Raw genomic sequence first — 46129 nt, 5'->3', positions numbered from 1 at the left:
AAACTGCCACTCGCGCGGCGAAACGACCAGCGGCAGCGGGTCGAGCCGCCACTGACGCTGAACGCCACTGTCGTCCGCCCCCTGGTTGAACGTGATTCCGTTGTCATGCAGTAACGCCTGAATCTCTTCGCCGCGCAGGGCAAGCGTGCGGGCACCCAGCGTCTGCAGCGCACCCAGCAGCGGCGTCCAGCGCCGACGCAGGGCGCCATCACGATTCATCAGCGTGTCGTAGCCCTCGCGGGGGCGATATGCATCTAGCCACGCAGTGGCTGGCGTTTCTATCGCGGCCATGGCGATCTATCTAACCTCATCGAGGGCATGCCTTGCCCGAATCGACCCGACGCCACGCCGGGTGTCGTTACATCCACGTTATCGACATCCAGGTTATCGGCGTCGGCGAGACAGGATTGAATGGCCTGTCATCCGTCCAGCGCCGAATCGGCGTTATCCCACCGCCGATCGGTGCTGCATCAAAATTGATCTAGATGATACGTCAGGCCCGCAGTCCGATCGACTGGAAAATCACGATTCTCCGCCGATCTTCCTCAATCACCGGCCCACTGGCGCAGATCCAGCGTGCAGGGATAGTCCTTGCCGATCGATTTTTCCGGGGTCTCCTGGCTGCCCTGGCGGTGTCCGTGGGCCCAGAACCGTGCCAGACGCCTCGCTTCCGCCTCGTTGGCGTTGACCGGAAACGTCTCGAAATTGCGTCCGGCCGGATGCGCGACATGATAGGTGCAGCCACCGATCGAGCGGCGATTCCAGGTATCGACGATATCGAACGTCAGTGGCGCATGGACCGGAATGCGCGGATGCAGCGCCGACGGCGGCTGCCATGCGCGGAAGCGCACCCCGGCCACGGCTTCGCCATTGCGATCCGTTCGCCGCAATGGGACCCGATGACCGTTGCAGGTCACGACATAGCGATCACCGCTCATGCCGCTGACCTTGACCTGAACGCGCTCGAGAGACGAGTCGACGTAGCGCGATGTGCCGCCGCCGCTCGCTTCCTCGCCGAGCACATGCCAGGGTTCGATCGCCTGGCGCAGCTCCAGCTCCACCCCGCGATACTGCACCCTGCCGAGTACCGGGCAACGAAACTCCAGGAACGGCGCGAACCAGGCCGCCTCGAACGGCATACCGGCATCACCGAGTTCCGCCAGCACTTCTTCGAGATCGCTCCAGAGATAGTGCGGCAGCATCCAGCGATCATGCAGCGCCGTGCCCCAGCGCACCAGCCCGCCAAAGTCCGAGCGCTCCCAGAACCGTGCCACCAACGCACGCACCAGCAGCCCCTGCATGAGACTCATGCGGGCGTGCGGCGGCATCTCGAAGCCTCGTAGCTCCAGCAGACCGAGGCGTCCGGTATCGCTGTCGGGCGAGTAGAGTTTATCGATACAGAATTCGGCACGGTGCGTGTTGCCGGTCAGATCCGTCAGCAGATGTCGAAACAGACGATCGACCAGCCAGGGCGGCGGTTCGCTTCCGGACGTCGCGCCTGCGGCTTCGTCGCGCTCGCGGGCCAGCTGATCGAGCGCGATCTCGAGCTCGTACAGCGACTCGTGGCGCGCCTCGTCGACACGGGGCGCCTGGCTGGTCGGCCCGATGAAGAGACCCGAGAAGAGATAGGAGAGCGCCGGATGGCGCTGCCAGTAGCTGACCATGCTGGCCAGCAGCGTCGGTCGGCGCAGGAACGGCGAGTCCGCCGGCGTAGCCCCGCCCAGCGTGACGTGATTCCCTCCGCCAGTGCCGGTGTGGCGTCCGTCGAGCATGAATTTTTCGGCGCCGAGACGCGTCTGTCGCGCGGCCTCGTAGAGTGTCTCGGTCTGCGCGACCAGCGCCGACCAGCTCTTCGCGGGCATGATATTGACTTCGATGACGCCAGGATCCGGGGTGATCATGAACTGCTCGAGACGCGCATCGGCGGGCGGCGAGTACCCCTCGACGAAAACGGGCATTTCGAGCGTCGCCGCGGTCGACTCGATCGCGGCGATCAGTTCCAGATAGTGCTCGAGTCGGGTAAGCGGCGGTACGAAAACATAGAGCTGCCCTTCTCGCGCTTCCACGCAGAGACCGGTACCTACCGGCTCGTCGTCTACAGGGAGCCCTTGGGGTGGTTCCTCCTGATCCGTTCGGTCATCCGCGGCGCGCACAGCGGATGAGTCCCTGCCATCTTCGGTATCAGCGATAGCCCGATGCACCCCGCCCGCAAGCGAGCCGTAAGGGAGGCTCTCGGCATTTTCAGCGCGCGCATCACGGCGCTCGCCGCCCGCCATTTGCCGAACGGCATGGAAGCGCCGGGTGACGGCATCCGCCGGATCGCCGAGCGCAGCATCGGGCGCCCACAGCGAGTGCGGGTGATCGACGTCGCGAAACGCCGCCTGCGGCAGCGAGGAGAGCGGCAGCCGCAGGCCCATCGGTGAATCACCGGGAATCAGGTAAAGATGGTCGCGCCGCAGCGGCCACGGACCGCTCTGCCAGCGGTGGCGGCGCTCGTCGTAGCGCAACGGCAGCGCGTAGCCGGTGACGCTGCCGAGTCCGCGCTCGAGCAGTCTCGCCAGGCGCCGTCGTTCTTCATCGTCTTGCAGATCATGGGCGCGCGGGTCGACATCGACCGCCAGCGTCTGCTCGCGCCACAGGTGGTAAAACGCGTCTTCGTAGCCGGGCAGCAGGTCAGTCCGGCTCACGTCCAGATGATCGGCGAGCGTCTCGGCAAATTGCAGCGCTTGTGCCGGGCCGTAGCCGGGCGATGCGCCCTCGTCGGCGAGCCAGCGCTCGTCTCGCCAGACGGGCAGGCCATCGCGACGCCAGTAGCAGGCCAGCGCCCAGCGCGGCAGCGGTTCGCCGGGGTACCATTTGCCCTGCCGATAGTGGAGCAATCCCTGCGGCGCGAAAGCCGCGCGCAGTCGCTTGAGCAGCGCGCCGGCCATGCGACGCTTGGTCGGCCCCTGCGCCGCGATATTCCACTCGGGCGCCTCCATGTCGTCGATCGCGACGAAGGTTGGCTCGCCGCCCATGGTCAGGCGGACGTCACCGGCGATCAGACGCTGATCCACCTGCTCGCCGAGCTGCTGAATCGCCTGCCACTGGCTCTCGCTGTAGGGCCGAGTGACACGCGGGTCTTCATGAATGCGCGAAAGCGTCATGCTGAAATCGAACGAGACTTCGCACTCGTCAGAGTAGCCGACGATCGGTGCGGCGCTCGAGGGTTCGGGCGTGGCCGCCAGCGGAATGTGCCCTTCCCCTGCCAGCAGTCCTGACGTCGGGTCCAGTCCGATCCAGCCGGCGCCCGGCACGAACACCTCGGTCCACGCATGCAGGTCGGTGAAGTCGACCTCGGTGCCTGACGGCCCGTCGATCGCCTTGACGTCGGCGGCCAGCTGGATCAGATAACCGGAGACGAACCGCGCGGCGAGACCCAGATGGCGCAGAATCTGGACCAGCAGCCAGGCGGAGTCGCGACATGAGCCGCAGCCTTTCTCCAGTGTCTCTTCCGCTTTCTGGACGCCGGGCTCCATGCGCACCAGGTAGCGGATATCCTGCTGCAGACGCTGATTGAGCGCCACCAGAAAGTCGGTGATGCCACGTCGCTCCAGCGGCACTTCACGCAGCCAGGCGAGCAACCTTTCGCCACGCTCGGTGATTTCCAGGTAAGGACCGAGCTCCTTGCGCAGCGATTCCGGGTAATCGAACGGAAAATGCTCGGCGTAACGCTCGACAAAAAAGTCGAACGGATTGATGACCGTCATCGGCGCGATCACCTCGACGGCGACATCAAGACGTGTCACGGGCTCGGGAAAGACGACCCTTGCCACCTGGTTGCCGAACGGGTCCTGCTGCCAGTTGAGAAACTGCGGCTTGGCCGAGATATCGAGCGAGTATGCCTCTATCGGCGTGCGGCAGTGAGGCGCGGGACGCAGTCGGATCAGATGCGGAGAGAGTCGCACCGGGCGGTCGAAGAGATAGGTGGTTCGGTGGGACAGCGCAACACGTAAGGTCATGACGGTCTCTCGTCCGATGGGCGATCTTGTTGTGGTCGAGCACGCTGCGGTTCGCACCGAGCGCGTCCGCTACCGGCGACGAGTGCCGGCCCGGCGGAATCGACGTCGCGGGTTGAACTAATTCACGCTAACAGCGTAGGCGCCCAGCGTGACATCTGCAGCCTCTCCTCACTATGCTTAGAAAGACGTCAACGCCGTGTATCCCTTTCGTGTATACACGGTTTTGCCGATACGGGCGACGCGACAACACTCGAACAACGCGTCTTCGATCCCGCCGAAAGGAGCCTCCCGCATGGGCAATGTGGAATGGAAGCAGTATCCGAGCCAGCAGTTCTACGATGAGCTGCTCGACACACGCGGCATACCGCGAGACGCCGCCAAGCCGCTCTGCGACATTCTCGCCAGCTTTACCGCTAAGGAACTCAGCGAGCGCAAGACCGCTGCCGAAGTGGCCATCCGCACCATGGGAATCACCTTCACGGTCTACTCCGAAGGCAGCACCATCGACCGCGCCTGGCCTTTCGACATCGTGCCACGCGTGATTCCTGCCAACGAGTGGCGGGCGGTGGAAGCCGGCCTCAAGCAGCGCGTCGACGCGCTCAATCTCTTCATCGACGATCTCTACCACGATCAGAAAGTGATCAAGGACGGCATTCTGCCCAAGGAGATCCTCGCGCAGTCGGTCAACTTCCGCCCTCAATGCATGGGCATCGACCCGCCGCACGGCGTATGGGCCCATATCTGCGGCTCCGACCTGGTTCGCGATGGGGACGGCAGCATCTATGTCCTCGAGGACAACCTGCGCGTTCCCTCCGGCGTCTCGTACATGCTCGAGAACCGCAACGTCACCAAACGCGTACTGCCGGAATTGTTCGAAACCGGACGCATCCTGCCGGTCGACGACTATCCGGCACAGCTCTACGACATGCTCGCCAGCATGTCTCCGCGGCCCGGCGACGAGCCGCAGATCGTGGTACTCACGCCCGGTATCTACAACTCGGCCTATTACGAGCATGCCTACCTCGCCCAGCAGATGGGCGTCGAACTGGTCCAGGGCTCCGATCTGATGGTCGACGACGATGACATCGTCTACATGCACACCGTCGATGGTCTCAAGCGCGTCGACGTGATCTACCGTCGCGTCGACGACCTATTCCTCGATCCGGAAGCGTTCCGCTCCGACTCCATGCTCGGTACGCCCGGCCTGATGCGGGCCTGGCGCGCCGGTAACGTCGCTCTGGCGAACGCCCCGGGCGCCGGTGTCGCCGATGACAAGGTCGTCTACGCCTTCGTGCCGACGCTGATCCAGTACTATCTCGATCAGCAGGCACTGCTGCCCAACGTGCCGAGTTATCTCTGCATGCGCGACGATGACCGACGCTACGTGCTCGATCATCTCGATGAACTGGTGGTCAAACCGGCCAACGAGTCCGGCGGCTACGGCATGCTGATCGGTCCGCGAGCCACCGCCGAAGAGCGCCGCGAGTTCGCCAAACGCATCGAGGCCGACCCGCGCAACTACATGGCGCAGCCGACGCTTGCGCTCTCCACGGCGCCCACGCTGTTCGACGGCGTACCCGAGCCCCGCCATGTCGATCTGCGTCCGTTCATCCTCTCCGGGCCGGAAACCCACGTGACCATGGGCGGACTGACCCGTGTCGCGCTGGTCAAGGACTCTCTGGTGGTCAACTCGTCGCAAGGTGGCGGGAGCAAGGACACCTGGATCGTCGAGACGGAGGAGTAACCCATGCTGTCGAGAGTCGCCGAAAACCTTTACTGGATGGCGCGCTACATCGAGCGTGCCGAAGACACCGCGCGGTTGATCAGCGTCAACAGCAACCTCCTGCTCGACATGCCCGGGCGCGCCGCCCTGAGCTGGTCGACCCTGATCGACATTACCGGCAGCGGCGAGACCTTCGATTCCCTCTTCGACGAGCGCAACGAGCGCAACGTCATCGACTTTCTTTGCCTCTCTCGAGATCACGACGGTTCGATCCTCTCCTCGCTCGCCAACGCCCGCGAGAATCTGCGTACCACGCGCGACGTCGTGCCGCGAGAGATCTGGGAGGAGATCAACCAGTGCTACCTGGAGATCAGCGAGCAGAGCCAGAGCGGGCTCAAGCCGCGCACCCGGGATGGCTTTCTCAAGAGCGTGACGCGCGCCTGTCAGACGCTGACCGGACTGATCGAAGGCACCCTGAGTCACACCGAAGCGAGAACCTTCCTCTCGCTCGGTCGCCATCTCGAACGGGCGGACATGACAACGCGCATCATCGATGTGCGCTCGGGCAATCTGCTGCCGCGCAACCCCGAAGAGCTGATTCCGTTCGAGCATCTGCAGTGGATGAGCGTCTTGAAATCGCTGACCGCTTATCAGATGTATCGCCAGGAAGTGCGTCTACGCGTTCGCGGGCCGGACGTGCTGCGATTTCTGCTGCAGGATCGCACGCTGCCCCGCTCGGTGCTGCGAAGCCTGGAAGAGGTCAGCTGGGAGCTGCAGTCGCTGCCCAACCACGATCGGCCGCTGGCCGTCGCCACGCTCGTGCGCGCCGAGGTCGCGGAGGCAGACGTGCAAGCGCTCGCCCGTGCGCCCGACGAGCTGCATCAATTGATCGACGAGTTCCAGATCGGCTTCAACAACCTGCATGAAGCGATCGCGAGCGCCTACTTCGCCGTGCGCGAGCGCCCCCTCAGGGCGCCTCAGGCTCAGGAGCAGAGCGCGCTCATCGACGATGACGACGACTGAGCGACCACCAAGCCCCCGTCGGCGGGATCGCGGCGGGGGCATGGCAACGCTCGTGGTTCAGTGAACCGCGCTACGCGTCACGACCTGGTGTACATAGTCGAGCTTGACCTGAATCTCCGGCGTGATGACGACTGGCACCACGTCGAGCAGCCCCATCTCCCGGTTGAGCTCGTTGAGTGCCAACCCGACCTGCTGATAGGCCAGCACCATACCCGCGATGCTGCCGTCATGCTCACCGCGCCTCAGGCCCAGGCCATCGGCGGTGTCGAGCACGGCGACGATGTCCTGATAGGCGGCAAACGTTTCGGCGAAGTCCTCCCACGGATGCATCGTGGCGTACGCCGACACATGCCGCTGCTGCCAATCCGGCGCAGGCCCTTGTTCGTAGTAGCGCTCCAGCGCTTCACCGTAGGTGGGGTTGTCATGATCGCCAAAGACCTCTCGACTGCGCGCCTCGTCCTGCCCCTTGATCAGCAGATCCCAGTAGTAGTGACCGATCTCGTGGCGGAAATGACCGATCAACGTGCGGTGAGACTCGTTCATGTCGACACGCAGCCGCTCTCGCTCCACGTCGTCGGTCTCCATCAGGTTGATGGTGATATGCCCATTGGCGTGGCCGGTGTAGACCTTCTCCCCGCTGCCCGTCGAGCGCCAGAGACCGGCATCCGGTAGCGCATCCGCCATGAACGAGAACGTCAACGGCAGCGGCGCATCGTCCTGGGGCGCGGGATGCGGCAGGCCGATGAGATCGAGCGTGTAGAACAGACGTCGCTTGGCGGCCTCGAGCGCTGCCCAGCGTTCACGGTGGCCGTCGATGGAGAGATCGGGGATGACGACGTTATGTCGGCAGCAGTCGCAGAGCCCACCGTAGGCGGCGTGATCCTCGGGCGTCTGCATTCGATTGCAGACACCTTCACTGGCGTAATTGAAGCACTTGACCAGCGCAGTACCACAGCTCGGATTGGCACAGCGATAACCGGTCTCGCCATCCGGCAGCATCGCACTGATCGTGCGACAGACCGGGCACCAGCCCACTTCCGCCTGACAGACAAGACACTGGGTATTGTCGAAGAAGAGTCGACTCGGTGACTCGCAGTGATGACATTCGAAGGTCCGCATGTTCGCCTCCTTGGCGAGAAAACCTGCCGTGGAACACACCACCACCTGGCGCGATGCCGGCTCTCGGCAACGCGCCAGGGCGTTGACTCCAGATTAGCAGACCCGTCGAATCAGGAATCCAGCTTCGCTTCGGTAGAGATCAGTGCCAGCGCCTGCGACAGCGAATCAGGCCGCTCCACCTGCACGGCATCAGCATCGAAATGGCGACCGCTCCGAGTCTCGATCATCGCCATCAGCGAGGGCTGGTCGAGACCCGCCTCTATCGGCATCGAGTCGATGGCGGCGCCGTCGCGCGTCGGCAGGTAGATGGTGTTGTTGGAGAAGTCGACGGCATAGGCCACGACCCCCGGCACGATGAACAGCAGAAGCCCCAGGCCATCGGCGATCGCGATGGCGGGGTCCACCCGGCCGGGGAGCTGGCCCTTGCGCTCGGGATGAAAAAGCGTGCCGCAGCCGGACAGCGACACAAGGACGGAGAACAGAAGCGCGACCGCCAGGCCGCGGCGAGCAGAGGTCAACATCGGCAGAGTTCCGTAACGATCGATAACGCCGAGTAACCTAATCCAACGTCGCGCCGGCGTCCAGCGAGGCGCCGGCGCCTGTCCTCCTCGTCTCCGCCCTAGCTTCGGCGCGAGGCTCACTCAGACCAGTGTCGCGCCATACCCCCAGAGCAGTACCGTCACCGCCAGCAGCGCTTCGAGAACCAGAATCCCGATCGCCAAGGCAGCACTGGACGCACGCAGCCCTTCGTTGCGATCGATCCCCAGAAAGCTCGGCATGCCGGCGTAGACCAGATAGGCCGTGTAACAGAGCGCCACCAGTCCCACCAGCAGGCAGAGCCAGACCAGCGGATAGAGCGCCACGACGCCGCTCAGGAACAGCGGGGTCGCCATGTAGCCGGCGAAGACGATGCAGTGATTGAGATCCGGTCGTTCGGGATAGCGCCGCGCCAGCCAGTGGATCACGTTACCCATGATCCAGACCGCACCAAGAATCAGCGCGTAGAACAGCAGCGCCAGCAAGACTGCCGTTGACGCCGAGACACTGACGGTTTTGGCCAAGCCCTCCTGCGTGGTACCGAAGTGCCAGCCGATGGTCGTCGTGCCGATGAAAGCGCAGATGACGGGAATGGCTGCCATCAGCAGCACATGAGTACCGTAGAAGTGAGTGACACTCTCGTGCTCGCCGCGAATCTGCTGCCACTCCCGTCCAGGATGCGTGAGCAGCCCCCATACGTGATTGATCATGGCTTCTTTCCTCACCCCGCCGCGGGCCGCCAACGACGGTAGTCGGTGGACTATCGCTCGCTCGTCTTGCGGACGATGCCGAACACGACCCTATCAGCACTATAGATAAGCTGTCAGGAATGCGAGGTTGAACTTAGGTCGCACTGTCGGGGCCAAGCGGCAGCGCCAGCGTGCGCTTTTTGGCCAGAGCCCCTCCCCGAGGGCTGCCGCCATCTCTATACTGGCGGGCCCAGGATATCTTGCAGCCGCCATCGCACCGACGACGGACGGCTTGCTCCACGCCGCTGATTACAGGAAAGAACGCCCCATGCGTGCCAGCCAACTACAGATCTCGACCCTCAAGGAAACGCCGGCGGATGCGGAAGTCGTCAGCCACCAGCTGATGCTGCGTGCCGGCATGATCCGCCGCCTGACGTCGGGACTCTACACCTGGCTGCCGGTGGGCGTGCGCACGCTGCGCAAGGTCGAGAGGATCGTCCGTGAAGAGATGGACCGCGCCGGCGCCCAGGAAGTCCTGATGCCTGCCGTGCAGCCCGCCGAACTGTGGCAGGAGTCCGGTCGCTGGGAGCAGTACGGACCGGAGCTTCTCCGGCTCAAGGATCGCCACCAGCGCGACTACTGCGTCGGTCCGACGCACGAAGAAGTGATCACCGATCTGGTTCGCCGCGAGCTTTCGAGCTACAAGCAGCTGCCGACCAACTTCTACCAGATCCAGACCAAGTTTCGTGACGAGATCCGCCCGCGCTTTGGCGTGATGCGCTCGCGCGAGTTCATCATGAAGGATGCCTACTCGTTCGACGTCGACGAAGCCGGGCTCGCCGCCTCGTACCAGAAGATGTACGACGCCTACGTGCGCATCTTCACGCGTCTCGGCCTGGATTTTCGCCCGGTGCTGGCCGATAACGGCTCGATCGGCGGTACCGGCTCGCACGAATTCCACGTATTGGCCGACTCCGGCGAGGATGCCGTGGTCTTCTCGACCGGCTCCGACTACGCCGCCAACATGGAGAAGGCCGAAGCCACCACGCCGTCGGGAGCCGAGCGCGCCGCGCCAACGGCGGAAATGCACCAGGTCGCGACGCCGGGCGTCAAGACCATCGCCGCACTGGTCGAGAGCTTCGATTTGCCGATCGAGAAGACCGTCAAGACGCTGATCGTCCACGCGGCCGATGGCGGCCTGATCGCGCTCATGGTGCGCGGCGATCACCAGTTGAACGAGATCAAGGCGGAGCATCTCGACGGCGTCGCGGTCCCGCTGACCATGGCCGGCGAAGAGGAGATCCGCTCGGCCATCGGCGCCGGTCCGGGTTCCCTCGGCCCGGTCAACCTGCCGCTGCCGCTGGTCATCGACCGCAGCGTGGCGCTGATGAGCGACTTCGGCGCGGGTGCCAACATCGACGATCAGCACCTGTTCGGCATCAACTGGGAGCGCGACCTGCCCCTGCCGGCCGTGGCCGATATCCGCAACGTCGTCGAGGGCGACCCCTCACCGGACGGTCGAGGCACGCTCTCGATCACCCGCGGCATCGAGGTCGGTCACGTCTTCCAGCTCGGTCAGAAGTACTCCGAGGCCATGAATGCCACCGTGATGGATGACAACGGTCAGCCGGCCACGCTCTACATGGGTTGCTACGGCATCGGTATCACGCGCGTCGTGGCGGCGGCCATCGAACAGAATCACGATGCCGGCGGCATCATCTGGCCCGACGCCATCGCGCCGTTCCAGCTCGCGATCGTGCCGATGAATGCCCACAAGTCCGAGCGCGTGCGCGAGACCGCCGAGACGCTCTATCGACAGCTGAGCGATGCCGGCATCGACGTGTTGCTGGATGACCGCGATCTGCGACCCGGCGTCAAGTTTGCCGACCAGGAGCTGATGGGCATTCCGCACCGCCTCGTCATCGGCGACCGTGGCCTCGACAATGGCGAGCTCGAGTACAAGGGGCGGCGTGACAGTGAAGTGACCATGGTCAAGGTCGACGCACTCGAAGGCTTCCTGGCCGAACGTTTCGCCTGATCGCCACGTCAGCGGATGCGTTCTAGCGACCTGCATCAGCGCCCGACGCGGGGAACGCGGCGGGTGCTGCTGGCGCTGCTGACCGCTGGCGTTCTCGTCTCGGCGCTGCCGGCCGGCGCCGAGCCGGCGCGCCAGGAGACGCCGTCACCGGCCCTGCTGCGTTCTCTGGCCAGCGCGATGTCGGCCCCCGAGGCCGTCGGCGACACCTTCGACGCGCAGGTCTGGCTGCTCGATATGCAGTCGCGGCTCGCCCGTCGGCAGCCTCGGGCTTTCGCGTCTCGGGATGCGCGGCTCGATCTGCTCGCGCGGATTCACGCCGAAGCCGCGCGCGCCGGCCTGCCGCCGGAGCTGGTGCTGGCGCTGATCGATGTCGAGAGCCGCTTTCAGCCCGGCGCGGTCTCGTCTGCCGGGGCGCAAGGTCTGATGCAGGTGATGCCATTCTGGAAGGCGGAGATTGGCCGCCCGCAGGATGATCTCCACGACACCGCGACCAATCTACGCTACGGCTGCACCATCCTCGCCCACTATCTGGCCAGAGAGCATGGCGACTGGACACGGGCGCTCGCGCGCTACAACGGCAGCCTCGGTCTGACTGTCTATCCCGAGCAGGTCATGACGGCCTGGTTCTCGCGCTGGTGGGTCGAGCGTTAAGCGTCCTCATGGCGCCTCCGCTCGGCTACTGCTTCTTGTCCTCGACATCGGTGTGGGAGGTGCCCGGCGGCAACGGATGCCCCTTGGCGAGCTCCGCACGCGTGGCCTCTCTCACCGCCAATATGCTGATCTCGTAGGTCAACGTCTCCCCGGCCAGCGGGTGATTGGCGTCGACGGTGACTCGCTCTGCGTCGACGGCCACCAGCGTCACCGTGTGCGGCCCGCCCGGCCCCTGAGCCTGGAAGCGCTGGCCCGGCGAAAGCGAGGGCTCGGCGGGAAAGGCACTGCGCGGCGACTCGCTGACCAGTGCCTCGTCACGCTCGCCATAACTCTCTTTAGGTGACAGCGTGACGCGAAGCGACTGCCCCGCCCGCTGGCCGGCTAGCGCTGCCTCCAGCGCGGGAAACAGATTGCCGTGACCATGCAGATAGGCCAGCGGTTGCTGGCGCACGCGAGAATCATCGAGCGTGCGCTCGTTGTTGTCATGGAGGCGGTAGTGCAGATCGACGACGCGAGAAGGTTCGATGGCGAGAGAATCCATGCTGCGTTCTCCAACGGATGCGTGCGGGTAACGAAATACGTGCAGTTATGAAAAAGGAAGGTGCGTCGGCTCACGAAGCCAGCGCGCCCACCGCGGCGATATCAGCCGCCGCGCTTGCGCAGCGACTCGACCGGCAGCTCCAGGCGCTGCGTCTGCTGCAGCAGATTGAGCAGCACGATAGCGCGCTCTTCGCCCTTCTGCGCGTCGAAGACCGCCTGCAGCGCTCGAAAGGGCCCTTCGGTGATCTCGACGATATCCCCCTGGCGGTAGTAGACGTTGGCCCGTTCGCGAGTGCTGTCGGCCGCCATGCGGTCGCGCAGCGTCTCCACCAGGGCATCCTGAACGGCGACCGGCTCGTGGCCAAAGCTGACCAGCCTCAGCACGCCCCGCGTCGAGCGAATGGGCCGCCAGTTGCTGGCCATGCGGTCGAGCCGAATGAACAGGTAGTGGGGAAAGAGCGGTTCGGCCACCCAGGTCAGTTTGCCTCGGCGGCGCTTTTGCACCTCGAGCACCGGGTGGAACACCTCATAGCCCTGGTTGTCGAGATGTTCGCTGGCGCGGAACGACTCGCCTCCCTTGCACTGGATCACGTACCAGCGTGGAATCGAATCGCCGTCCTGTGTCGACTCGTCGGTCATGTTAGCTTTCCTGATCGCGGTCACTGCAGAGGCGTTCTACAGCGACAGTCCCTGTCACCGTCGGTCGCCGCGGGCGTGGATCACGGCGCAAGGTCGCGCGTCGACGCACGCTCGTTCGCACCATGCCGGACCGGACGCGACATGACCAATTAGAGTACCATTTTCACCTCGACACGTCCGCTCGCGCCGTGTCGTCGTCCATCGTTCGGGAGGTTGCATGCAACGCGAGCCACGTGACTGGCTGACATCATTGAGCGTCTATTTGCGCGCTCCCGTAGTGACGCTGCTGTTTCTCGGCTTTTCCGCCGGCCTGCCCTTCCTGCTGGTGTTCTCGACGCTCACCGCCTGGCTGGAGGATAGCGGCGTCGAGGTCGCCGCCATCGGCTTCTTCAGCTGGGTGGGCATGCTCTACTCGATCAAGCTGTTCTGGGCGCCGATCGTCGATCGACTACGCCTGCCGCTGATCGGCAACTGGGTGGGGCAGCGCCGCAGCTGGATGCTTCTGGGCCAGGCACTGATCGCCGCCGGGCTGGTCGGTCTCTCCAGCGTCGACCCGGTCGGTCACTTGCCGATGGTCGCGGGCTTTGCTCTGCTGACCGCCTTCGGCGCGGCAACCCAGGATATCGTCATCGACGCCTATCGCATCGAATCCGGCGAGCCGGAAATCCAGGCCGCCATGGCGTCGACCTACATCATCGGCTATCGCATCGGCATCGTGATGGCAGGCGCAGGCGCGCTCTATATCGCCGATGCCGCCTCCTGGTCCGCCGCCTATCTCAGCATGGCGGCGCTGGTTTCGGTCGGCGTGCTGACCGTGCTGGTGCGCCCAGAACCGCCGCGCCCCCGCGGTCTCACGACCGTGCTCTATCATCCGCGTGTCCGGCAGTTCCTGCGCATGAGTCGCGGCCGCCGCCACTGGCAACGCCAGGCCGGCGCCTGGCTGCTCGCGGCCGTCGTCTGCCCGATCAGCGACTTCTTCCAGCGCTATGGGCGGTTGGCGCTGGCGCTCCTGCTGTTCGTCGGCATCTATCGCATCAGCGATATCGCCATGGCCGCCATGGCCAACCCGCTCTACCTCAGCCTCGGATTCACCAAAAGCGACATCGCCAGCGTGACCAAGGTCTTCGGCGTACTGATGACCATCGGCGGTGGCCTGCTCGGCGGGATGCTCGTCGTGCGCTACGGCCTCGGGCGCATGCTGGTCACCGGCGCGCTGGCGGTCGCGCTGACCAACCTGCTGTTCGTCGCGCTCAGTCTCGGCGGCAACAGTCTGCCCCTGCTGGTATTGACGATCACCGGAGACAACCTGGCCAACGGGCTTGCCAGCACGGTCTTCATCGCCTTTCTGTCGAGTTTGACGTCGCGAACCTACACCGCCACCCAGTACGCGCTGTTCTCGTCGCTGATGACGCTGCCGGGCAAGTTCCTGGGTGGATTCTCCGGCGTCGTCGTGGCGGACACCAGCTACGCGACCTTCTTCCTGGTGACCTGCCTGCTCGGCCTGCCGGCCGCGGCGCTCGCCTGGTGGCTCAACCGTAGAATGTCGTCGCTCGACGCACCGGCCGGGAACGCAGACGCGTTGGAAAACGACCGCACCGAAACGTCGAGGCCCTGAGAGGGGGAGCGCCCCGCGGGCCAAGGAAGCGCTAAATAAATCGCCGAGCGAGATGAAGGACAAGGCGCACGGAACACAGACTCGAAGCAACGCGTAGAGAACGCCCGTAGGGCGGCCCGTCAGGGCAAGTTGCCGAAGGCAACGCGTCACGCGAGACATAACATGGGGTTAGGCGAGCCTTCGACCGAGCTGGCGCACCAGTACCGCGCAACGTAGTCATTCGCGCGTACAGGCATTTATGTAGCGTTTTCCTATCGCGCCACGCAGGGCTGCGTCGCCAGCCAAGTCAAAGCGCCATCGGAAGCCAGCCACTGATCGCGCATCAACTGCCGGTATTGCCAGGCCTCGGCGCGGGTGCCTGGCTCCGGCATGTCACCGCCGAGCCGCGTCGGCCGCGGGCGCTCCTCGCACAGCACCGGCACGATATAGGGATTGGACGCGCAGACATCGGCCAGGACGGCGCGCGCGTCGTCCTGTCGAGCCAGCCGATAGAGCGCCAGCACGCGCCCCATCTGAACGCCGAGCATGTCGGCGCCATCCGCTCCCTGCTCGCTGACCGTCAACGCCTGCTCGTCGCGCCCCTCGCGCAGTAGCTGATCGATGACCAGCTCGCGCAGCCCGAGACTGTCTTCCTCATCCAGCGCCAGCAGGCGCTGCGCGAGCCGTCTCGCCCGCTCGCCGGCGCCCCGCTCCATGCCGATGACGAGCGCGAGCCCGGTTCGCAACAGCGTGGCGTTGTCGGCATCGTGCCAGGAGAACGTGCCGCCGGCATCCTCGAGCTGCGCGAGCCAGACCTCGTAGCGCGCCGCCAGCGGCGTGAAGAAGGTATCGACCATCCACGGCAGGCTGCCAAATCGGCTCGCCAGGGCCAGCGCCAGCGCCTGCATGATACGCGGGGCATCCAGCCACTCCGGATTCGCGCACAGCGCCTGCAGCCATTGCGGTGCCGTTATCCAAGGGTCGCCGAGAAAACCGAGTGCGGCGTCCTCGTCGATCTCGATCTCGCAGGCGTCGACCCACCCGGCATACAGCGACGCCTCGCGTGAGCTTGGCTCGTAAAGCAGCGCCCCGTCGTCGGACCGCGCCAGCGCCAGCCGCGGAGGCCGGTGCTGGGAGTGGAGCAGCGCCTGCAGTGCCGTCAGCGGACCCGCAAGCGCCTCTTCGGAGTGGATTACCTGCTCCGACAGCGCCGCTTCCGGGTCGTCGGCGAGTTCGCTGATGAAGTCGAGCTGGTCGGGGGCGAGATGGTGCTGCCGAGTCAGCCGGCGCCACCAGAACGCCGCACGCTGGCGCGCCTTGTCGACGTTGCCCTCGTGCAGCAGCACCATCGCCTCGATATAGGCCAGCGACGGTGAATCCGGCAGCGTACGTTGCGCCCGCTGAAATGCATCGCGCGCACTGGCCAGATCGCCGCTGTCCAGATGCATCAGGCAGAGCCGCTCGAGCGCGGCACCGCGCAGAAAGTCCGGCCCGTCGCCGATGACGCGCTCGAGCAGTGCCGCCCGCTTGCGATGGAAGCCGCGCTCCTGATAGAGATCGACCAGGATCTCGAACGCCGGCTCGATCTGCTCGGCGAGCGCGGTCCAGTCGCGGTCTCCGGCGAACAGCGATTCCAGAATCTGCTGAGCGCGACCGTTGTTGCCGCTCTCGGCGGAGACGATGCCCGCCTCCAGCAGCGCCTGGGCCGGCGCCTTCTGGCTGGCCAGGGCTGCCTTCAATGTCTCGCCCCGCCACTCTCGCAGCGACAGCATCCACATCAGATGGTCGGGGATGACGCTCGGCATCTCGACGCGCGCACAGCAGTCCCGATAGAGCCGTCCGGAGTCACACCAGCAGGGCTCCTCCGGACGCGGCTCGGCGAGCGACTCGACGTCGAAGTCGCGTCGCACCAGCGGCGTCTGGTTCCAGATGATGGGAGCCAGCGCCTGCGCGAGATCGAGGCTGCCACCGCAGTGCTCGGCGCCTTCGGCGCGTGCCCATGCCATCATTGCCGGGTAGTGTTCGTTGGCGCGAATCGCCTCGAGGGCGCCGCTGGCGTAGCCCAGCAGCTGTTCGACCCAAGCGGTCAGCATGGCATTCCTCCCTTGAATGACTTCATCCTAGCACGCCGCGCAACCACGCTGGCGAGCGCTCTCCGAGGGTGCTAACTTAGCCGCCGTTTCATCGCATTTCTCCGACGCTCACCGCTGTAGAAAGGACGCTTCGTGCTGCTGCCGATTCCGTTTCGCCGTCGCGCCTCGATCACCGCCAGCGACACGCCGCAGGTTCGCCTCGAGCGAGAAGGCCGCGACGAGATTCGACGTATTACCGCAGCCGTCGAGAAGGTGCCCTGGACCGTCAGCCTGCTGCAGATTCTGTGGACCGCCGGGCCGGTCACGCTACTCGGCGCCTGGGGCGGCTATCTGCTCGGCTACGGCAAGGCACCGACGTTCGAGAACTACGTCTTCTTCATTTCGTTCACGGTCATCACCGGCGCCGCCGGTATCATCGCCAACCTGCTCAACCACCTCACCGGCGGACGTCGCCTGGAGCGCACTTCCAAGCGCATCGAGCGCGTCATCAAGACGCTGCCCGAGCTACTGCTGGCCACCCGCAATCTGATCGTCGAGAGTCTCGAGGGCGACGCGCGCAGTCGCGAGGCAGCCGCCATGCTGCTGCGCAAGCAGGATCTGTCGCCGGAGGGCGTGGAACTCGCCGCGCTCGAACTGCTCGCCGATCGCGAAAGCGCGCGCATCATCGGCCAGATCGATGTCTACCGCCGCGTCGGTCTGCATGCCCGCATCACCGACCTCGTCGCCATCTACCGCGAAGCGATCGAACCGCGCTTCAGCGAACTCTACGATCTTGCGCCCCAGGCCATCACGCTATTGCGCGAGCGCTTCGAGGGGCGTGCGCCCGACCCTCGCTACGGCGTACCGCGAGATGAGCACTTCATCGAGCGCGTGATGGCGGCGATCGAGAACGACAACGACCTGCTGATGACGCTGCAGGATGTCGAGGAGATGGTGATCCTGGCGTTCGAACTGATCAGCGGCCGCGAGATTCCGGTGCTCTCGTTCGAGTACCGCGGCCGCTGGAAGCTGGCGCGCGCGTTCGATAGCCTCGAGGAGGCGCGGGCACGCCACCGCATCGCGCAGGCAACCGGCCTGTCGCGGCTCAAGGCGCTCAACACCTATCTGACCGAGCAGTCGGTCGTCCCGGTCGCGGAGAGCGTCGCCGGCCAGCGCGCCGACGCCCTTCTCGCTCACAGCGTCAGCGCCATGGATGAGCTGAGCGAGCGCATTCATACGCTCGCTCACGCCATACAGACCGGGCGCAGCGAAGACCGCCAGACGCTACGCGCCCAGGCCGAAGTGCTGACCAACGCCATCAAGCTCTACAAGAGCGTCTCCACCGCCTACGAGACGGTCGGACGCAGTCATGCCCATCGCCTGCGCATGGCCGAACGCTGGGAAGCGGTCAGCGCCAATCTCTCCGATAGCACCACTCGGCTCCGCCTGGGCCCCGGCCGTCGCGGTCTACGTATTCGAGAGAGCAAGATCGCCCTGAACGACGAAGCCAAGGCGGAAGTCTGCAAGGTCCTGGGGCGCTATCTGGAGAAAGCCAATATCGGCACGCTGCGCGAACGCCTGCGTCAGGCCGAGCGGGATACGCGTTTGAGCGTCGGCGTCGATCGCGCCAAACGCGTTGCCGTCGAAATCTTCCTGGCGCTCGAGCCCCATGTGCATCTGTCACGCCCGGCCGTCCAGCGCGCCATCAACAGCTCCAATGCTGCCGATTTCGGTCAGCTCGAACCCAACCTTTCCGCAGCGGCCAAGGCGGCGATGGGGTCGGCCATGGTGCGCGAGATCGAGACCGATCTCTCGCGAACGGCCGAGTCGCTGGCACTGGCGCTGGTCAGGCACTATCGCGTGGCCCTCGATCCCGCGGCGATGGCATTTCTTCAACGCCAGTACGGCGCCCGCGAGGCCACGCTGACCATGCTGACCAATCTCAACCTGGAGCGTGGCGACTCGCCGACCGTCAGCTATCTGAGCCTGGCACCACCCGCCGTCGGCACGCCTCATCGCCAGTGGTACCGAGCGCTGGTGCGCGCCCGCCGGCACTTGGAGAAGTGAAACCATGCGTCTGATCGTTGCCGAAAAGCCCAGCCTGGCTCGTGCGATTGCCGAAGCGCTGCCGACCCCAGCGACACGTCGAGAAGGCTATCTCGAGGCCGGCGACACCTGGATCAGCTGGTGTCTGGGTCATCTGCTGGAACAGGCGCCGCCCGAGCGTTACGACCCGCGCTACAAACAGTGGCGACTCGATGACCTGCCGATCGTACCGCAACGCTGGGAGTTGATGCCCCGCAGCCAGGCTCGCGGTCAGATTGCCGTGCTGCGCAAACTGCTCAAGCAGGCCTCCAGCGTGATCCACGCCGGCGACCCGGATCGCGAGGGCCAGCTGCTGGTGCAGGAAGCACTCGAGTACCTTGGCTGGCGCGGCCGCGTCGAGCGACTGCTGGTACAGGACTTGAACCGCCCCGCCGTGGCCAGAGCGCTCGGCAACCTCGAGGACAATGAGCGCTACCGGGCACTTTACGAAGCGGCGCAAGCCCGGGCTCGCGCGGACTGGCTCTACGGCATCAACCTGACCCGCGCCTGGACCCTGATCGGGCGGCAGGCAGGCTACGACGGGCTGCTCTCGGTAGGCCGCGTACAGACCCCGGTACTGGGACTGGTGGTGCGTCGCGATAGAGAGATTGCCGCGTTCGAGCCCAAGCCCTTTTACGTGGTGTGGGCCGACCTCGAAGTGGCCGAAGGTCGACTACGCGCCTGGTGGCTACCCGATGAGAGCCAACCGTTGGATGAACAGGGCCGCTTGCTCGACCCGCGTCCAGCACAGAAGCTGGTTCAGCAATTGCCCGGCGCCAGCGGCCATCTGAGCGAACTGGAGCAGAAACGCAAGCGCCAGGCCGCGCCACTGCCCTACTCGCTCTCCGCCCTGCAGGTGGATGCCGCGCGTCGTCATGGCCTTTCCGCCAAGCGCGTGCTGGACGTGTGTCAGTCGCTCTACGAGCGCCACCAGCTGATCACTTACCCGCGATCGGACTGCCGCTATCTCCCGCGCGCGCATCACCGGGAGGCTGCCCGGACGTTGCCATCAGCCTGCCGAGGCGATTCGACACTCAGCGCCTGGATCGACGCCGCCGACTTCAATCTACGCTCCAAGGCGTGGGACGATGCCAAGGTCGGCGCCCACCATGCGCTGGCACCGACCGGCCGGACGGCCGATATGAACAAGCTCAGCCAGGACGAGGCCAACCTGTTTCGGCTGATTGCGCGCAACGTCATTGCCCAGTTCTACCCGGCGCTCGAGACTTTCGAGACGCAGGCAACCTTCGTCATCCTCGAGGAGCGCTTCCAGGCCAAGGGGCGGGAAATTCTCGAACCGGGCTGGAAGCCGCTGTTCACCACCCGCGACGAGGCCCCGCCGCTGCCCCCACTGACTCGCGGCGAGCCCGCCAAGGTGCTGGATGCAACCTGCGAAGAGAAGGAGACCCGGCCGCCAGAGCCGTTCAACGACGCGAGTCTCATCAAGGCGATGATGAACATCGCGCGCTATGTCGAGGACCCGGAAGTGCGCAGAACCCTGCGCGATACCGACGGCCTCGGCACCGAAGCCACCCGAGCGGGCATTCTCGAGACGCTGCTGACGCGAGGCTACCTGGTGCGCGACAAGAAAGCCCTGCGCGCGACTCGCACCGGCCACGCGCTGATCGATTCACTGCCCGCGGCCGCCACCCGCCCCGAGCGGACCGCGTTGTGGGAGCAGCGTCTGTCGGCGATGGCGGATAACCAGGATGCGCCGGCACCCTTTCTCACGGCACTCGTCGCGGACCTGCAAGGGCTTCTCGGCGAAGCGAGTGCATCGCGCATGAACGATGCGCTCAGGGCCGCCCGCCAGCGCGAGGCCCCGGAGGCGCCGGCCAGCCCCAAGCGAGGCACCAAACGTCGGACAAGCAGCCGATCGACGGCGAGCCCTAGGCGCCGGAAATCGGGCGAGTCGGCTTCCTCGACGTCTTCCTCGAATCGGCGCCGCAAGCCGAAGCGCTCCTCGTGACGATGGCACGCTGGATGATCGTCGGCGCCGGCGCGCTCGGCCGGCTGTTCGCCGCTCGACTGGCGTCTCGACACACCGTCACGCTGATCGGGCGATCCGGCCCCGTTCACCGGCTCAGCTGGCAGGGCAGCGGCGGTGCATATCAGCAGCTCGAGTTCGGTACCACTGACGGCGCGCCGCCCGATATCGTGATGATCGCCACCAAATCCTACGATGTGCTAGCCGCGCTGGAGCCGCTGACCGAGCGGATTCCCGCCACGACACCACTTCTGCTGATCCAGAATGGATTTCATGCGCAGCCGCGCCTGCACGACCTCTGGCCCGGCCCGGTGCTCTGCGCCACGACGACCGAAGCCGCGTATCGGCCGGCGCCGCCGAGCGAGTTCGACGTGGTCCACGCAGCGACCGGGCACACCTGGATCGGCGATCTGGCGGGGTGCCATCTACCGCTGTCGGCGCGGGTCGCCGACGCGCTGGTTGCCACCGGAATCACAGCCACGGCCTGTGCCGACATCCGCCAGCGCCTATGGCAAAAGCTTGCCATCAATGCCGTGATCAACCCGTTGACCGCGCGCGACCGCGTTCTCAACGGCGCGCTCCTGGCGCCGGCCTATGATTCAGAGATCGCCTCTCTGGTCGGTGAAATCGCCGATCTCATGGCTGCGGAGTCGATCGCACCCCCCGAATCCGGCTGGCGAGCCCTTGTCGACGGTGTTATCGACGCCACCGCCAACAACCGCTCGTCCATGCTGCAGGACCGGCTCGCCGGACGCAGAACCGAGCGCGACGCCATACTCGGCCCTCTGCTCGACGCCGCCAAACGCCATCACCTCAAGGCGCCGGCGCTGAGAACCCTCTTGCACCAGACGCCCGATTGAGGACGCGTGGCATGCCGACGCCACTAGTACAACAGCGATCCGTCGCAGAAGGACCAGCCGCCGCCAGTGCCTGGCGTGAAAACACGTTGGCCGGTCAACGGGACCGGCCAACGCAGAAGTGGCTTTCGGGCCATCATGGCGTCATCTGGGGATATCGGCAGCCGCCTTTGCCCCCTGCTGGCCGGCGTCGCCCTTGGCACGATCCGCGGGGAAGAAGATGCCCTGCTTGAGATCGTTCTCGATCTCTTCGAGCGAGCGCCCCATGGTTTCCGGCACGTAGCGCACGATGAAGACCAATGCGATCGTGGTGATGACGGCATAGAGCCAGAACGTGCCCGAAGTCCCCAAGGCACTGATCAGCGAAAGCGTCGTCAGCGTCACCAGCAAATTGAAGACCCAATGGCTCAACGCGCCCATGCTGGCCCCCTTCCCGCGCACGAACAGCGGATAGACCTCGGCGTTGATCAGCCACAGGCAGACCCCGAAGCTACAGTTCAATGCCATGTAGATCGCGAGGCACGCGACCAGCAGATATTGACTGAACGCGTCTTCCGGCGCGCCACCAATGAACAGTACGCCCATGATCACCAGCGCCACCGCGGAGCCAGGCACCATCCAAAGCAGGAAGCGCTTGCGGCCGATGCGGTCGACCAGAAAGATACCGAGGATCGTCGCCAGGTTGATCAGCACCGCGCCGCCGATTGCCGCCAGCACGGAAGCACTGTCGCCGAACCCGGCCTGACTCAGAATCGTCGGCGCATAGTAGATCAGCGCGTTGTTGCCGGTAATCTGCGAGAACATCGCGATACCCACCCCGGCCACCAGCGCCGGGCGAATCCAGGGCTGGAACAGGTCTCGCCATGTCCCTTCCGGGCGCGCGGAGACCTCCTTGATCTCGTCCATTTCCGACTGCGCACCTTCGCGGGAGGAGCGCACACGTTCGAGAATCGCCAGCGCCTCCGGCTCACGGCCCTTGCCCACCAGCCAACGTGGGCTCTCCGGCAGGACCAGCATACCCAACATCAGAATGACCGCCGGCACGATGCCGAGACCGAACATCCAGCGCCACTGCTCGCCGAGGCCATAGCCGACCAGATACGCCACCAGAATGCCGAACACGACCATGAACTGGAACATCACTACCAGCTTGCCGCGATGCTGGGGCGGCGTCACTTCTGCGATGTAGACCGGGATGATCTGGGTGGCGCTACCGGCCGACAGGCCAAGAATGAAGCGAGCGGCAATCAGCATGCCCACGCTCGTCGATATCGCCGACATCACCGAACCGACGATGAAGACCGCGCCGACCAGCACGATGGTGCGGCGCCGGCCAAGATGGTCCGACAAACGGCCCGTACCCACACAGCCGAAGATGGCGCCGAGTATGATCGCCCCGGTCACGAACTGCTTGAGCGTGTCGTCCAGCGCGAACTGCTTCGATAGGCCCAGCAGTGCCACGCCGATGATCCCGGTGTCGTACCCAAACAGCAGACCGCCCAGGGCGGCGACGATCGAGACCAGGACGACAAGTCCCTTCCCCTTGGGGCCGCGATTGGCGGCGGTTTTGGTGGTCATGTTTCGCTCCTTGAAACCTTGGCTTCTCTCGGATGAATCCATCGACGATCAGGATGTCTTGAAATCGATACGATGATCGCTCCACCACAGCAGGCGATCGGCGGTGCCAGCGGTCGCCTCTATTCTCTCGGCGTTGGGCGCATCGGTATTGGCAACCCACTCCCGCGCTTCCCGCTCACTACGCCCGAACTGCATGTGTCGCGCCACCAGACGCTGCTCTCGCACCTCTCTGTCGACATCGAGATACCAGACTTCGTCCAGACACTCACGAACCTGCGGCCAGGGTGCGTCGTTCAGCAGCAGATAATTGCCTTCGGTGATGACCAGAGGTATCAACGGATCGACGGCGATACTGGCAGCAATCGGCTCCTCGATCTCGCGGTAGAAACCGGGTGCGTAGACGACCTCTTCGCTGCCATGACTGTCCCGAATGCGCGACAGAAGATGGCGATAACCCCAGGCATCGAAGGTATCCGGTGCGCCCTTGCGCTGCGCCCGACCGAGCCGCTCCAGCTGGCGATTGGAGAGATGATAACCGTCCATGGGAACGACCTGGACCCGCTCACCCAGCGCAGCAAGCAGTGCCGCCGAAAGCGTACTCTTGCCGGATCCCGGGGCACCGACCAGCCCGAGAATCCGGCGTCGAGATGAATCGATTAAGCGGCTAGCCGCCTCCAAAACCTCGGGTGCGATATCAACAGATAACGCCCGAGTTTCTATCGTGGTTTTACGCATGAAATGAGCCGCGAAAAAGATGACAATTGCGCTATCGTAGCACGCTCATTTTATGCGGCAGAGTGAAAATTCTGCGACCCGACTTTTGTCGTAATTTTACTAAAACCGAGCCGAATTCACGTCTGAAATGATCGATAAAAGGATCAACAGATGCAATCATCACAACGCAAGACATCTGCCTTGATGTCGCGTTTCGACGAGATTTCCGAATCAGCGCCGATGCGCACTCGCGCCGACGTCTAACCGTCCATCATTTCCGCAAACGTCAGCGCACGATCCCCTGCTCGAGTGATGACCTGCAGAGACCAACGACCAAGATCCCGTAAGGCATGCCCCTGCATGCCCCGATAACGCAGCGGGGACACGTTCGATCAGCCGCGATCGCCGAGCCGACGTCGCAGATCATTCAGCTCCTCGAGCAGCTCCAGCGCCAATGCCGCGCCTGCCAGATTCACGCCCAGATCACGTTGTAGCCGCTGAACGGTCCTGACCCGATGGAGAGAGCCACCATAAAAACGCCACTGCTCCCGATGGCGTCCTTCGGGCGTGATGATGCCTTCATCGATCAGTTCGACGATCCACTCCGCATGAACGGTACACGCCCGACAAATATCGCCTAGCGTCATCACGGGGGCCTCATCGAGGTTCTCGACCCGTAGATGGGTGATATCTCGCGTCGTCATGATCGATCTCCTTCAGACTGATCCATCCATTCTGGCCGCGGGTCGAAACCGCTGACTTCCGCCAGCTGGCGGTAGGCGGCGGCGATCCGCTCGTCATCCGCCGCTGGCTGCACCGCTTTGAGCACGACGTAGCAATCTCCCGGCGACGCGCCCGGGATGCCGCGCCCTTTCAAGCGCAGCCGGCGACCGGCGGCTGATCCGGCCGGCACCTTGAGGTCGACCGCACCCTCTGGCAGCGGGACCGTCACCGTCGCGCCGAGGGCGAGCTCCCAGGGCGCGACGGGGAGATCGAGCGTGACGTCGCGCCCGTCGACCCGGAAGCGCTCGTGCGTGGCAAACTCGATCTCGAGAAATAGATCGCCGGCGGGGCCTCCTGCGGCGCCCGGCGCGCCTTGACCACTCAAGCGAATTCGCTGGCCCTGCTTGACGCCTTTGGGAATCCGCACTTTCAGCGTGCGTTGATGGGGTTCGAGATGCCCTGCGGCATCCCACTGCGCTGACTGCAGCGTCAGCGTGCGCGTGGCACCGCGGTACGCATCCTCGAGATCGATGGTGACCTTCGCATGATGGTCTTCGCCGCGCATTGAGGAGCGGCGGCGCGCACCGGCGCTGGCGCGCCCCTCGAATCCGCCGCCGTGGAATCCCCGCCCCTGACCGAACAACGACTCGAAAAAATCGCTGAACGCGGCGCTATCCTCCTGGGTGTAACCACCACCGCTGAACTCGAACCCGCTATCCCAGTCCGGGGGCGGTCGAAAATCTTCTCCCGCCTGCCAGTTGCGGCCGAGCTGATCATAGGCCGTTCGCTTTTCCGGGTCCTTGAGCACCTCGTAGGCCTCGCCGAGACTCTTGAAATGCGTTTCGGCGTCCGCTTCCTGGCTCACATCCGGATGGTACTTGCGCGCCAGCTTGCGATAGGCCCGCTTGATCTCTTCCTGGGTCGCATCACGCTCGACCCCCAGCACCTCGTAGTAGTCCTTGAACTCCATGCCGCACTCCAGCCCGTCACCGTCAGTCCATATGCATCCGTTTACTGGTCACCGTCGGTGTACTGGCGCTCTCGAGTGCCGAAGGCAGGCTGAATCACCGGGCAAGCCAGCATCGCCGAAACGGTTCGCCCTCTTTCACGGAGGGCGCTATTCAGTTATAGCACCGCTCGACTTCCGATACCGCGTGCGTCAAGGTCGCATGCCGACTCGATTCAGGCGCCGTTCACGGTCGATCACCCAGTGTTGCGCAACCCGGCAGCGATACCGGCCATCGTCACCATCAATGCCCGCGAGAGATCTGGCGGAAACTCGCCCCCGGCGTCCCGGTTGCGCTGCAGTAGCTCTGCCTGCAAGCCATGCAGCGGATCGATATACGGATTGCGAACGTCGATCGCCTGCCGGATCAGCGGTGTGTTCTCGAGTAGCGTCCGCTGATCGAGAATGTCGAGCAGAACCGCTTCGAGGTCCACCAGACGCTGGCGCAGCGACTGGCCCAACTCGCGAAGCGCCCGCGTATCGACCAGGCGCTCTTCGTAATAGGCGGCGATCTGCGGGTCCGCTTTCGCCAGCAGCATCTCGAGCATATCCAGATAGGTACCGAAAAACGGCCACTCCGCGCGCATCTCGCGTAGCCTCTCGAGCCCATCTGGCTGCGCGACCCTCGTGGCGAAAGCCTCGCCGCTGCCGAGCCACGCCGGCAGCATGAGGCGAGTCTGGGTCCAGGCGAAGATCCAGGGAATCGCCCGCAGCGTTTCGATCCCTCCCTGCTGGCGACGCTTCGCCGGACGCGAACCCAGCGGTAGCTGCCCCAGCGCCCCTTCCGGCGTCACGGCTCGAAAGTAGGGCACGAAGTCGACATTCTCGCGCACCACCTCCACATAGGCTCGATGGGCGGTCGCGGCGAGCTGGTCCATCTCCTCGCGCCATTCGGGTTTCGGTGCCGGCGGCGGCAACAGCGACGCTTCCAGCACCGCTGTCAGGTAGATCTCCATCGACCGCAGCGCGATATCCGGCTGACCGAATTTGAAACGGATCATCTCGCCCTGCTCGGTGACCCGCAGACTGGCATTCACCGACCCCGGCGGCTGCGACAGAATGGCAGCATGAGCGGGTCCGCCGCCTCGTCCCACGGTGCCGCCGCGACCGTGAAACAGCGTCAGCGAGACGTCGCGCTCGCGACAGAGCGCCACCAGCTTCTCCTGCGCGCGATACTGCGCCCAGGCAGCAGCCAGCTGTCCGGCATCCTTGGCCGAATCGGAGTAGCCGATCATCACTTCCTGATGACCGTCGATCAGCGCTCGATAGACCGGCAGTTCCAGCAGACGGGCGATGACATCGCCGGCGCGATCCAGGTCATCGAGCGTTTCGAAAAGCGGCGCGATCGGCAGCCTGACGCCCTCACCCGTTTCTTTCATCAATAGCGCGACCGCCAGAACGTCGGAGGGCTGCTGTGCCATGGAGATGATACAGGTGCCCAGCGTTTCGGGATGCTCGCGGCCGATGACCCGAAAGGTATCGAGCACCTCGCGCGTCGATGTCGAGCAGGTCCAGCGAGGCGGAATCAGCGGCCGCGGCGACCTCAGCTCCTCGATCAGAAAATCCTGGCGGCGCGATTCATCCCAATCGCGATAGCTGCCGACACCGAGCGCCTGCGTCAGCTCATCGAGGCACTCGGCGTGCCGCGATCCATCCTGGCGCACATCGAGCTTGGCCAGCGTCACGCCGAACACGGCGACGCGCCGCAGCGTATCGAGCAGCGCCCCGTGGGCGATCGTTTCCAGCCCCACGTCACACAGCGATCGATAGCAGGTCATCAGTGGTGCCACGAGCTGTTCCCGCGTCTCGATGATGTCGGCGGGCTCGGGCGTTTTGCCATCCAGACCTGCCCGAGCCCAGTCCCGCGTCGCTTCGAGCTGCACCGACAGTTGCTTGAGCAGCGTGCGATAGGGTTCGGCAGACGGGTGCTGGCCATCGCTCGCCGACTCGCCGATCTCGGCGCGCAGCGCGTCGCTCGCCTTCCACATCGAGAGCTCTGCCCGCAGCTGCTCGAGATCGCGCAGATAGAGATCCGCCGCCATCCAGCGCCCGAGAAGCAGCACCTCTTCGGTCACGACCGCCGTCACGTTGGGGTTGCCATCCCGATCCCCGCCCATCCAGGAGGCGAAGCGGATCGGCGCGGCGTCCAGCGGCAATCGCTCCCCCGCCGTCTCCAGCAACAGCGCATCGAGATCGCGATGAAACATCGGCACGGCATGCCACAGGGAGTTTTCGATAACGGCGAATCCCCATTTCGCCTCATCCACCGGCGTGGGACGCTCCCGGCGAATCTCGTCGGTATGCCAGGACTGGCTGATCAGCTCCTCGAGGCGATGCTGCGCCCGCCGAAGCACCTCCGGCTGCGCTCGGCTGGACTCGATGATCTGGAGACACTCATCGATCGCGTCGTACTTCTGGATCAGGGTGCGCCGGATCACTTCCGTCGGGTGGGCCGTCAATACCAAGTCGACCCGCATGGTGGCTATCGTTGCGACCAGTTCGCGCGGGGTGCGACCCGAGGCGACAACGCGTGAGAGCAGCTCGCCAAGATCCGGCTGGGTACCGGGCTTGTAGTCTTCGACGCGACGGAAGCGGGCACGGTAGTGCTGCTCGGCGATGTTGGAGAAGTTGAGAAACTGATTGAAGGCACGTGTGACCGGCAGGAGCTCGGCGTCCGGCAACGCACGCAGGTAGTCGATCAGCTCGCGCCGGTCTTCGGCTTCGGCGCTCTGCCTACCCTGCTTGGCTAGCGCCCGAATGGTTTCGATACGCTCGACAAACGTCTCGCCCAGATCGGCGGCGATCGTGCGTCCCAGGCTATCGCCCAGAAGACGAACGTTTTCCCGCAGCGACTCGTGAAGCGACTCCTCGAATGCACTCATGCTGCTCTCCCCATGCGCCTGCGTTCGTGGTGCTGGCTCGGCGAACGCGTTGCTGACGGCCGCGACAGAGGCCGTCATAACGCTTCAAGGGTTCAGCATAACGACACAGGCACTCCTGTCGACGAAAGCGGCATCGCCATTGGTCGAAGGCCGACATCGGGGAGCACGCCGGAAGGTCCGCGTTGGCGGCGTTAGCGGCGTTAGCGGCAGTGGCTCACTCGCGGCGCTTGGCTTCCTGCCAGTGTCTTTCCATCTCCTCGAGCGACGCCTCGGTCATCGTGGCGCCGGACGCGCTCAGCGCGCGCTCGACATGGCGAAAACGCGTCTCGAAGCGCGCGTTGGTCTCGCGCAGCTGCTGCTCCGGGTCACAGCCCAGCCGGCGCGCAAGATTGACGGTGGCGAAGAGTAGATCGCCCACCTCCGAGCGGGCGTGCTCACGATCACCCGCCGCCAGGGCCGCCTCTACCTCGCCGAGCTCTTCATGGATCTTGTCGAGAACACCGCGTTCATCGGGCCAGTCGAAGCCCTCACCGGCGGCACGCTTGCTCAGTTTGGCCGCGCGCGACAGCGCCGGCATCGCTCTCGGCACGTCATCCAGTGCCGAAACGGAGGCAACGCCTTCAGCGCGGGTCGCGCGTTCTTCCGCTTTCAATGCCTCCCAGCGCGCCTTGATCTCTGACTCTGGCAGTTCGCCGTCGTGGCGTCGAGAAGCCAGCGTGCCGTCCGGGAAGACGTGCGGATGGCGGCGCAGCATCTTGGCCGTCAGGGTGTGCACGACATCGGCGAAATCGAAACGTCCCTCCTCGGCACCGAACTGACTGTAGTAGACGACCTGAAACAGCAGATCGCCGAGTTCACCGGGCAATTCATCGAAGGCACGCCGCTCGATGGCATCGGCGACCTCGTAGGCCTCTTCGAGCGTGTGCGGCACGATCGTCTCCCAGTGCTGCTTGATGTCCCATGGACATCCGGCTTCTGGGTCCCGCAGCACGCGCATCAACGTCAGCAGGTCATCGAGATCGTGGCGAGTCTCTGAAGCGTCGCGAGACATCGGTTCACTGGCGGATGACATGGAGGCTCCTTTTGTAGGCGTCTAGGCGTCACGGCGAGAGTCGGGTGCCCGAAATGGCCGTCAGGACACCCGGGAAAATCGATGCGGACTCAGGACTCAACCCTGGCCCTGGCGCAGCCGCTTCACGTCGATCACGTTAGGCAGCTGCTGAATGCGGGAGAAGATGCGCTCGAGCGCCTCCAGCCCCTCGACCTCGAGATTGATGCGCATCCGGGCGATGTTGTCGTGCTTGTCGGTCGCGGTATTGACCGAATTGACATTGACCCGGTCGCTCGAGAGCACGTGCGTGACATCCCGCAGTAATCCCGAACGGTCCCAGGCTTCGATCTCGATATCGACCGGATACTGGGCGTGCGCCTTCTGCCCCCAGCTGACATCGACGATCCGCCTCGGCTCTTCGCGTCGCAGCGTCAGTACATTGGGGCAGTCCTGACGATGCACGGTGACGCCGCGCCCCTGCGTGATGTAGCCGATGATCTGGTCGCCCGGCACCGGATGGCAGCAGTTGGCCATCGCCGTTTTCAAGTTACCGACGCCGAGCACCGTAATACCGTCGTTCGACTCCCGCGGGTGATGGCGCTTGGGCTTGGTCAGCAGGCGATCGAGCTGCTCCTGATCGTCGGTTTCACCGAAGAGCTGCTGAGCCTGATGCAGCACCTGCCCGATCCGCAGATCGCCTGCGCCGATCGCGGCGTACATGTCCTCGGCGCTGGCATAGTTGACGGCCTCGGCGAGACGGACCAGGTCGACGCCTTCGATATCGAGCCGGCGAAACTCACGATCGAAGATGCCCTTGCCTTCGTCCAGGTTCTGGTCGCGCGCCTGCTGCTTGAACCAGGCCTGAATCTTGGCGCGCGCGCGGGACGTGCGCACGTAGCCGAGATTGGGGTTGAGCCAGTCGCGGCTCGGTGCGCTCTTGGTCGCGGTCAGTATCTCGACCTGTTGCCCGGTGCTCAGCAGATAGGTCAGCGGCACGATGCGGCCGTCGACCTTGGCACCGCGGCAGCGATGCCCGATCTCGGTATGCACCCGATAGGCAAAGTCGATCGGCGTGGCGACCTGAGGCATGTCGATCACGTGCCCGTCCGGCGTGAACACGTAGATGCGATCCGGCGCGACGTCGCTGACCAGCCCCTCGCGAAAATCGCCGACGTCGCCGACCTCTTCCTGCCATTCGAGCACCTGGCGCAGCCACGCGATCTTCTCCTCGTAGCTGCGGCTCTTGGGATCGAGATCAGTGCCCTTGTAGCGCCAGTGCGCGCAGACGCCGAGCTCCGCCTCCTCGTGCATGGCAAAGGTCCGGACCTGAATCTCCAGAACCTTGCTCTCCGGGCCGATGACTGCCGTGTGCAGCGACTGATAGCCGTTCTTCTTCGGGTTGGCGATGTAGTCGTCGAATTCGTTGGGAACGTGATGCCAGCGCGAATGCACCACGCCGAGCGTGGTGTAGCAGTCCGCGATCTCGGGGACCAGAATACGCACCGCGCGAACGTCGTAGACCTGCGAGAAATCGATCTGCTTGCGCTGCATCTTGCGCCAGATCGAATAGATATGTTTCGCGCGTCCGTCGACCTGGTAGCGCATGATGCCTTGACGCTCGAGCAGGCCTTCCAGCGTATCCACCACATCGTGGATATAACGGTCGCGGTCGAGACGCTTCTCCGCCAGCTGCTTGGCGATCGACTTGTACTCCTGCTCGTGCAGATAGCGAAAGGCGAGATCCTCGAGTTCCCACTTGATCTGCCCGATGCCCAGCCGATGCGCCAGCGGTGCATAGATATCGAACACCTCGCGCGCGACACGCAGGCGCTTCTCCCGCGAGGCATCCTTGACCTGGCGCAGCATGCAGGTGCGCTCGGCGATCTTGATCAACGCCACGCGAACGTCGTCGACCATGGTCACCAGCATCTTGCGCAGGTTTTCCTGCTGGTTGTGCTGCGAAAAGCCGTTCTTGGGGGCCTGAAGCTGGCTGATCGCCGCCATGCTGAGCACGCCCTCGACCAGCTTGGCCACTTCGTCGCCCATTTGCTTGGCAACGCTTTCCAGGCTGAGCAGACCGCGGCGCACGCTGCGATAGAGTACCGCTGCCTCGAGCGTCGGCTGATCGAGCTTGAGCTGGCTGAGAATGTCCGCCATGTCCAGCCCCGTGAGCAGCGTCTGGTCGGGCAGTGCCTCGATGACGCCGGGGGCCTCCCGCTCGCCGGCGCGATGCGCCAGGTCGCAGGCCAGCCGCATACGCGCGGGATCGCTCAATTCCACTTGCGTCTGCAGTCGCTCCAGCCAGCGGGTCAGATCCACGCCATCCGGCCCCAGTTCGGGCTGGTCTTCTCGTACCTTGACCATGCTTAGCGCCTATCTCTTCTTGTCGCGGCGGAATCGCGCCCACCGACCGCTGTGGCCGTGCCACGGGAAAACAACACCATGGACTCGAGGTGGGCGGTATGGGGAAACATGTCGGCGATCGCCAGACGCTCGAGACAAAAACCGTTCTCCCGCAGATGGGCGGCATCGCGTGCCAGCGACGCCGGATCACAGGAGACGTAGAGCACCCGAGATGCCGCGCTCGCACCCAGGCGGCGACAGATAGCATCGGCGCCGTCACGCGGCGGGTCCAGCACAACCACATCGTGCTCGGCAAGCCACGTCTCGAGCAGGCCATCAACAGTCGAAAGATCGGCCTGTCGGGCCTCGACGGTTTCGAACCCGTTGCATCGCGCGTTGTCGTTCAGGCGTTCTACCATTGCCTGACTGCCCTCGACAGCGGTCACGCGGTCGACGTCAGGCGCGAGCGACAGCGCAAAGTTGCCGATGCCTGCGAACAGATCGAGAAGCCGTTCACTGGCATCGAGCTCAAGCCACTCCCGCGCACGATCGATGAGCTGCTGATTGATCTCGGCGTTGACCTGGAGGAAATCTCCGGGCTCGAAGCCGAGAGAAATCGGCTGCCCACCGGCGTCGACCCGCGTGGTCAACGATGCTGGCGCAGCGCCAGGACCGCCCAGCCATCGTAGCACCGGCGCTTCACGCCCTTCACGCAGCGCCAGCGCCAGCCGCTCGCGCGTGGCGAATTCGGCCCAGCGTCGGGCGTCTTCGGGAACGCTGCGCAACTGCCGCACGATCACGTGTGCAGCGCCGTCGTCACCGGCCAGCAGCTCGATATGGCCGACATGACGCGGCGCCGCGAGCGACTGGAGCTGCCGCCGTAACGGCTGCAGCAGCGCCGCCAGTGAGGGCGCCAGCACGTAGCAGCTATCGATATCGATCAACTGATCGCTGCCACGGACGCGAAAACCGAGGTGGACCTCGCCGTCTCGCGACACCTTGACCCCTAGCCGGGCGCGTCGACGGTAACCCGCGTCACGGCCACTGAGCAGATCGACCGTGCGCGGTGGTTCGATTCCCTGACGCGCCAGCAGCTCGGTCAACACCTGGCGCTTGTGATCGCGCTGCGCCTCGATGGCCATGTGCTGTAGATCGCAGCCGCCGCAGCGCTCGTAGTGCTCGCACGGGGGCGTCACCCGCGTTGCGGCGTCAATCAGGCGCCGGCGAACGTGCGCCTCATCGAAGCGCCGTCGTTCGCGATGCACGGCAATCTCGACCTGCTCCCCCGGTAGCGCACGATCGACGAAGACCGTCTTGCCGACCACGCTGCGAGTCACGCCTCGCCCGTCGTGGGCGAGGCGTTCGATCACCAGCGCGCCCGGCGTGATCGCCTGAGGCAGCGGCGATTCGGCACCCTGCGAGCCCTGAGCACGTGCGCGGGTCGAGGGCGTCCGGCGTTTACCCAGCATCGCCATGATCAGGCGTCCGGTGCGTAAAGGCCGGTGGAGAGATAACGATCCCCCCGATCGCAGACGATGAACACGATCACCGCATTGTCGACCTCCTCGGCAATCCGCAACGCACCCGCCAGCGCACCACCGGAAGAGACGCCGGCCAGAATGCCCTCCTCGCGTGCCAGTCGGCGCATGTGCTCCTCGGCTTCCTGCTGACCGATATCCAGCACGGTGTCGACGCGCGCCGGCTCGAAGATGTCAGGCAGGTAGGCTTCCGGCCAGCGGCGGATACCGGCAATGCTGGCGCCGTCGGCTGGCTGCAGGCCGACGATCTGAATCGAAGGGTTACGCTCTTTCAGGTAGCGGGAAGTGCCCATGATCGTGCCCGTGGTGCCCATGGCGCTGACGAAATGGGTGATGCGCCCCGCCGTCTGCTCCCATAGCTCCGGCCCGGTCGTTCGATAGTGCGCCAGAGGATTGTCCGGGTTGGCGAACTGGTTGAGCGGCTTGCCTTCGCCGCGTCCGATCATCTCGTCGGCAAGATCGCGAGCACCTTCCATGCCGGCCTCCTTGCTGACACCGATCAGCTCGGCGCCGTAGGCTGCCATCGCTTGCTTGCGCTCGCTGGAGGCGTTGTCCGGCATGATCAGAATCATGCGGTAACCCATGACCGCTGCCGCCATCGCGAGCGCGATGCCGGTGTTACCGGAGGTCGCTTCGATCAGCGTATCGCCGGGCGCGATATCGCCGCGCGCTTCGGCTTCGCGCAGCATCGAAAGCGCGGGACGATCCTTGACCGAGCCCGCCGGATTGTTGCCCTCCAGCTTGGCGAGGATCGTGTTGTCACGCCCGGCGTTGATGCGCGCCAGTCGCACGAGAGGCGTATTGCCGACGGTCTGAGCGAGAGTGGGAAATGCCATCTGCGGATATCCTGATTGCCGTGGCCAGCCAGACCGCTTCGACGGTAGGCCGACGGAACTTCGGGTAATGGCTTTAGTATATCGAACCGCGCGCCCCCGGCGACAGCGCGAGGCGTCCTCGCCACCTATCACTGCGACATAAGTCGATAACCGTCTGTCACGCATTGCGACATTGTCGATCGCGATGTAAGACAAAGACTACGGTTTCGTCAGGAATTGCCGATACAATCAGTTGAATCCAACAATCGTTTCCTGGGCGGGTGCATCGATGTGCTCTTTCAGGCGGGCGCAAGAGTGATCCCGATGGTGGTACGCTGGCTGATCCGAACATCGATGGTAAGCGGCATTGCGCTGATGGGGGTGACCGGGTGGCACGCCTGGCAGCAGCAGGTCGCCAATGATCAGATCCTCGATCGCCGCCTGGAGAGCATCAACCGCGTCTTCACGCCCTCGCTGAGCCAGGCGGTCGAGCAGCGCAACCGGGAGGCCATCGATGAGCTGCTCGCGCGTCTGACACGCGACCCCGCCATCGTCACCGCGACGTTACGCAATGCCGACGGAGAGGTACTCAACTCCTCCGGTGACACGGCTTTGCCACCGCCGATGTCGCTGTCGAACGAGCTGTCGATTTCTACCACCGGCGATCTTCGCCGCTGGGTACAGCCGCTCTCCGCCTCGATGCTCGCGGCAACGATCGACCCCGTCTGGCTCGATCTGGCACTGGACTCGAGCCAGGCGCGCGCCGAACCCACCCGCTGGCCGGATCGCGTGGCGTTTCTGCTGTCGCTGCTGTTGCTGGCTGTCGCGGCGCTGGCGGCCAAGGTTCAGCGCCGTCGCGCGCGTGACAACCTTGCCGCCGACCGTGACGTCTCGGCCGCGCATGAGCCTCCCCCGTCCGATCGCCAGCTTCGCCACGCCAGCCACGAGCTGCGCGCGCCGATTTCCGGACTGCTCGGGTTCTGCCGCCTGCTCGAAAACAGTCCGCTCGACGTGCAGCAGCGGGACTGGCTGCGCCAGATACATCTGGCGTCCAGCGGCCTGCTGGATACCGTCGACGAGGTGCTGGGAGATCGACGACGGGATCGCGCCTGCCAGACCTTCGATATCGCCGAGCTGCTGTGGCAACTCCTGTGCCTGCAGGCGCCGCTGGCTCACGCCAGGAACCTGACGCTGGTCACCGTCGTCTACGACGACGTGCCGCCGCGACTGACCGGCCCGCAGGGCAGCGTGCGCCAGCTGCTGATGAACCTGATCAATAACGCGGTCAAATACAGCGAAGACGGCGACGTCGTCGTGCGGGTCGTGCTCGAGTCTCGCGGTGAAGAGAGCGTCCGACTGCGGCTGAGCGTCAGCGATGAGGGCACGGTAGGCGGGGGCGAAGACCGCCAGCGACTGGCGCGGGCACTGGCGGCACCTGACGACACGGACGGCCACGATGCCGAAGCGGGCGTCGGCATCGCCATCTGTCGGCACCTGGTCAGCGAACTCGGCGGGTCCCTCGCCCTCAGTCCCCGCCCCGAAAAGGGCACCACGATCGTCGCGACGATCGAACTCCAGGCCAGCCCGCCCTTCGTGCGCCCTGCCGAGTTCGATCTCGAGGGCGCCGAAATCGCTCTGTGGCAACCTCATGCGCGTCTGGCCCACCTGATCGACTACGCACTGAAACGCTGGAACGCCCGTCCGCGACAGCTGACCGAGCCCAACTCCGTGCTCTCGCTGGGTAGCCGGGAATCGCTGGCCATCATCGGTATTGGCCACGATGACCTGGCGCCGCAGAACAGCACGGTCTGGCAACGGCGCTTCGATGACATGAGCAGCCCTTGCCTGCTGCTGGTCAACGCCTCGCCGACGCAGGCTCTCGATTGGCGGCTTCCGGCCGGGAGTGAAGTGGTCCGGCTGCCCATGTCGCGCTATATCTTCGGCAAGACACTGGCCAAGATGCTGGCGCAGGAGCGTCGCGCCGCCAGCCCGCCCAGACCTCGGGTCCTGGTGGTCGATGACGACGAGATATCGCAGCACTATCTCGATTCACTGCTCTCGATCGCCGATATCGATGCCCGTGTCGCGGGCAGTGCCGTGGAAGCGGAGGCACTCGCCCGGGAAGGCGACGTCGACCTCGTTTTCATGGACCTGAACCTGCCGGATGCCAACGGTTTCGACGTCGTCTCGCGACTGCGAGGCCTCGGCGGCCGCTGGCGCCAGATTCCCGTTTTCGCCATGACGGCCGCGCCAGGAGCTCACCAGCATCGCTCACTTGCCGAGCACGGTATCGAGGAGCTGCTGGCCAAACCGCTCTCGGAACCGACACTGGCCTCGATTCTGAGGCGCCACCTGCCTGAAACCCAGGCCGAGAACATCGCCTCGCCCCCCTTCGAGATGGCGCGCCTCGAGGCGCTGGACACGGCAGCGGTACCCAATCACGGCGACCTGCCGGTCGTGGACCGACAGGCATCTCGGAAGGTGACTGGGGACCGAGAGGCGCTGGCCGAGGAGATGCGCAATCTGTTGATTGCGGAGCTGCCGAACTCTCGTCGTCAGCTCTATGCTGCCTGGCAGCGACGCGATCGCGAGGCGCTGCAGAATGCCGTTCATCAGCTTCATGGCGGATGCCGATACTGCGGCGTACCTCAGCTGACGGCAGCCTGCGAGACCCTGGAAAGGTTCTGTCAGACGGCGGGTGCGGACGCCGGCATGTCGACGTGCCGTGAGCCGTTGAGAGACGTGATCTCGGCCTGTGACCGCCTGCTGGCCTGGGCGGAGGATCGCCTGATCACCGAAACCTGACGCGCTCGTCGAACGCGATCAGTGGTCGTGGTCGTGATCAAACGTCTCGATCTGTGCCAGTAGCCCGGACTCCTGCCCGGCGATCATCAATCGCTTCATCTCTACGACCGCCTCCTTAAGCCCGACGAAAAGCGCTCTGGCGATGATACCGTGACCGATGTTGAGTTCATGAAGCCCCGGAATCGCCGCGACCGCTTCGACGTTATGGTAATGCAGGCCATGGCCTGCGTTGACGACGAGGCCCAGCTCGGCGGCAAACTCCGCCGCTGCCGCCAGGCGCTCGTACTCGACGTCTTGATCGCTGCCTGTCGCCTCCGCGAAGGCCCCTGTGTGCAGTTCGACGACCGGCGCACCGGCCTCGAACGCGGCCTGAATCTGGGCGGGCTCGGGGTCGATGAACAGCGACACGCGGCTTCCCGCTGCCGCCAACCGCCTGCAGGCCTCGGCGATCGCCTCGCGGCCGGCAATGACGTCGAGCCCGCCCTCGGTGGTCAGCTCCTCGCGTTTTTCCGGTACCAGACAGACGTCGGCGGGCCTGACGCGCTCGGCCAGTGCGATCATCTCCTCGGTGACCGCCATCTCCAGGTTCATGCGCGTGTTCAGCACCGCGGCGATCAGCTCCACATCGCGCTCCTGGATATGTCGCCGATCCTCGCGCAGGTGCAGCGTGATCCCGTCGGCCCCGGCCTCTTCGGCAAGCAGCGCCGCCTGGACCGGATCGGGATAGCGCGTGCCGCGCGCCTGGCGGAGCGTGGCGACGTGATCGATGTTGACGCCCAGCTGAATTCGGGTCGCGATCATGTTTCGGGTCCTTTTGAAATATATTGACGGTACGTGGCGGATTGACAGCTCAGCGCTCACCATGGCGTCGGGCGGCGAGGCGCTGCATCAACTCGCGCGAACGTAGCGGCTGCGATCCGATCAGTGGCGCCAACGCGGCGCGGGTCAGCGCCTTGCTCAGGCCGGCAAGCCCCGGAGAGTCCCAGTCGCCTCGGGCCAACAGCTTGAGGCTGCGACCATCCCACCCGGGTAGATCAGCCGCGACGGCCTGGAAGCGCCGTGGCGCCGCCAGGTAACCGTAATGGGCGCTCGGGTCGAGCGGTCGGTCATGTGTGTCGAGAAAGACCGGTTCGGCATCCAGCGCTTCCAGCAAAGTGATCTCGAGACGCCGCAGCGTCGGCGCGCGGAGTGCCGGCCGGGTCAGCCGCTCGATCGCCCAGGCGTAAATGGCGAAAAGCTCGCTCACGGGTAGACCGACCGGCAGGGCTCGCGTCATCAGCTCATTGGCGTAGAGACCGCAGAGCAGCCCTTCGCCGGCCAGTAACACGGCACTCTGCGTCGTCTCCATCATGCGCAGACGCTTGAGGTCGCCCTCTCCCACCCAGGTCAAATGCAGCGGCGAGAAGGGCTGCAACTTGCTGCGCGACTTGCTGCCCGAGCGCTGGACGCCCTGGGCCACGGCCCGGATGTGGCCGTGCTCGAGCGTGATCACGTCGACCAGGGCACTGGTCTCGCGATAGGGGCGTCGGTGCAGAAGATAGGCCGGCTGCGGTTGCATCAGGTTGGACTCGATTCGCTCAGCGGGCGTGAATCATCGGCATCATTCGAGGTCGTAACCGAGACTCTTGAGCGCGCGGTCGTCATCGGACCAGCCGCGCTTCACCTTGACCCACAGATTGAGCATCACTTTGCTGTCGAAGGCCCGCTCCATCTCCTGGCGCGCCTCGATGCCGATCTTCTTGATCCGGTCGCCCTTGTCACCGATCAGGATCTTCTTCTGGCCCTGACGCTCGACGAGCATCAGCGCGCTGATGTGAATCACCTTGCCCTCGTCGCGAAACTCCTCGATCTCGACCGTCATCTGGTACGGCAGCTCGTCGCCGAGCTGACGCATGACCTTCTCGCGCACCAGCTCCGCGGCCAGAAACCGCTGGCTCTTGTCGGTGATCTGATCGTCGGGGAAGTAGTGCACGCTTTCCGGCAGATGCTTGGCCACTTCCTGCTCGAGTTCCGGCACATTGGTACCGTGCTTGGCAGAGATCGGCAGGATGGCGGCAAAATCACGCCTGGCAGAAAGCGACTCCAGCCACGGCAGCAGCGTAGCCTTGTCCTCGAGCCAGTCGACCTTGTTCACCGCCAGGATGACGGGCGCTTCGACGTGAACGAGCTTGTCGAGCACGATCTGGTCTTCCTCGGTCCAGCGCGTGCGATCGACGAGAAACACCACGCAATCGACATCCCGCAGCGCCTGAGACGCGGCCTGATTCATGAACCGGTTGATCGCCTTGTTGCGATCCCGGCTCTCGATGTGCATGCCGGGCGTATCGACGTAGATGAACTGATTCTCGTCGTCCGTCTTGATCCCCATGATCTGGTGACGTGTCGTCTGCGGCCGCCGGGATGTGATCGAGATCTTCTGCCCGAGAATGCGGTTCATGAGCGTCGACTTGCCCACATTGGGCCGCCCGACGATGGCGACGAAACCACAACGTTGTGTCATCCGCGCTTGCCCTTCGATGGTTCGATTTTGGCCAATGCCAGTTCTGCCGCCTGCTGCTCGGCAATGCGCCGGCTGGCGCCTTCCCCCAGTGTGGGCTCGTCACCCAGCATCGCGACATGGCACTCGACACTGAAGGTCTGTGCATGAGCCTCGCCTTCGATGGAGATCACCTCGTAGCGCGGCAGTGCCTGCTGGCGCGATTGCAGGAACTCCTGCAGCCGCGTTTTCGGGTCCTTCTGCGTGTTGTGCAGATCGATCGATTCGAGACGGGTACCGAACCACGCCAGCACCCGGCTACGCGCCACGTCCATGCCGGCATCCAGGTAGATCGCCCCGATCACGGCCTCGAGCGCATCGGCCAGAATCGAATCACGACGATGCCCGCCGCTCTTCATCTCGCCGGAGCCCAGACGCAGACACTCGCCCAGCTCGAACTCGCGCGCCACCACGGCCAGCGTCTGCCCCTTGACCAGCCCGGCGCGGAGCCGCGAGAGCTGGCCTTCGCGAGCCACCGGGAACCGCTTGAACAGCGCTTCACCGATGACGAAGTTGACGATCGAGTCGCCGAGGAACTCGAGTCGCTCGTTGTTGGAGCCACCGACGCTACGGTGGGTCAGGGCAAGTTCCAGCAGGCTGGCATCGCGAAATTCATGCCCGATACGCCGACTGAAGCCCAGTAGAGGATCACTCACGTCATTCCCATTGATCGTTATGTTCGATTCTATTGTATAAGGCTTTACCGAAACACGGCGGACGCGGGTGAACCCGACGCCCGCCGTGGGATAGGCCATAATGGCCCTGTCCAGTAAGGCGCCGCCGGGTCAAGCCCTGCGCGCCTTCCTGACGAGGCCGGTGTCGAAACTCAGTCTATCTGGCGTACCGTGCTGAAGCTAGGCAGCCCACCGTCCCAATGCATCCAGACCGCGAACGCCTTGCCGACGATATTCTTCTCCGGCACGAAGCCCCAGTAGCGGCTGTCGTTGGAGTGATCGCGGTTGTCGCCCATCATGAAATATTCATGATCGGGCACGACGATCTCTCGCATCTGCGGTCCCGGGCTCTGCGGATTGTTGAAGATATGATGCGTGACGTCACCGAGCTGCTCGTCGAAGAGCTCCTCTTCCGGCGCCTCGGCGGGGCTGTCGTCGATCATCGATTTCGGCACCGGCTTGCCGTTGACGTAGAGCTGCTTGTTCTCGTAACGGATGTGATCTCCCGGCAGACCGATGACACGCTTGATGAAATTGACCGACGGATCGCGCGGGAAACGAAAGACCATGACGTCACCTCGTTCGGGCTTGCCCACATCCGCAATCTCGGTATTGGTGACCGGCAGGCGCAGGCCGTAAGCAAACTTGTTCACCAGGATGAAATCGCCTACTTCAAGCGTTGGCCGCATGGAGCCGGAGGGAATCTGGAACGGCTCGATAACGAAGCTGCGCAGGATCAATACCACCAGCAGCACGGGGAAAAAGGAGCGCGCGTAATCGACCGGCCAGGGATCCTTGTAGGTCGACGATTTGGCCGCCGCCGCGTCCTCGCCCCGAGACTCGGCGGCGGCGCGCTGGCGTTGACGACGGCCGCGGCGCCAGAACAGGCTGTCGAGTAACCAGACAAGCCCCGTGATGGCAACTGCCAACACCAGTAACAATGAAAAATCCATCGGACGTAGTTCCTACTCGTTCACTTTGAGGACGGCCAGAAACGCATCCTGGGGAATCTCGACACGCCCCACCTGCTTCATGCGCTTCTTGCCGGCTTTCTGCTTCTCCAGCAGTTTCTTCTTGCGGGTCACGTCGCCGCCGTAGCACTTGGCGGTCACGTTCTTGCGCAGTGCCTTGACCGTGGAGCGCGCCACGACATGGCCGCCTATCGCTGCCTGGACGGCCACGTCGAACATCTGGCGGGGAATCAGCTCTTTCATCTTCTCGACCAGGATGCGTCCTCGCGAATGCGCGTGGTCGCGGTGGATGATCAGCGCCAGCGCATCGACCCGGTCACCGTTGATGAGAATATCGAGCCGCACCAGCTTGGCCGCCTCGAAGCGCTCGAAGCTGTAGTCGAGCGAGGCATACCCCTTGGAGATCGACTTGAGACGGTCGAAGAAATCCATCACCACTTCGGCCATCGGCAGCTCGTAGACCAGCTGCATCTGGTTGCCGAGCACCTGCATGTCGAGCTGCACGCCACGACGGTTGACGCACTCGCTGATGACGTTGCCGACGAACTCCTGGGGCACCAGGATATTGGCGCGCACGATCGGCTCGCGCATCTCGTCGACGTTGGCGAAATCCGGCAGCTTCGACGGGTTCGAGATGTAGCGTACCTCGCCATCGTCCATCAGCAGCTCGTAGATGACGGTCGGCGCCGTGGTCAGCAGATCGAGATCGTACTCACGCTCCAGACGCTCCTGGATGATCTCCATGTGCAGCGTGCCCAGGAAGCCGACCCGGAAGCCGAACCCGAGGGCGTCGGAGTTCTCCGGCACGTAATCGAGCGAGGCGTCGTTGAGTGCCAGCTTCTCGAGGGCGTCGCGAAAGTCCTCGTAGTCGTCGGAGCTGACCGGGAACATGCCGGCGTAGACTTGCGGCTTGACCTTCTGGAACCCGGGCAGGCGAGCGACATCCTTGGTCTTGGCGTGAGTGATGGTATCGCCCACCGGCGCGCCGTGAATGTCCTTGATGCCGGCGATCACGAAGCCGACTTCCCCCGCCCGCAGGATGCCGCTGGAGTGCTGCTTGGGCGTGAAATAACCGATATCGGTCACTTCCCAATCGCGACCCGTCGACTTCATGTGGATCTTGTCGCCCTTCTTGAGCGTACCGTCGAAAAGCCTTACCAGGGAGACAACGCCTTGGTAGTTGTCGAACCAGGAGTCGATGATCAGCGCCTGCAGGTTGCCCTCGCGATCGCCCTTGGGCGGCGGAATGTCACGTACCAGTCGCTCGAGCAACTGGTCGATGTTGAGACCGCTCTTGGCCGACACCTGGACGGCATCGTGCGCCTCCAGCCCGATGATCTCCTCGATCTCGTGGGCGACCTTGGCAGGGTCGGCCTGCGGCAGATCCATCTTGTTGAGCACCGGCAGCACTTCCAGATTCTGCTCGATCGCGGTGTAGCAGTTGGCAACCGACTGCGCCTCGACGCCCTGGGCGGCATCGACCACCAGCAGCGCCCCTTCACAGGCATACAGCGAACGCGAGACCTCGTAGGAGAAGTCGACGTGTCCGGGTGTATCGATGAAGTTGAGCTGGTAGGTGTGACCATCCTGCGCCTGGTAATCCAGCGTCACCGACTGCGCCTTGATGGTGATCCCGCGCTCGCGCTCGAGATCCATCGAATCCAGCACCTGCTCTTTCAATTCGCGATCGGTCAACCCGCCGCAGAACTGGATGATGCGATCGGCCAGCGTGGATTTGCCGTGATCGATATGGGCGATGATCGAGAAGTTGCGGATGTACTTCAGTTGCTCGTTGCTTTCAGCGTCTGCCATTGAAACCTTACCGGTCTTAGCGCGCGCCTGATGCCGCTCATGGGACGTGCGGGACCGCGCGGTGGAATGTCGATTGAGGCGCATTGTACCGACATGCCCTGATCATGGACAGCAACGGCGGCGCTCGGCATGCTCAAGATCGAAACAGCCCCGCCGAAGCGGGGCTGCAGGGCGAACCGGAGGGCCGGTTCGTGATGAATTGGCTGTCACGCGAAGCGATCAGTCATCCTTCGCTTTGAGGCGCAGCGCCACGAACAGCGAATTGCCGTCACGCATGATACGCACGGGGATCGCGCGATCCTCGTCGGCGTTCTTGACCGCGTCGATCAGCTGATCGGCGCTGTCGACGGCTTTCTGATCGAAGCTGACGATGACATCGCCCGGCTGAATGCCGGCGGCTGCCGCGGCACCGCGAGGATCGACGCGACGCACCATCACACCGTTGTCGATCTCGAGCTGCTGCTTCTGATCATCGGTCAGATCACTGATCGCGATTCCCAGTTTGCCCTGATCATCGGCCGACGGGCTGGACGGCGATCCATCCGCCTGCAGGTTTTCCGGCCAATCACCGACGGTCACGTCGATACTGCGCTCATCACCGCCGCGCATGACCTTGAGCTTGACATCGTCACCCGGCGCCACTTTACCGATGAGGCGTGGCAGCGTGGTGGAGTCTTCGATCTTGTTGCCATCGGCGCTGATGATGACATCACCCGCCTGAAGGCCAGCTTTCTTGGCCGGGCTGTCGTCGGAGACATCCGAAACCAGCGCGCCGGCGGTGTCATCCAGACCGAACGATTCGGCCAGATCTTTGGAAACCGGCTGAATCACCACGCCAAGCCAACCGCGGCTGACATGACCTTCCGTACGCAGCTGATCGGCCACGTTCATGGCAACACTGATCGGAATGGCAAAGGAGAGCCCCATGAAGCCCCCACTTCGGGTGTAGATCTGCGAGTTGATGCCGACCACCTGACCATCGAGATTGAACAGCGGACCGCCCGAGTTGCCCGGGTTGATCGCCACATCCGTCTGGATGAACGGCACATAGGTATCGCTCGGCAGCGTGCGGTTGATCGCACTGACGATGCCGGCGGTCACCGAGTGGTCGAATCCGAACGGCGAGCCGATCGCCGCCACCCATTCGCCGACTTGCAGGTCATCGGAATCACCGATCTTGAGCGTGGTCAGGTCGTTGGCGTCGACCTTCAGCAGCGCCACATCGGTACGCGGGTCCGAACCGACGAGCTTGGCCGGCAGTTCACGGCGATCGTTGAGGCGCACCATGATCTTGTCGGCATCCTTGACCACATGGGCATTGGTCAAGATGTAGCCGTCCTTGCGGATGACAAAGCCGGAGCCGAGCGACTTGCGCTCCTCGTCGCCACCGGGCATGCCGGGCATTTCCGGCATCTGATCGCCGAAGAAATGCCGAAAGATCTCCGGAATCTGCTGCTGACCGTAAGGGCCGTCAGAGGCACTGACGGTGCTGGTCGTCGAGATGTTGACCACGCCGGGAGCGGCCTGTTTGACCAGTTGGGTAAAGTCCGGCAGATCGCGCGTTTGTGCGGCCTGCGCCGTCTGTACGGCGAACAGCGCGAAGGCCATTAGCAGCCACGGCGCAAACCATCTTGTCATGCGTTCCATTAAACACTCCTGACACCACATGAAGACTCGTGAGAGCCAAACGTTGAGAGATAGGCAGGCAAGGGATAACGCTACCGATTGAACCTTGCCAGGCACCAATGAGCCGCCAGCGCCATTCGACACTTACATGGCGACCACTTTCATTGATACGGAAAAGCCTGAAGAGTTCAACGGAGTGTAAAGATTCTTTGTTGATCATGTCCGTTCACCCCCGCCAGCGCGCGATCAGTGCATTCGGCCGACGCTGAGGCAGCGTGCTCGAGCCAGCACAGGACTATCGGCCGTTACCCGAGAGGCAGCCGCAAGATCACCCATCAAGAATAACCCAGACGTGGCGTGTCAGCGGGGATAGCGGTAGTTGAAAGTCGGCGCGGATCGGCCATTCTGGCTAGCACTGGCTGCGGAGAAGCCATCGGTTCAGGCCTCTGATACGACGGTCCCTGATGCGATGGCCCCTGACGCGAAAAACAGGGACAGACTAGCGCCTGGACGGCGGACAAGGCGGCGCAAGCGGGGGGAATCAAAGCTCGGGCCGGGCGCGATGCACCCCGACCCGGAGAGCCTCTCAGGGTGTGCCGGAGGCGTCGATTTGGTGAAGCGGGCCGGCAAAGTTACCGGGGCTTCGTAACAACGGCATGGCGCCGTCATAACTGGCTTCGCCGGCGCGATGCTGAAGATACGCCTGCAGTGCCGGTGACTGCTCCGGCGTACTCTCGCCACCCCCGAAACCGGCACCGGAGAACATCGGCTGCATCACCGGTTCGCTGACCGTCATAACACCGTTACCACTGCCGACGCTGAACATCGGCAGTCCGCCCGACGCCGGCGCTTCCATCGACGCCGGCGTAGCGCCGCCCTCCATCGCAGGCGTCGCATCGGCGAAGCTCGCGACCGCGCCCGTTCCATCACGGGTAGACGCCACATCGGATGTCCCTGACTCACCGCCGAAACGCCCGTTATAGACTTGAACGCCAGAGATGACCATGAGCGATACGGCCGCGGCGACTGAAGCCCCTTTCATGAAGGAAAAGGAGTGCCGTTTACCGCCTTCGGCAGTCGCAAGCGGTTCGGGGCGAGGCTCGTCAGCAATGGCCGCAAAGACATCTGCCGAGATGTCGGCATCCACGACCGCACTCCGATCTCGCTGCATCATGCTCCGCGCCAGATGATAGCGACGCCAGGTTTCGCTCTGCTCCGGCGAGGACTTCATCGTCTTGAGTACGCGGCGAAGATCGAACTCATCGGCTTCGTTATCCATCAACGCGGAGAACGATTCATGTACCTGCTTCATAGTCACACCCTCACACTCGGCCTTGCGGCTTGCCACATGTTGAATGATGGCACCTGTCTCGGGAATTCCATCCGACCGGCGATTCACGGCCACCCGCGAAATCGTCCGGTATCGGCGGCGCCAGACTGGCATCTGTCGGCGATTCAAGACATCCCGATTCCTGCCTGCCCCTCTATGACGACAAAAAA

34 protein-coding genes are annotated in these 46129 nt (G+C 64.3%); 9 read left to right on the top strand and 25 right to left on the bottom strand.

Features of this window, described 5'->3' with window-relative positions; genetic code table 11:
• Positions 1-291: hypothetical protein (locus IE125_RS01200; protein ID WP_229808861.1), on the bottom strand; the 291-nt coding region annotated here is incomplete at its 3' end.
• Between the two features lie 254 nt (positions 292-545).
• Complete coding sequence (locus IE125_RS01195) at positions 546-4001, bottom strand: transglutaminase family protein (protein WP_189442765.1); 3456 nt, start codon at positions 3999-4001, stop codon at positions 546-548.
• A gap of 292 nt (positions 4002-4293) precedes the next feature.
• Between IE125_RS01195 and IE125_RS01190 the strand changes: the two genes are divergently transcribed.
• Together IE125_RS01190 and IE125_RS01185 are read left to right on the top strand one after the other, a co-directional pair.
• The gene (locus IE125_RS01190) at positions 4294-5745 is read left to right on the top strand and encodes a circularly permuted type 2 ATP-grasp protein (protein WP_189442764.1); all 1452 of its coding nucleotides are present in this window, start codon (positions 4294-4296) and stop codon (positions 5743-5745) included.
• A 3-nt stretch (positions 5746-5748) separates the two neighbouring features.
• Entirely contained in the window at positions 5749-6747 is a 999-nt protein-coding gene (locus IE125_RS01185) for an alpha-E domain-containing protein (protein ID WP_189442763.1), read from the top strand.
• Positions 6748-6804: 57 nt separating this feature from the next.
• Here IE125_RS01185 and IE125_RS01180 read toward each other — a convergent pair whose 3' ends face one another.
• The 3 genes from IE125_RS01180 to IE125_RS01170 form a co-directional block, all read right to left on the bottom strand.
• Complete coding sequence (locus IE125_RS01180; RefSeq protein WP_189442762.1) at positions 6805-7866, bottom strand: zinc-binding metallopeptidase family protein; 1062 nt, start codon at positions 7864-7866, stop codon at positions 6805-6807.
• 110 nt (positions 7867-7976) lie between these two features.
• Complete coding sequence (locus IE125_RS01175) at positions 7977-8387, bottom strand: hypothetical protein (RefSeq protein ID WP_189442761.1); 411 nt, start codon at positions 8385-8387, stop codon at positions 7977-7979.
• Positions 8388-8507: 120 nt separating this feature from the next.
• Positions 8508-9113, bottom strand: coding sequence for a Yip1 family protein (locus IE125_RS01170; RefSeq protein ID WP_229808860.1), 606 nt, complete (start codon positions 9111-9113; stop codon positions 8508-8510).
• A 307-nt stretch (positions 9114-9420) separates the two neighbouring features.
• On the opposite strand from IE125_RS01170, the gene IE125_RS01165 reads away from it, so the two are divergent.
• Positions 9421-11130: a proline--tRNA ligase gene (locus IE125_RS01165; protein WP_189442760.1), complete on the top strand. Its 1710-nt coding sequence runs from the start codon at positions 9421-9423 to the stop codon at positions 11128-11130.
• Positions 11131-11145: 15 nt separating this feature from the next.
• Entirely contained in the window at positions 11146-11781 is a 636-nt protein-coding gene (locus tag IE125_RS01160; protein ID WP_189442759.1) for a lytic transglycosylase domain-containing protein, read from the top strand.
• 25 nt (positions 11782-11806) lie between these two features.
• On the opposite strand, the gene IE125_RS01155 is transcribed toward IE125_RS01160, so the two are convergent.
• Both IE125_RS01155 and rfaH read right to left on the bottom strand, forming a co-directional pair.
• Positions 11807-12322, bottom strand: coding sequence for an FKBP-type peptidyl-prolyl cis-trans isomerase (locus IE125_RS01155; protein ID WP_189442758.1), 516 nt, complete (start codon positions 12320-12322; stop codon positions 11807-11809).
• A 101-nt stretch (positions 12323-12423) separates the two neighbouring features.
• Positions 12424-12960: a transcription/translation regulatory transformer protein RfaH gene (gene rfaH, locus IE125_RS01150; RefSeq protein ID WP_189442757.1), complete on the bottom strand. Its 537-nt coding sequence runs from the start codon at positions 12958-12960 to the stop codon at positions 12424-12426.
• Between the two features lie 217 nt (positions 12961-13177).
• Between rfaH and IE125_RS01145 the strand changes: the two genes are divergently transcribed.
• Complete coding sequence (locus IE125_RS01145) at positions 13178-14575, top strand: AmpG family muropeptide MFS transporter (RefSeq protein WP_189442756.1); 1398 nt, start codon at positions 13178-13180, stop codon at positions 14573-14575.
• Between the two features lie 251 nt (positions 14576-14826).
• Here IE125_RS01145 and IE125_RS01140 read toward each other — a convergent pair whose 3' ends face one another.
• On the bottom strand, positions 14827-16647 hold the full coding sequence (locus tag IE125_RS01140) for an SEC-C domain-containing protein (RefSeq protein WP_189442755.1): 1821 nt from the start codon (positions 16645-16647) through the stop codon (positions 14827-14829).
• 132 nt (positions 16648-16779) lie between these two features.
• On the opposite strand from IE125_RS01140, the gene IE125_RS01135 reads away from it, so the two are divergent.
• The 3 genes from IE125_RS01135 to IE125_RS01125 are packed head-to-tail and all read left to right on the top strand — an operon-like array spanning position 16780 to position 21558.
• Positions 16780-18693 carry a hypothetical protein gene (locus IE125_RS01135; protein ID WP_189442754.1) on the top strand — a complete coding sequence of 638 codons (1914 nt, stop codon included), beginning with the start codon at positions 16780-16782 and terminating at the stop codon, positions 18691-18693.
• A 4-nt stretch (positions 18694-18697) separates the two neighbouring features.
• On the top strand, positions 18698-20680 hold the full coding sequence (locus IE125_RS01130) for a DNA topoisomerase III (protein WP_189442753.1): 1983 nt from the start codon (positions 18698-18700) through the stop codon (positions 20678-20680).
• A 2-nt stretch (positions 20681-20682) separates the two neighbouring features.
• Positions 20683-21558, top strand: coding sequence for a ketopantoate reductase family protein (locus IE125_RS01125; RefSeq protein ID WP_189443167.1), 876 nt, complete (start codon positions 20683-20685; stop codon positions 21556-21558).
• A gap of 141 nt (positions 21559-21699) precedes the next feature.
• On the opposite strand, the gene IE125_RS01120 is transcribed toward IE125_RS01125, so the two are convergent.
• From IE125_RS01120 to cysM, 9 genes are all read right to left on the bottom strand, one after another.
• Positions 21700-23133 carry a sugar porter family MFS transporter gene (locus tag IE125_RS01120; RefSeq protein ID WP_189442752.1) on the bottom strand — a complete coding sequence of 478 codons (1434 nt, stop codon included), beginning with the start codon at positions 23131-23133 and terminating at the stop codon, positions 21700-21702.
• Between the two features lie 48 nt (positions 23134-23181).
• Positions 23182-23868, bottom strand: coding sequence for a nucleoside/nucleotide kinase family protein (locus IE125_RS01115; protein ID WP_189442751.1), 687 nt, complete (start codon positions 23866-23868; stop codon positions 23182-23184).
• A gap of 371 nt (positions 23869-24239) precedes the next feature.
• Positions 24240-24551, bottom strand: coding sequence for a chaperone modulator CbpM (locus IE125_RS01110; protein ID WP_189442750.1), 312 nt, complete (start codon positions 24549-24551; stop codon positions 24240-24242).
• The gene (locus IE125_RS01105; protein WP_189442749.1) at positions 24548-25540 is read right to left on the bottom strand and encodes a DnaJ C-terminal domain-containing protein; all 993 of its coding nucleotides are present in this window, start codon (positions 25538-25540) and stop codon (positions 24548-24550) included. The genes IE125_RS01110 and IE125_RS01105 overlap by 4 nt, the downstream gene beginning before the upstream one ends.
• A gap of 233 nt (positions 25541-25773) precedes the next feature.
• Positions 25774-28458, bottom strand: a complete 2685-nt coding sequence (gene ppc / locus IE125_RS01100) for a phosphoenolpyruvate carboxylase (protein ID WP_189442748.1) — start codon at positions 28456-28458, stop codon at positions 25774-25776.
• Positions 28459-28672: 214 nt separating this feature from the next.
• Positions 28673-29530 carry a nucleoside triphosphate pyrophosphohydrolase gene (mazG, locus tag IE125_RS01095; RefSeq protein WP_229808859.1) on the bottom strand — a complete coding sequence of 286 codons (858 nt, stop codon included), beginning with the start codon at positions 29528-29530 and terminating at the stop codon, positions 28673-28675.
• Positions 29531-29626: 96 nt separating this feature from the next.
• Positions 29627-31873 (bottom strand): GTP diphosphokinase, encoded by a 2247-nt coding sequence (gene relA, locus IE125_RS01090; protein ID WP_189442747.1) that lies wholly within the window; start codon positions 31871-31873, stop codon positions 29627-29629.
• Positions 31874-31875: 2 nt separating this feature from the next.
• A complete protein-coding gene (locus tag IE125_RS01085) occupies positions 31876-33327 on the bottom strand; it encodes a class I SAM-dependent RNA methyltransferase family protein (protein WP_189442746.1) in 1452 nt (483 codons plus the stop codon).
• 2 nt (positions 33328-33329) lie between these two features.
• Complete coding sequence (cysM, locus tag IE125_RS01080; RefSeq protein ID WP_189442745.1) at positions 33330-34226, bottom strand: cysteine synthase CysM; 897 nt, start codon at positions 34224-34226, stop codon at positions 33330-33332.
• Between the two features lie 303 nt (positions 34227-34529).
• Between cysM and IE125_RS01075 the strand changes: the two genes are divergently transcribed.
• Positions 34530-37010 (top strand): response regulator, encoded by a 2481-nt coding sequence (locus tag IE125_RS01075; RefSeq protein WP_189442744.1) that lies wholly within the window; start codon positions 34530-34532, stop codon positions 37008-37010.
• An 18-nt stretch (positions 37011-37028) separates the two neighbouring features.
• Here the strand turns inward: IE125_RS01075 and pdxJ are convergent, their stop codons facing one another.
• From pdxJ to IE125_RS01035, 8 genes are all read right to left on the bottom strand, one after another.
• Entirely contained in the window at positions 37029-37811 is a 783-nt protein-coding gene (gene pdxJ / locus IE125_RS01070) for a pyridoxine 5'-phosphate synthase (RefSeq protein WP_189442743.1), read from the bottom strand.
• A 49-nt stretch (positions 37812-37860) separates the two neighbouring features.
• A complete protein-coding gene (recO, locus tag IE125_RS01065; protein ID WP_189442742.1) occupies positions 37861-38568 on the bottom strand; it encodes a DNA repair protein RecO in 708 nt (235 codons plus the stop codon).
• 42 nt (positions 38569-38610) lie between these two features.
• Entirely contained in the window at positions 38611-39510 is a 900-nt protein-coding gene (era, locus tag IE125_RS01060; RefSeq protein ID WP_189442741.1) for a GTPase Era, read from the bottom strand.
• On the bottom strand, positions 39507-40202 hold the full coding sequence (rnc, locus tag IE125_RS01055) for a ribonuclease III (RefSeq protein ID WP_189442740.1): 696 nt from the start codon (positions 40200-40202) through the stop codon (positions 39507-39509). Before rnc ends, era begins: the two co-directional genes overlap by 4 nt.
• A gap of 170 nt (positions 40203-40372) precedes the next feature.
• Entirely contained in the window at positions 40373-41173 is an 801-nt protein-coding gene (gene lepB, locus IE125_RS01050) for a signal peptidase I (RefSeq protein ID WP_189442739.1), read from the bottom strand.
• Positions 41174-41185: 12 nt separating this feature from the next.
• Positions 41186-43003 (bottom strand): translation elongation factor 4, encoded by a 1818-nt coding sequence (gene lepA / locus IE125_RS01045; RefSeq protein ID WP_189442738.1) that lies wholly within the window; start codon positions 43001-43003, stop codon positions 41186-41188.
• A 219-nt stretch (positions 43004-43222) separates the two neighbouring features.
• Positions 43223-44650, bottom strand: coding sequence for a DegQ family serine endoprotease (locus IE125_RS01040; RefSeq protein WP_189442737.1), 1428 nt, complete (start codon positions 44648-44650; stop codon positions 43223-43225).
• Positions 44651-45215: 565 nt separating this feature from the next.
• A complete protein-coding gene (locus IE125_RS01035; RefSeq protein WP_189442736.1) occupies positions 45216-45941 on the bottom strand; it encodes a sigma-E factor negative regulatory protein in 726 nt (241 codons plus the stop codon).
• Positions 45942-46129 lie beyond the last annotated feature (188 nt).

Origin of the sequence: Salinicola rhizosphaerae (assembly GCF_014652715.1) — a bacterium.
Classification (GTDB): Bacteria; Pseudomonadota; Gammaproteobacteria; order Pseudomonadales; family Halomonadaceae; genus Salinicola; species Salinicola rhizosphaerae.
Note: the sequence above shows the minus strand (reverse complement) of the source record. Positions and strands in the feature narration are given on the sequence as shown.

What these genes read in the sequence shown, in the direction of transcription:
- IE125_RS01195 (WP_189442765.1), bottom strand. Translation starts at nt 4,001, where the DNA reads ATGACCTTACGTGTTGCGCTGTCCCACCGAACCACCTATCTCTTCGAC.
- IE125_RS01190 (WP_189442764.1), top strand. Translation starts at nt 4,294, where the DNA reads ATGGGCAATGTGGAATGGAAGCAGTATCCGAGCCAGCAGTTCTACGAT.
- IE125_RS01185 (WP_189442763.1), top strand. Translation starts at nt 5,749, where the DNA reads ATGCTGTCGAGAGTCGCCGAAAACCTTTACTGGATGGCGCGCTACATC.
- IE125_RS01180 (WP_189442762.1), bottom strand. Translation starts at nt 7,866, where the DNA reads ATGCGGACCTTCGAATGTCATCACTGCGAGTCACCGAGTCGACTCTTC.
- IE125_RS01175 (WP_189442761.1), bottom strand. Translation starts at nt 8,387, where the DNA reads ATGTTGACCTCTGCTCGCCGCGGCCTGGCGGTCGCGCTTCTGTTCTCC.
- IE125_RS01170 (WP_229808860.1), bottom strand. Translation starts at nt 9,113, where the DNA reads ATGATCAATCACGTATGGGGGCTGCTCACGCATCCTGGACGGGAGTGG.
- IE125_RS01165 (WP_189442760.1), top strand. Translation starts at nt 9,421, where the DNA reads ATGCGTGCCAGCCAACTACAGATCTCGACCCTCAAGGAAACGCCGGCG.
- IE125_RS01160 (WP_189442759.1), top strand. Translation starts at nt 11,146, where the DNA reads ATGCGTTCTAGCGACCTGCATCAGCGCCCGACGCGGGGAACGCGGCGG.
- IE125_RS01155 (WP_189442758.1), bottom strand. Translation starts at nt 12,322, where the DNA reads ATGGATTCTCTCGCCATCGAACCTTCTCGCGTCGTCGATCTGCACTAC.
- rfaH (WP_189442757.1), bottom strand. Translation starts at nt 12,960, where the DNA reads ATGACCGACGAGTCGACACAGGACGGCGATTCGATTCCACGCTGGTAC.
- IE125_RS01145 (WP_189442756.1), top strand. Translation starts at nt 13,178, where the DNA reads ATGCAACGCGAGCCACGTGACTGGCTGACATCATTGAGCGTCTATTTG.
- IE125_RS01140 (WP_189442755.1), bottom strand. Translation starts at nt 16,647, where the DNA reads ATGCTGACCGCTTGGGTCGAACAGCTGCTGGGCTACGCCAGCGGCGCC.
- IE125_RS01130 (WP_189442753.1), top strand. Translation starts at nt 18,698, where the DNA reads ATGCGTCTGATCGTTGCCGAAAAGCCCAGCCTGGCTCGTGCGATTGCC.
- IE125_RS01125 (WP_189443167.1), top strand. Translation starts at nt 20,683, where the DNA reads ATGGCACGCTGGATGATCGTCGGCGCCGGCGCGCTCGGCCGGCTGTTC.
- IE125_RS01120 (WP_189442752.1), bottom strand. Translation starts at nt 23,133, where the DNA reads ATGACCACCAAAACCGCCGCCAATCGCGGCCCCAAGGGGAAGGGACTT.
- IE125_RS01115 (WP_189442751.1), bottom strand. Translation starts at nt 23,868, where the DNA reads ATGCGTAAAACCACGATAGAAACTCGGGCGTTATCTGTTGATATCGCA.
- IE125_RS01110 (WP_189442750.1), bottom strand. Translation starts at nt 24,551, where the DNA reads ATGACGACGCGAGATATCACCCATCTACGGGTCGAGAACCTCGATGAG.
- IE125_RS01105 (WP_189442749.1), bottom strand. Translation starts at nt 25,540, where the DNA reads ATGGAGTTCAAGGACTACTACGAGGTGCTGGGGGTCGAGCGTGATGCG.
- ppc (WP_189442748.1), bottom strand. Translation starts at nt 28,458, where the DNA reads ATGAGTGCATTCGAGGAGTCGCTTCACGAGTCGCTGCGGGAAAACGTT.
- mazG (WP_229808859.1), bottom strand. Translation starts at nt 29,530, where the DNA reads ATGTCATCCGCCAGTGAACCGATGTCTCGCGACGCTTCAGAGACTCGC.
- relA (WP_189442747.1), bottom strand. Translation starts at nt 31,873, where the DNA reads ATGGTCAAGGTACGAGAAGACCAGCCCGAACTGGGGCCGGATGGCGTG.
- IE125_RS01085 (WP_189442746.1), bottom strand. Translation starts at nt 33,327, where the DNA reads ATGGCGATGCTGGGTAAACGCCGGACGCCCTCGACCCGCGCACGTGCT.
- cysM (WP_189442745.1), bottom strand. Translation starts at nt 34,226, where the DNA reads ATGGCATTTCCCACTCTCGCTCAGACCGTCGGCAATACGCCTCTCGTG.
- IE125_RS01075 (WP_189442744.1), top strand. Translation starts at nt 34,530, where the DNA reads ATGGTGGTACGCTGGCTGATCCGAACATCGATGGTAAGCGGCATTGCG.
- pdxJ (WP_189442743.1), bottom strand. Translation starts at nt 37,811, where the DNA reads ATGATCGCGACCCGAATTCAGCTGGGCGTCAACATCGATCACGTCGCC.
- recO (WP_189442742.1), bottom strand. Translation starts at nt 38,568, where the DNA reads ATGCAACCGCAGCCGGCCTATCTTCTGCACCGACGCCCCTATCGCGAG.
- era (WP_189442741.1), bottom strand. Translation starts at nt 39,510, where the DNA reads ATGACACAACGTTGTGGTTTCGTCGCCATCGTCGGGCGGCCCAATGTG.
- lepB (WP_189442739.1), bottom strand. Translation starts at nt 41,173, where the DNA reads ATGGATTTTTCATTGTTACTGGTGTTGGCAGTTGCCATCACGGGGCTT.
- lepA (WP_189442738.1), bottom strand. Translation starts at nt 43,003, where the DNA reads ATGGCAGACGCTGAAAGCAACGAGCAACTGAAGTACATCCGCAACTTC.
- IE125_RS01040 (WP_189442737.1), bottom strand. Translation starts at nt 44,650, where the DNA reads ATGGAACGCATGACAAGATGGTTTGCGCCGTGGCTGCTAATGGCCTTC.
- IE125_RS01035 (WP_189442736.1), bottom strand. Translation starts at nt 45,941, where the DNA reads ATGAAGCAGGTACATGAATCGTTCTCCGCGTTGATGGATAACGAAGCC.